This is a genomic window from Bacteroides sp. RTP21281st1_H5_RTP21281_210402, from assembly GCF_040918965.1.
Lineage (GTDB): Bacteria > Bacteroidota > Bacteroidia > Bacteroidales > Bacteroidaceae > Bacteroides > Bacteroides congonensis.
On record NZ_JBCOWR010000024.1, the window covers coordinates 1 to 57,123 of the forward strand.

Consider the following 57,123-nt stretch of genomic DNA (forward strand, 5'->3'; position numbering starts at 1 on the left):
ATAACAAAGCCCGGGCTTGAGAAAGTCTGGGCTTTGCGCATAAAAAAAGGCTGTGTCAGCGTTTTGACACAACCTCTCATTATTATATTGAGTTAATGAATTTACGTCCTTCGGCAGTTGGACGATAAACAACATCACCGAATGGTCCGGCTGATTTTGTCAATAGACCGTTTTTTACCATTTCTTCTAAATCATCGGAGGGTTTACTATAACCACCCCATCCTTTTTTGCAGATATTTCCTAAATGAATAAGCTGCATCTTACTTAACTTTATATCCATTTGATTCATATTTGATTTGTTATACATTAATAGACATTCTTTTGATATGCGCAATGCAATCATCCATAGCCTTGTCAAAAACTTCTTGACTTATGATATTTTTCTCAATTCGTTCTACGTATTCACCATCGTAAGATGCAAGTTGGATGCTTGAATCACTATTACTTACATCTTCTCTGTTGTCAAAATATACATGTATACAATCATATACCACTTCATCACCGATTTCATCAGTATTTACCCTAACTATCGCTGTGATTTTTTCGTAAGAAGTATGCGCCATGTGAATACACTTTCCAACGAGATATTGATATTTTGCCTTTTTTTTATCGGCTTCCTGTTTCTTTAGCTTCTGTATTTCAGCTTCTAATTTCTGTATTCTGTTCATATCTATCTTGTTTTAAATAAATACATAATCTCCGTTTTGGAATCCCCAAATAGTATGTAGTAAAATCCAATCATCTTGAAATTTACATCCATCCTTTTCGCATTCAACCACCAGCATATTTGCTTTATCAGCATAAATTAATGGGGTTACAATACCTGTAAATGCACCATTTCGTCCGGTGAATTTATTACCTTCCTTTAATCGCTTGATTATTTCCTCTTGATTCATATTTGATTTGTTATACGTTAATAATTGGGGTTCAATACATTCACATCGCATTCGTGGCACAAATTGCAAACCTTTGATTTATCTCTAAGGCACATACTTTTAGTCTTTTCCGGATAATACCAGTCGATAGAACTACAAATAATTACTTTAATGTGATTTAATTCTAGGCTATCCGGGCAATGCTCATTGAGAAAGTCTAAATCTTCTTTGATTAGTTTCTCATACGCCTCCTTGCTTATTTTTATGCTCATATCTGTTTCTTATTGAATTAAACATATTATTCACAAAGTCCATGATAGAGACTCATGCAGTTGTATCCACTTTCCGGTTCAAACATGTCTGTCATTGCTTCATCACGGTTCACATAATCAATCACTTCTTGTACTGTCGGACATCTATCACCATATTTTCTACAAAATCGTTCCGGTATGTATCCTTTGGGAAAGAACCCTGCATGTCCCTTTTGCCCCAAAGCATCAACCTCCTTTTCCAGTTGAATAAGTCTTTTTGTCATATCAACATCTTTCGATAAAACTTTGATTTCTCCCTTACGACTCATTATGCACGGAAAACAACCAACACGGGATGCTCCACGTCTATACAAAGGATTAGGTTGTTGGTCATTATAAAGAATATAATCTATTACTTGTTGAGCCGTCCAATCAAATATAGGACGTAACACAGAAGCATCATGCCTTTTACACCATTCTAAGACTGCTGTTTTCCGATACAATTTCATTCCTTTATTGACATTAAAATATTCCTTGAAATAGGAACATTCAGGCTCCATTTTTGCACGCGATATACTTTCTTTACCTCTAATTCCTTGAATGAGAATAAAATTTTCATCTTGCGATATTATCCAATCAATCATAGGCTGTATCTTTAAGACTGATGTGCAAACCCTGCGAGATGCTACGGGAAAACATTTCATCTGTTTACATAAGTTTTGAAAACCACCAACTTTCTCATTACGAATGATAGTTAGCTTAACATCAAGCTGTTGGCATACGGCATTGATATGTTGATATGTAAGCGGATGCTCCCAACCTGTATCACAGAAAACGGCTTCTATTTTATCGGATCCGTACTGTTTTGCAGCTTGAATTAAACAGGCTTGTGAATCCTTTCCGCCAGAAAAACTTACTATTATTTTCATTGTATATTCAATTTTATTTGTAATTTTGCAACGTTGTTATGCGAAAGGGGTTCTCAAAAACCTTGTAACAACGGTAACGCAAGTTGCCATGACTCAGCTAATTCCTGAGTATTATTTCCTTGTAGCTTAGTGGATAGAGCAGCTCCCTGCTAAGGAGAAGGTCACGGGTTCGAATCCCGTCTTGATTATTCTTAATAAACTACATATAAAGCAGACATTTGAGTCTGCTTTTTCTTTTTTATTCATTACTTCTTTTTGTTGAGTTATTCGAGAATTTCTTCAATATTGTACCACTCTACATCGGGATTATTCAGCCCATAAAAAGTTATCAATCCTTTATGGTCAATAAAACCAATGTATTCGGTTTCAACGGGTTTGTCTACTCCGATTTCTTTAATTGTAATCTTATAATGTTTACGTATCATGCTTCATGTCATTTTTAATCTTCTACCGTTTTTGCATCGGTTAATAAACGTTTCATTGCCCGGTCTCTTTCCGCTTTTGAAGGATAATTGTCCCCATACCTTTTCCAACTATCCGGATTTATATCGCTTTTAAAAGTGATATGCGGTTGGGGGTAATCATGGCGACGCAGGATTGTATATCCGGCTTTGCATAGTTTTCTTTGGTCTTTTGCATTCATCTTTTTTCTAATTAGAATTAAACTTGAGTCTGGCATAACGATAGAATCGTATATAACCCAACAGGTAGGAAGGATGATCCGTATTATCCGATATGGTGATTTGTACATTATAACCTTTTATTCGTAAAAAACGGGCGGCAATTTCCTCAATAGTGTATGTTTTTGCATATATATCCCAATCACCAACGGTCAATACCGTTTTCACATTCCCACTTTTCAGAATCCTTTTAAAATTTCTGATAGTGCGTATTATCTCCTTCTTTTTGTTCATACTTTAGTTTTATCCTCTTTTAAAATAGTTTTATAGGCTTCTTCCATCCGTTCAATCTCTTTCATGCATGCCAGCCATCCGGGAAAGCCCCCGATGTTTTTGTCATCGATATAGCAATGGGCATATATCTTTTTCCCGCCTTCCCCATATTTGGCAACATTTTCAGGATCATGGTCATTTACACGGTCAAATGGTATTTGGCGTTCCAAAAGCCAGTTGATGGCATCCAATAACTGATCACCAGTACGGCACGTCCAAATAATGATTTTATGTCCTTCATCATGTAATTTCCGGAGCGATTCGCCAGCGTATGGTTGCTCCCCGTCAATAGCCGGGAATTTTCCCCGGCTAATGGTTCCGTCAAAGTCAACTGCTATAATCATAATCTACAGAATGAAGGTTCAATACGACGCCATACTCCGTTCTCGTCACGCTTATGGAAATAGTAATTAGTTGCGGTTTTATACACGACATTGCTTTCTTTGAACAACTGCATGATAGCCGCATATTCTTCATCAAAACGTGACTCCAATTCATACAATTTGCTTATAGACTTATAGTCCAAATCTCCCTGACGGTTACGTTCGAGAAGCGTCATCGCCATTTGATACATCGGATCATCGACTCCTTTTTCCGAATGGGCTATATAATTCTTCAGGTAGTCAATCAGCCTTTCGGCAGCGAGATCGGCACGTTCATCAAAACTTTTCACCTTATTGCTTTTTACCTCCAGTTTGAAATTCCCGTCTACTACTGAAAAAGTGGCGGTCTCTTCACCCTGACGCATACGGAGCTGACCGTATTCCCGCATCACGTTACGGAAAGCCTTGCTTTCACCTACAATCCAATCATAAAAGCCCTGAACGTCATTCACCACTGGCATGAGTTTACTTTCCACATCGAACATGAATTGATGCCTCAATGCTTCGTAGGTTTCTTTCCGCTGAATGGACTCTGTTTTTTCTTCCTCTTTCAGTTTACGCAACAGTTCCGCCTTTTCTTCTTTTGACAATTTACTAATATCCATACTATTAACTTTTAAATGATTAATTACAATTTGATTTTATATACTTCTTTCAGTTCCCGTTCCTTGTTTTCCGCTTCAATATAAAGCGATGCCCTTTGGTCTACCAGCTTCGCAAATGTATTGCGATCCATATTCCCGGCATACAATTTTTCATGTATGGCATCCAGTTCACTGGGAATCTTGTCAAGCCGATCCAGTAATTCATTAATCCGGTTAATCCGGTGTTGTTCCGCACTAATATCCGCCATCTTCTTTCTTTTTTAATATTGACTCCAGTTTCGGTATCAACAGGAGAAGTTCTTCCCCGTCCAGTTCGCGAAACTTCTTTCCTGCTATCCGGACATCAAGGCAGAACGCATTCACCGCTCCCCAGTCCGTTGTGTCGATTCCGATCCGCTGCACTCTCTTCAGGACAGCCGACCTGCGTCTCCTTATTTCCCGTTCGGTGATAGTCAAATCCCGGTTTTCTTTTTTCGCACCGTTCAAATAGCCACAGAGATACATTGCTTCGCTGTATGTCAACTCTTTTGTGGTATTTGTCCGTCCGTCTGTCAGATTTAGCAGGATAGCCCGCTTTTGTTCGTCATCAATGCCTTGTGCGCTGTATATAATATGCAGGCGTTTGATAAGGCTTTTACTGATAGGTTTCTTCGTCTTCTGTTCCATCATTATCGCTTTTAATATTTTCAATCCAATGTTTTTGATACCCTTCCGCCCATACTATATAATATCCGCGTGAACCTCCTTTGCCGCGTCCGATAAATGTTGCCTTGAAATGTTCCACGTAGATTCTTTTAAAGCTGTCACGTTTCACGTCATAGGCGGTTTTTCCTTCCACCTCGCGCCCGTCCACATGCGAGATAAAGACAAATATCTTTCGCGGATACTTCTTGCGCAGGCGGATTATTTCGGGGGCTTTCGCTCCCCCTTGCTGCTCGAAGTATTGTATGGAGTCTATCATTATCACGTCCGGGCTACGTTGCTTTGACAAGTATTCGTCCAATTCTTTGATAGTGGCTTCGTCCGAGTAGATTATATTGTTTGTCTTACTGCTGATACCTACATCAAGCACGGAGTTCACGAAGTCGTCACACGCACCCATTTCCAATGTTAGATAAAGAACACGAAGCCCCATTTCATCAAATTTGCGTGCCAGCTGCAGAGCGAAAGAACTTTTTCCTTGTCCCGACTTTCCGTAAATAATCCAGCAACCGGACTTTTCCGGACGACCGAATGCCAGATACCATTCACCGTCAAAATCAATATATTCATGTCGGATGTCTTCCAGGTTCTTCTGACTCCAAACTTTCATGCCAATTCTCCACGCCCGATTTGTTGTTTGATTATACGGTCTTCGATCATGCCGGACAGTTCACGCAAATCATCGGTAAACCAGACATATTTTCCCGGTACAGGCTCTTTTTTCTCTTTATTCAACTTTCCCCAAATGGTTTCCTGTTCCTCTGTGTCATTGATCCCGTTTGCCGCGCAAATGGCTTTGACATCTTTCTTCGTAGCTCCCAGTAATGCGATGTAGTTGCGGCAAAATCTACCGTCAATTTCATCATATCCTTCTATACGACCAACATAACGTTTTATATTACGTTCCAGCGTCTCTGTTCCGGCTACGATAACCCCCAAACGGTGTAAAGTGTCATCATATAGCGGTATCAACGTACAAAGGGCACTGTGCGCCAATTTTCCGGCATCATCAAGGATTAACAAAGGAGATTTTCCAGCCATACGGTTAATGTGTGAAACAATCAAGTCCATCAGGTCGTCGTTATCCATATAGCGCGTTACTGTTTCCCCCATGCATGTGGCTAATTTGGTCAGGAACTTACGGGCTGTCCACTTCCGGCACTTCAGATATATGACTGAATTATCAGCACTCATGTTATAAAGGTCTATGAGGGATTGTGTCTTTCCACTGCCGGAACGTGAAGATATGCACATCCATTTATGATTCTTCTTTGCAGCAACGAACGCGGTGCGTACCTGCTGGTAACTGGTGACGCTTTCCACTACATTCCAGGCGTTTTCGTAGTAATTTAGACCGGAAGCAATCTTTTCAGCAATGGAGTCTTCATTCGCTCCATACTTGCCGCTTCTGAATTGGGACATGGCGGTATCCGAGATTCCACATTTACGCGCCAACTCCGTTGCAGATGATCCGCGATTGATTAACTTCTCTATGTACGTTTTTAATGCTTGATTATCCATGTTGTATATCTTTTAAATTGTTTTTAAATCATCTTGAAAAATTCATGTCCAGCGGGTTGTAATCGTAATCTTCATCATCCGTTCCGGTGGAAGCCATTGCTACACTTTGCCGGGTAATATGTTGGGTCACTTCCATGAAATCCGCGTCCGTGGCGTCATCCCTCATTTTTGACCGGACATCCTTGTGCTGTCCCAAGCTGTCAGTTATCAGGTAGCGGTCAAGAACCGTTCCTGCAGCTATTTTGGGGATACGTTGGCAAATGGTGGTGATTCTCCTATCAACGTCTTTAGCCTTCTCCTTTACCTTCTCCGCCATTTCATTGTTGAACCTGTCGACACGTGCCCGGTATTCAAAATGTTCCGGTTTCTGATCAGCCAAAGCCATCGGAACTTTGATATCACGTTGCAGTATGTATTGCAATGTCCCAATTTCCTTGTCTACACGACCGGACTTCAGGCGTTTTGCGTTCGATACAAGCACCTGGCTCATATCGTCCGGGTCAAAGCGTACTATCCAGTCTTCGTTGTAATGGTCGCGGAGGGAAAGGTCGAAGCTGTCGAAGCAGATTCGTTCGCCCATGAACTCGATAAACAGCCCCGAACCCGTGATCTTATTCGTGCGTCCGGTGGTTTCCCCCATGAGCATCAGATATTCCTCAATCCCGAAAGGCATTTTACGGGCTTCTTCGGTACGTTCCCATGCAGCGCGGTAAGCATCTATCTTCTTTGCCCGTTCCTGCGCTATAATAGCTTCCAATTGTGCAATAACGGTGGCTTCATCCGGGATGAACTTGTGATTCTGGTTTAATACTTCCAAATTAGGCTGGTTATCCTTGTCGGCAGTGATACCGAAGCCCGACCAGTTCGCCTGTTTTTGGCAGTATTCCACATTCAGGCGTTTGAAATAGGGTTCTACTATTTTGGACTTTGCATTTCCCAAAGCGGCTGGTGTATAATACTTGGTCATGGCTTCATAGAAGGGAACCATCACCTTCTTTTGATAATTGTCGCTTTGTAGCTGTAAAGGCTTATAGCGTTCCCCAAACAGCTCTTTGGTATGTTGTATTGCGTTTCGTAATGCTTCACGGATAAGCGCGGGTGACTCATGATCACCAATGGCGTATCCGACCGGATATTTTTCACAGGCATCAAGTACGACTACCATTGTTTTCCGGTTGGTATAAGTGGTGTACATATATCTCTTTTCCTCACCGTTTTTCTTTACCGTTTTGGGAGTCTTTTTCTGATAGAACAGTTCCGCATCCCATCCGTCCAGCGTCCAGTAAGTAAGTGCTTGTGTCGGGGCTTCGCGGTGTATCTGTTTCATGCGTGTGTTTTTCAGGGCTTTGTCACCCTTGTTTCCCGCCATTGTTGTGAGAGCAAATTTTTGTCTCCAGTTCTCAACAGTGGTAGGGCTGTCAATCGGTTTCCAATCCATCAGGGAAGCCACTTTGTTGTATTCCTCCATGATTTGAACATTATTCAGATTGTTATGCATACTGATTAACTTATGCATCACCGCCTTCGCATCCTCGTTCATTACGACTGCCGCGTATTTGTTGCCATACGATTTATGAATAACACTGCGATAGCCTTCTTCTTCGCTGATCCGTCGTGCCGCTTCATATTGTTCGCATTTACGTTTCAAAGCCTTCCAGTTTTTCGGCAGGTTATGAGGAAAAATATCACGTCCGTTCGGGTCTTTCAGTGTCAGCAGGTCATTGCTTAATTTGCAGAGCCTTTCCCAAACGTTAATCCGTGTACTTCCGCCACCTATCGAGTTGGCTTTACGACCATCACGAAGGGACAGGAGCGCGTTCATGATGCGCACATTAAGGGTATATTCGTCAATCTTCGCGGGTGGTAGCTTCTTGTCACCGTCATAACGGTATTTTACACTGAAAAACTCGTAGGCGGCATTGCTGTAGACAATTGCATCTTCCAATATGGATTTCTGTGTTTTAGCAGCAATTTCCGCACGAGGATCACCCTTACGTACAATGTACTCCTTTTTAACGTCCTTTCTCATGGTTTCAAAATCTACTAGGGCAGGACATCCGGGAATACCACGACGGAGTACGATAAGTTGCCCGTTCCTCGCCATTTTGTAGTAGGTGTTTTCGTTTATGAATCCGTCCTCGCTTCCCACCTTTGTTTTAGGGTTGAAAAGAATTAATTCATTTGCAAACACGCAAATCCGATTATTAAATATCTCAGCCATTATATTAACATTATTATTTGTGCAAGTCCCGGCACTGCCCCGGAATTGTAGCTGCTTCCAAATCTTTCTGCCACTACCCATTGAAAACATGGCAAATTCAAATTAATAGTTGTTATCCTGAAGGAAGTTCTATTCTTGCGTTCCGTTATTGGTTATTCGATCTTAGTTCTCGTTCTATGACAATGATTACAGAAAGGATTGTTATCACAATAGCCGCCCACATATTTGATGGTTCAACCTCTATCTGGTCAACTAATGCGATAGCAGTGACTATACCGACTCCTACCATCACATTTTGAATAAATCTAATAGTTTTCATATCGCAGATAAATTATTGATTAATAATGTTTGTGACATTTCCGTGAGAGTCTAAAACCTTCACTTTGGATGGTTCATTGCCTTCGGTATATTTAATACCGCCATTTTCTTGTGCCATTTTGCGAATTGCTTCTGCATTCTTTCCATTCCTTTTGAAACGGAGTATTTGACTAAGATTTGCGAGAGATATGCCAAATGTTTCTGCAATCATCTTTCGTTTTTCGGTGTCTCTTAATTCAATTATTTGTTTCATACCTTTTTATTTTTGAGTTATTATTCATACATTTGAGCGCTGTTAATCTGTAACACGCTGCAATATTACAAACTTATTTGAAATTACACAAATAAGAATAGCTTTAATTTTCAAACATGTATGTAATTTAACGTTTATGAATAACGATATCGTATCTCGTATTAAAGAATTTATGGATTATAAATCTATGAATAGCTTAACATTAGCTAACAAATTAGGTTATAAAAGTTCTGAAAAGCTGTCTAGGCTTTTTAGAGTGGGGAATGCTAAACCTTCTTATGATATCATATATGATATTTCAAACATGTTTGAAATTAATACAGATTGGCTTATAACTGGGCGTGGTTCTATGTTTTGTTCCGAACCTGATGTAAATGCAATGCCAACTATCAACCAAGAATATAAAGGAGCACCATATTATAATGTGGATTTTATAGGAGGGTTTGATTTAACACCTAATGATCAAACACAATGCCCAGATTATTATATTAATTATTACCCATACAATAAAAGTGGAGTGGTATGGTGCAATGTGACTGGACACTCTATGGAACCCAAAATAAATCATGGAGATGTAATAGCTTTGAAGGATTGTACATTGAATGACGTGCAATATGGTGAAATTTATGCTGTTGTATTAGACACTATTCGTACCGTTAAGATACTTCGCAAATCACAAGACCCAAACAAGTTGCGTTTTGTCCCTATTAATACCAAAGATTACGATGAGCAAGAGTTTGATAAAAGTCGCGTTATTAAATTATACGAGGTATTGGGAAGTATAAGCAAGTTCTTTTAGGGATATTTTTTCTTGCATTTGCAATGTGTAAATACCTGATAACAAGCAGTATAACAGTATCGAAAGGACAAAAATTAGATAAGTTATTTATGTATTAGAGGTGCAAACTCAATACTGTTTTATATATTATAGGTCAAAACTCAATGCAAAAAACACTCGAAAAAGTACGGGTGTTATACGGGTGTTATGCACATTTTGTTTCTTAAACAGCACGGGTGCTGTATGGGTGTTAGTACAGAATTACCCGTTTTTAACAATAAGTTAACAATTCCACAAAGTCCGTATTTGATACGAAAAATGTCAAGAAAGCATCTTATTTTCTTTGTTTATTTCGTATATTTGCAATTAGAAAAACTTCTATATAATAACTATATGGAAGTTTTTTGTATTACAAATATCTAAAAGTAAGGTTATGGCTAAAGAGACTAAGGTTATACATGTTCATCTCATTTTCAAAAAAACAAGCCGTTTTTTTGGTTCCATATCAGCAATCTATTCTGAATTTACTGCTGAAGAGATAGGTATTACGGAAGAAACCCTACGCCACAAAGGGTTGTCCGATGGTGTTTCCTTCGCTACTAAAAAAGCGATCATACAACAAGGAGTACTTATTCGAAGCGCGCGAAAATAGCATTTTAAGCCGCTATAATGTATTTCTACATCTAAATTAAAGGAAGGCTATATATCCATCTAAGTGGAGTATATAGCCTTTATTTTAAGCCTAAAACGGAAGTAACATACAGCTTTTCCTTCGCCTATTCAATCTAGCTCTCATTGTTTTCCCTATTTACAGCACAGTCCACCGGAATGAATATAGAAGCAACGGAAGCAAAATAGAAGGAACGGAACTTTTTGTTTTCTTCCTAAATATATTGCAAAACATTCTTCAATCACCGATGTACAGGCGGTTTCACGTACTTCGTCCTACATTTCGTCCATGCCACATTTTGTATTGAGCCCCGTAAATAAGTTAAAAACCCGCCAGCAAGTGATTGACAATTTTACAAACATTTGTAGTAGTGTAAAGGATTTTAACAAAGTAATCGACTGCGTGTGCTTATCCTCAACCAATCCGGAAAAATATGGGTTCCTCTCCCGGTCGGGAGGCGAAGCCAGGGATGTATACAAATGCATGAAGCAAGCTATTAACAAACTTGTATCCCAACAACAGGCACATACCGAAATTGATAGTATTCTCGATGAAATCAAGCAATTGTTCCTAAAAGAAATAGTCTTTCAAGAAACTCGCAAAAAATCATTGGAAGGCGAACGAGCCACAATCAACACTTTTGTAACATCCAAATTCTTAGGAGAATATACTATCCGTCATAAATCTCTACCAAAAGAGGTGAGCAACCTTATATATCGTTTATCAAACTCGTGTACGGTACTGCAAGAAGATCATTTCTATGATGAAATATGTTATTTGCTGAATTATTTCAATAAATCGGAGCAGGAAAAAGACGATAGATATTCTAAGCTGTTTACCCTGTATACAGAGGCTATAGAGATATGTTCCAACGTAAAAAACAAACTTGATAAGCTCTATGATGCAATCCAGGACTGGTATAAGTCGAGACGAGACACTTTAGGCATTGATAAGGTAACCTCGGTTTTACCATCTTCGTATGGCACTGTTATATCACCTTTCGATGCCGCTGACGATGTAGGTGATTACGAGCTGGAGCAGCTCATTGAAGCCCTATCGACAGACGGTGGCTTCAACGTGTTGCATACCTACAACAACACCGGTCATTCATTGATGACCTATGCGGCCTACCGAGGAAATATTCCAGCCCTTATGCTTATAATCTCAAGCCTGGGCAAAAGTAAAGACCGTCTTGTGCGTACTGCTGACCGAGAAGGTCGTAATATACTTCACGCTGCGGCTGAAGGAGGAAATGGATCACTTTTCCTTAACATCAAGGACCGCTACCCCGTTTTAATTAGTAAAAAGGACGTACTGGGTCGAACTCCGGAAGAAATACTGCATTCAAAAGTAAAATAATATAAAAGCAAAAAAATGAATATAGCTAAGTTGAACCAATTTATCACGCAGCTGGATTCTGTTTCCTCCATCTCAACAGATGCAAACAGAAAAAAAGCGATAAGCGCCGTGAAAACCCGTCTACTAAATTTGCGGGAAGCTATGGAGATTCAAGCAAGAGACAATAATCAGCTTATTATCGCCATAGTGGGCCAGATGAAAGCAGGTAAGTCTTCATTGCTCAACGCTTTACTATTTGAAGGCGTTGAGGTGCTTCCCACCGCCTCCATTCCGATGACGGCAGGTCTAACTGTAATACAGTATGTAGAGGATCTTGAGGATCAGCGGTTTGAAGTTGAATACTACACCAAAGAAGAATGGGAAAACATCAAAGGAGGATATATTCTAACTAATAACTCCTTAAATGAGCTCAAAGTGAAGTATCCCGAATTAAAAGGAGATGCCCTTAAAAACAAATTCAAGGAACTTTGCGAAAAAGAAAGACTTGATTACCAATCGTCTTTAGCGTGTTATGAACTCTATGCAAAGATGATGGAACATCCGGAATGTGGTCAAAAGATTGGACAGCCCCATGATTCCGAACGATTTACCGATCTGTCAGAGGTATCTGGAACTCTCACTAATTATGTAGGTTCTACCGGAATGTATGCACCTGTAGTAAAGGCTGTATATATCTATGTCAAATCCCCATTGCTCACTTACAAAAACGATACAACCGGCTTAACGGAGTCTTATAAGATTGTAGACACTCCGGGAATTAACGATCCTGTGGAATCACGCGACAGAGTAGCCAAAAATTTCCTTAAAGAAGCTCATGCAGCAATATTGATGACTCGCGTCGACCGTTCGCAGACTCAAACCGACATATCCTTCATCAACGGCCATATTATCAAAGGAGGAATGTCAAAAATACTCTTCACATTCAACAAGCTCGACTTACTGTTTGAAGCGGAAGCAATTGATGGTAACCTTCCAGACAACTTCTTAGCCGCAATGGCAGATTACGTGGGTTATGAGGATGGAGTTTATGAGAATAGCGGTGAACTTCACAATACCTTTAACGGGAAAATTAAGCCCCAGCTCACAAATGGCGACGACGTGCTTTGGAGTGCCACTTGTCCCTACGCTGAGAATATACGCCTCAAGCTCAATAAGGTAGGCGGCAATATGCAAGCCGCCCATCTACTTGAAGAAGAAGTCGCAACGCTAACGCAATTGCAAGAATGGTTTCCGGAAGATTTTTCTGAGGAGAATCCGGAACTCCCGGTCAACCTCAGTTTGCTCGGGGGCTTCCAACACTTGAAAGAGGATTTCCTGCTCAAGGAATTTTTATCCAACAAAGATCGCGTCGTGGCAAAACGATACGACGATCTGAACCGGGTGCTACGCGAAGAGGTTCTCAACCAGTTTGACGCTGAAATCAAAGATATTAACGAAAATCAGGGCCTCTTAGAATCTGTGAATCTTGCAGATCTCAGGAATCAGATTGGTATTGTTGAAATCCTTCATGAAGAAGGGATGACAGCTCTCTATGAATGTGTAGAAGTTGTTATTAGTAGATTGAAAGCGTTCGTAAATAAGACTCTTTTTGCCGACAAACTGGTAACCTACAAGATAACTCTCAATAATACCTATGCTACCAACTATGAATCGGTCTTTTATACAAGAAAAGGGACCAATACCAGTTGGTTTGGAGGCAACGTGAAACACGAAAATGTTTCAGTCAACAGAGTCCAACCGGAAGCAGTGGTTTCGTCACACCACGAGCAAATTGAAAAACTCAACGAGCAACTTAAACGACTTTGGAAGGAACAATTCTCTAAAGAGCGTGATGAACTCGTTAAGTCTCTGCTCCAATGTATAGAGACAATTGCAAACAAAGACAACACTATCGGAATTGAAGCCTCCGTCTATACGAAGGCTCTTGAAAAAGTGATTGACAAAGTGCTGATTGGGCGTGAGATTCTTGATACAGCATCTTGGGTTGACAAACAAAAAATCGGACTAGATGAGTATGCCCGTAAAAGTGACCACGTCAGCCTTGCAACCAACTACAGCGATACGCGACTGACCACAGACGAGGCGCAGAAAAAAATCGAGCAGCAAGCAAACGATAAGGTAGGCATCTTCAAGTCGGGCATGAACACTCGATACATAGAATTCTATGATGGACTGAAGGAGCAGGTGCTCAAAGAAATTCATGACCTTAATAATGAACTGACACCTTTTGTTGAAGGTATCACCAATAAACTCATTGGAGCTCTCGAAAGCTTCATCAACGAAAAGGAAAAGTTGATCAACGACAAGGAGAATACGGAAAGGGAGAAAAAACAACTTGTCGCCGATCTAAACAGTCTTAAGACACAATTTGGAAAGCTATGATCGAAACAATCAACGAAAGAATATCAGCCACCGAATCCTTTGCTTCCAAGCTAAAGGATTTGCTGGGAAAGACCGCAAATAATATTGAAACTTCCATTGCTTCGCAGAAAGAAAGTAGTGCTAAAGTTGTTGCCGAACCTTATACAACCTCTAATAGAGATTGCAAAGGCAGCGGAATACTTAAATACGCATCGTTGACAGTTCTCATGATTGGAGGAGTGGGATGGCTGGCATCGGTAGCCTTATGGTCGAAGATACTGACATTCGGAGGCATTGCAGGGTTGGCCTATTCGCTCTTTGGTAATATTCCCTCTAAGCGCCAACCTCAATCAGTGCGTCAACCCCGACATTCAGTAGAGACTACGATGTCGGCAATTTTTATCGCCGACCAAGCCTCAGCCTTAATTGATGCACTGAAAGAGGTCTCCAATCTTTGGACCGACTTTGCCGAGTCTAGTAAATTTATACTCAATCAGAAAATAAAAGACTCGTCGTTGAATATTTCCACCCATGAGCGTTTCAAGTTAGAGTCTTTAATACGTGTACCTAAAATCCTATCGTTTCCCTTGATTGAATATAGGAATATATTGGAAGATGCTTGCACTCCCGACAAATTGAAAAAGGCCGCTAAAGATGTTGCGGAAAAAGCAATAGTCGAAATTGATAGGGTGACAACATCCCAAATCGGTGTCTATCACGAAATGAACGTGGTGATTTCAGAAACCCCTCGCTGATGCATGGACATATTTGAAAAAGTTACGACCTTAACAGACGATCTCGACACAATTGTCGAGGTCGTCTGTCCTGAACTTCGACCGCCTGTATATTACTTGGAGCAAATTTTCAGTCCTGAGTGGCAGTATTTTCCTGATTATGCCGCAAAGTTTATAGCCTCCGTTGATGAAGATAAACTTTTTGAATTATCCCGGTTATTGCGCCAACTTTCCACAATGATAGTTATCCAGCGGACTGACAGCATTGAGGAAATTATTAAATCTGTGTTGGAATTCAGCTACTCCTTTACATTCGGAAAAACTATATCAAATATTCTAAAAAGTCAGAGCTGTTCTTTTCGTCCAAAATCAAAGCCAGAAACAGATCAAGACAAGATGTTCAACATTGGCGAGTCAATTCTTAAAGCCTGCAACAACATATCAGAGTCAAAAACCTATCCAGAACTTTCAAAACTGTTGCGTGATAAATCTATGGTTCGCCCAATAACCTTCAGCATTTTGGTTATATATAGAATTGTTGAATGTAAGCTGGTGAAAACGGATCTTACAGACTTGGAAATTACAAATTTGTGTCTTTTATATTGGGCAGCGATAATGCGGTATCATCTGAATAATATGCATGAAGATGTATGGCTACCACAGATAACGAACCTATTGGCTCGAAACGGTGGCAGATATTTTCGTCTATGCGAAATAGCACTGCACCGAGGAGATGCCTCCATACCCTTATACAAGACACTTTTCCCAAAATCTGACTTGTCGCGTGCTGTTAAGCCCGACTGGCATGATCAACTCTATAGTAGCCTCAAAGTCTCAGAATTACTGTCAACCTATAAGGCGCTCCATAAACTTTTCCTTTTTCATATAATTGACCAACTCTTATCCATGTGTGCCAATACCGTTGACAAAGGTAAGAGTCTTGAAGATTTATTTGGGAAATTACGACCATATCCTGGTTACAATACAATACAACGTTATTTCAATCTCTATTTAGGCACACCAATTTATACAGAAAAGATAGATTGTTCGTCATGGGAACCTGACAAATTGCTTTACAAACTGTTTATGTCTCACTACCCTGACTACAATGACTGTCTTGATGCCATGAGGAAAGAATATTTTCCTCAAGATATGTTCGACCTCAATTCTTTAGTCTCTACAGCGTGTGAGTTCTATGATGATAAATTTCATCTAGATGTAAGTTATAACAATATCCACGATTTAAATATATTAGACAACGTTAGTATTTGGTTAACGGCTGAATGGATAATTAACAACAGAAATTATCCGTTCCTCGATGGTATTACCTTAAATGGACTCGCTGATATGATTGGTTCCGCAATTACAGGATCTACGCAGTAGGAATGATTCATTGATGTTTTTCAAATTGTGGGAATTATGAACAAACATGTAAAAGTGACAAATGCACTATGTATGTCTCATGCCAAACACAAGTTTGTCAAGGCTTCCAACCAAGGTGGTGAACCGGCAGCTGAACGCTTTTCCACTATTTTAAAGGAATTCTTTATGAGTGAGCGTAAATGTGATGATGCCGGTACTGAGATGGCTGCAACTTATCATAGTGTAATAGGAACGGTAAAGCTTCATGGCAGTTCTATCTGGAACTTCATCGGAACTTTTTTCAAAAATATCTTTAACGGATGCAGGGATTATGTTAACATGGTTCCTGACAAAATCACTTTGGCTACAAGCCAATGTTAATTTCAAAACTAATTAATTAACAAAACTCGATTTAGGGCACTGAAAAGTGCCCTTTCAAAGGGGGGTGCCCTATAAAATTGAGTGCTTACGATTTATCCCTCATATTGGCGTAAAAGCTGATATGTGTTTGTATGTATGATATATCAACTGTCTGTGAAGACGGTTGATATATCTGTTTTAGGGGGGATGTTGATTAACGTTTTATTTTTATCGGATAGATCGTTGAAAAATGGTATAAATAAAGACGGAGTTTATGTGCAAGGAATGAATAATAATGCTATATTTGCAATATATATAAAAAAAGAAGAAAAATGGCAACAGCATCCTTGAAAATACGTTTGGGCTATAATCAGGTCTTAGACTTGATACGTCAGTTGTCTGATGAAGATAAAATGAAGTTAAGCCGTGAATTAAAAGCAGAAACACGAAAGATTAAGTTGCAACATTTGTTGGAAGTATTCAAGAACGATGAGATTTCATTGTCTGATATAGATGCTGAAGTAGAAGCAGTCAGAAAGGCAAAGTATGAAAATAGATAATGAAATTAAAGTGATTGTTGATACCAATCTATGGATTAGCTTTTTGATAGGTCGGAAACTTTCGTGTCTCTTAAGCTTGTTATCACATCCAAATTTTGAATTGGTCGTTTCCCAAGAACTCTTGGACGAAATACGGGAAGTTAGTTCACGACCAAAATTGATGAAGTATTTCTCTCAAAAACAAATAGCTTTGCTATTGGATTTTATGAGTGAAGACACTCAATTGTATCAATTAGAAAATATAATGCCTCGTTGTCGTGATCCAAAAGATGATTATCTTTTGGAGTTGGCTATTGTTTCTAAGGCGGATTATTTGGTGACTGGAGATAAAGATTTATTGGATTTAGATAAAATTGGTACTTGCCGAATTGTGTCTGCTATTGAATTTGATGCTCTGACTGCGAATTGGGGATATCCTGCTTTAATGCATGAAGGATTAGAAGAATATATTAGTATAATCATAGACAGTGAATAAAGTGTTTTAACAAAGAAGATAAATAATGTTTGGAGCTACTTTAAGGCATTGCGACCGCTTTGCGTTTTTGTTTCAATACGGCCGAAAGTCGATTATCACGGCGGGCTGTTTATATATTGTATTAAACTTATAATGTCTAATTATAACATTTAAAACAATTACCGCTATGTTCTCATGGGATTGAAAAAGTTCGGATAAAGTTGTGGAAATATTTGCAAGACAACTGGATGCCAATAAAAATGAAAAATGCTCGTAATCATCTTTAGTAAAATAGGAACAAGACTGGAGAAAAAAATAAAGGTGGAGTTGGATAGTAAGAAAAATGAAATGAGTGTCTATGAGAAAAATATCATTTTTTTCTTCAAATTGGAAGAGTTTATTCAATATTTCCATATCTCATTTTTTATGCCTAATTTTGTAATTGGAACTTAGCAACAAGATAAAAACGTTATTATGGCATTATCATTGAACGCAGAGCAAAAGAGTGTGAAAAGCATTTTTCTGAACGAAGAACAATATATCATTCCCTCGTTTCAGAGACCTTATTCTTGGGAGCATGAACAGTGCTTGCAACTTTATACTGATTTGACCAATGCTTATCGAGAGGATCGGGATTATTTTGTGGGTAATATCATACTTGCAAAAGGCGATGACTCTCCTAGTAAACTTCACCTGGTTGACGGGCAACAACGACTTATCACTTTATGGCTGATCCTGAAAGTGCTCTATAGTCTCTATCCGGAGATGCGCATTTTAGGGAAACTCGTTTCAATAGAGGCTTGGGAAGGTGAAAACAGTGAAAAAAAAATAACCTCAGAAATCTTTGAAAACGATGATGACGGAACCTTACAGGAAATACATCAATCCCAAATGTTGGATACATGGATAGCCTCATATATGAACAAGGGAGGTGAAGTCAATGAAAACAGATGTAACGACCGCATTATCGCCAACTATTTATGGTTCTACACTTGGTTTAGGAATTATCAACAACGTAATGCCGAACGGTGCAAAAACTTTATCAAGTTTCTTTTAGAACGTGTTCATCTGTTGCCCATCGAATTGACTGGTTCTACCATCAACGATGCTTGTGGCAAGGCATTGACTATATTCGAAACCATCAACAATCGGGGAATGAACCTTGCGGATGCCGATATCTTCAAGGCCCGACTTTACAACAAAGCGGCTTTGATCCGTCAAACGGATGATTTTATCCAGCGTTGGATAGAGTTCAAGGCAGAATGTGACAGGCAAGGGTATGGAATGGATGAAATATTCCGTTTCTATTCGCATATCGTTCGAGGTAAGGAAGGCATATCCGGCAGTGAGAAGAATTTGCGTGACTTTTTCTTGAACGAGGATTTCTCGCCTTTACATGGTTCGTATGTCGAATTTATGGACAGCCTCATGAAAATATTGGAATTGTCAGATTATTTAAGTGAAATGACGGTTTCTGCTTCATGCATCGCTCCTTGGCTGCAAGTATTGGAAGCCTACACCAACCAATACCCAAAGTATGCTGTTCTTAATTATCTCTATGTAAATGGATATGAGAATACAGATGAATTTATCGGTTTCCTTAAGCGACTCGTTCGATATGTCTATTCGATGGGATCCACTACAACTGTGAAATTTGATATTTACTCAGCTATCAAACGTACTTCGTGGAATGAAGAAGTTACTTTTCCTGTAAAACCTATTACAGAATGGGAGTTTTATACCTCCGGAAGGTTGAGAACCGGTTTTGCTTTGTTGGCCTATTATTTGCAGGGCAAGGCCCCGTTGTCTAGATATGCGATAGACAGGTTGGTCAAACGAACTGATTGGAAATCCCTTCACGGACAACCTCAAGAGGAACTTTATGACTCTATTGCCAACTTGCAAGGCAATCTGTTAGTCGTTCCACAGCTGAAACGAGGAACTTTGCATGCACGATTGTCAGCCTATCGGATAGGGCCAACTGTTTCTTACGAATATATTCTCGAACGCAATGAGCAACAACTTGTTCTCTTAAAAAAGTTTATGACGGGTTATGAATAAGATTGAACTTGAAAATTTTAAATGCTTTGCCCAGTCTTTTGAATTTCCTTTGAACCAAAAGAACCTGTTGCTCTACGGAGAAAACGGTTCGGGCAAAAGTTCGTTGACAGCGGCTTTTCAGTTGATATTTTATCGCGAAAAACTGTTTGCGGCATCCGTATCAGAAGAAATGACAGAGGAAGAACGGGCCAATGTCCTGTCTGACATATTGGATAAGTACCGGTTCCAAGGAAGAAAGAACCAGCCATTCTGTTTGATGATAAACGGACAGGATTATGACACTTTTCCCATAGAAGATTATCAAGTGTCCGTTCTTACCCACGATGATGTGGAAGTGGCGGATGCCATTCACTTGTCCAACATTCTTCAAAGAGCCTTTCTGCCGATAACCGATATACGCAGTTTTTTAGAGACCCATGCAGAGCAGATGGAACAAGAGGTAAATCGGTTGCTTCACGAACATTTCATGGAGGACTTACAGATTGCCATCGAGCGTGGAAACGACTATACTTGCACATTATCAGAAAATAGCTTTCAACTTGCGTTTGACCAAAATCTACCTCATTATTTCAATGAGGCGAAGTTGCACATGGCTACCATCCTGCTGTTATTGTCTGCGGTGAGACGCATACCCAATACCACAGAAAGACGGTTATTGTTGCTTGATGACTTGCTTACCAGTATGGATGCGTCGAACCGTACGTTTTTTATGCGTTTCATAGTGGAGACATTCAGCGACTGTCAAATTCTTTTCTTCACGCACAATATCAATTTCTACCATACGGCACGTTATTTGGTTCACGAGACAATCACGACAGAAAAAGCGAAATGGGTATGTACGCATCTATACAAATTCAGTTTCGGACATCGCTTGTCAAACAACGAAGAAGCACAGAAGGACCCTTCAACATTTACAGCCGAACTCAATAGCCCCGATGTCGACTTGGTAAATATGGGAAACCGACTTCGACAACGTTTTGAATATGCGATATACGAATTCTCACAGTTATTGCTATTGGGAGCAGTAGAAGAACCGGATAAAGTTCTGGCCCGTATATGCAACCAAAAAGAGTGTTACTTCAATGGAGAGAAAGATGCGGCTGACTTAGTGGATGAAATTCAAGTGACACTTAATGCGGAAAATCAGATGAACTTGGCTACCCGTATCAGAGAAAAAATAGACAAATACCGCATTGAGATGACGCTCGTCCATGAAATACTTAACGTCATGAAACTATACCAGAAAGCATCTCTTCATCCCTTGTCGCATACAAGTGTACAGGGGAGCCATGCTCCTTCGCAAAAAGAACTGAAGCAGACAATTCTACTGCTGAAAAAATTACAAGCTGCAATCAACAAACTGAAAGACAAACGGATAGAGTGATTTATAATAGGCAAATATCTCATCTTGCAAAAATGACAGTTGCACTTTTGGGGAATGTACATTGTTCACTCCCTATTATCCTTTAGAACAGTAGGAGTCATACGATGACAACTTTGTTGATGAAATTAAGAAAGCCTTTAGCGGTTTATCGTTAAATGAAAACAGTCGAAAAACAAGTTTGGTAATGATAGCTGAATTGCTGAATATTGATATTGAATATATTCAGCAATTCCCTGTATTATACGAGTCAAGAAGAATACAGCGGTATATTCCTGACTTATACCCTCATATTGGCGTAAAAGCTGATATGTGTTTGTATATATGATATATCAACTGTCTGTGAAGATGGTTGATATATCTGTTTTAGGGGGTATGTTGATTGATGTCTTTTCTATTGGTTTAAGGGAAAATAATTAAGGAATAGTATCTATTTTCGAATTTACTTGTTACCTTTGTGGTATAAAACAACTCATAAAATGAAAAAGAAAGAATCTCATGATATAGAGAAGAAAGAATATCCTTCACATGTGTCAGAACCAACTTCAGAATATGGAGCTTATTCAAGTTCTACATCTATACCAGGTTGTTGCTCAATAGATGAACTTCATACTATTTTAGACTGTGTAGAAAAGAATTTTTCTCAGGGAAAAAAGGTGTGTAATGAAGAAGCCTTAAAGAGAATAATGTCGTGGTAGAGTTTCAAGTTGAATGGGATGAAGAAGCTTTAGATGTTTTCAAGGCTATATTTCAGTGGTATAAGAAGAATTTAGGTCAGAAAGCTGCAGATAAGTTTCGAAATGGCATATTGAATGCTGTTCGTGTTTTACAGTCTAATCCTCAATTAGGTAAGGTAGAAGAACTATTGGTAGGTAGAGAGAAACAATACCGTTCTTTATTAGAGTATCCTCATCATCGTATAATTTATTTTATGGAAGATTCTGTAATTTATATCGCATATATATGGGATAATCGCATGGATAGTAAAATGATTCCTATTGTAGTGAAATAAAAGGTTTGAATGTGATGATATATCTTTTTTCTGTGAAGATGGTTAATATATTGGTTTTAGGGGTATGTTGATTAACGTTTTATTTCTAATTGGATAGATTGTTGATAAAAGGTGTAAATAAGGATACATAGAAAAATAATTATATTATTGATTAATAGCCTATTATGCATTTGATTGAATAGAAAGAGCTCCGCAAGGGGCTTTTTCCTTTTCTATACGAGATAAAAGCCGCACCTTTGCATCGTTGATCAACGAAACGTGAATAAATAACTTGAATTTGAATCTTTAAAAAACGTATTATGAGTGTAATTTACAAAGTCATTACGCGGCCGACAGATCCGCGTGTCCCTAATTCTCCCAAAAGGTTTTATCCGCATCTGATAACTTTGGGTCAGTCTGTCAATCTGAGATATCTCGCTGAGAAGATGAAGGATCGTTCCTCTCTGTCTGTCGGTGATATCAAGAGTGTGATTCAGAACTTCGTGGATAAAATGAAGGAGCAATTGTTGGAAGGTAAGTCGGTGAATATCGAAGGCTTGGGAGTGTTTATGCTGGCTGCCCGTTCGAAAGGTGCGGAGCTGGCGAAGGATATTACTGCTAAAAGTGTGGAGAGTGTTCGTATCTTTTTTCAGGCGAATAAGGAACTGCGTGTTACAAAGACTGCAACACGGGCAGATGAGAAACTGGACTTGATTAGCCTGGATGAATATCTGAAGAAAATTAGTGTTACCGTAGTGCCGGGAGAACCGGATGACGGTGGTGATGAAGGAGGCGGCAATGAAGGGGGAGATGACGGAGAAACGCCTGACCCGGCCGCTTGATTAATTGACAGTTCATATTTGGCTGTCAGATAGCTTGTTTAATGTTTAATTTAAAAAGTAGAATGTCTATGAAAAGAACTTGGAGTATGATTTTGAAAGTGATTATTGCTGTTGCCGGTGCAATTGCCGGTGTGATTGGTGTTCAGGCGGCAACGATGTAATTGATGTCTTATAAATAAGATATAATTTTAGGTATGAATGGACAGGCGGGATTTTTCCCGCCTGTTTTGTGTTTTAGAGGGATGTGGTATTTAACAAAACTGAAATAATAATCAAACTCGTTGGCTGAATACCGGATTTTATCTACCTTTGTACCTTAATTATTTGCGTCTTTTTAAGCTAGAAAAAACATGATTCGAAAAATAATAAAAGCTCTTTGGATTTTATTGGCGATTGGAGTAGTGGCTGTAGTCACTATATTTGTTTCCATTTCAAAAGGTTGGATAGGTTATATGCCGCCTGTTGAGGAATTGGAGAATCCAAGCTATAAATTTGCGACGGAGATTTTCTCGGAAGATGATAAGGTACTTGGTACTTGGTCTTACAGCAAGGAAAATCGCGTATATACGGCCTATAAGGATTTGTCACCCAATATTATTAATGCATTGATTGCTACGGAAGATGTTCGTTTTGTAGAACATTCAGGTATTGACGCCAAGGCATTGTTTCGTGCGTTTGTGAAACGCGGTTTGATGTTCCAGAAAAATGCGGGTGGGGGTAGTACCTTGTCACAACAGCTTGCCAAGCAGTTGTTTACGGAAAATGTAGCGAGAAATACCCTTCAGCGTCTTTTTCAGAAGCCTATCGAATGGGTGATTGCCGTGAAACTTGAACGCTACTATACTAAAGAAGAAATTCTGAGCATGTATCTCAATAAGTTCGATTTCCTGAATAATGCTGTCGGTATCAAGACGGCGGCTCATACCTATTTTGGCTGCGAACCGAAGGAATTGAAACTGGAAGAAGCGGCTACTTTGGTCGGTATGTGCAAGAATCCGTCGCTTTATAATCCGGTACGTTTCAATGAACGTTCCCGCGGACGTCGTAATGTGGTGCTTGAGCAGATGCGCAAAGCGGGATATATCACAGAAGCGGAATGTGATTCTTTACAGGCTCTTCCGTTGAAGTTGACTTATAATCGTGTAGATCACAAAGAAGGTCTGGCGACTTATTTCCGCGAGTATCTCCGTGGTGTAATGACCGCACCGAAGCCGGTGAAGAGTGATTATCGCGGTTGGCAAATGCAGAAGTTCTACGAGGATTCTCTTTCCTGGGAGACGAATCCGCTATATGGCTGGTGTGCGAAAAACAAGAAAAAAGACGGAACGAATTATAATATCTATACGGATGGGTTGAAGATTTATACTACCATTAACTCACGTATGCAACAATATGCCGAGGATGCTGTGAAAGAGCATTTGGGCGATTATCTGCAACCGGTATTCTTCAAGGAAAAAGAGGGTAGTAAGAATGCTCCTTATGCACGGTCTTTGCCGGAAAAACGAGTGGAAGAATTGCTGACTAAGGCGATGAAGCAGACTGACCGTTATCGTCTGATGAAAGAAGCGGGAGCTTCGGAGCGGGAGATTCGGAAAGCATTCGACAAGCCGGAAGAGATGACTGTCTTTTCTTGGAAAGGGGATAAGGATACGATTATGAGCCCGATGGACTCCATCCGTTATTACAAGTCTTTCCTGCGTACGGGATTCATGTCGATGGATCCGATGAACGGACACGTGAAGGCTTATGTAGGCGGGCCGAATTATGTGTATTTCCAGTATGACATGGCTATGGTAGGACGTCGTCAGGTAGGATCTACTATCAAACCCTATCTGTATACGCTGGCTATGGAGAATAATTTCTCTCCTTGCGACCAGGTGCGTCATGTAGAACAGACATTGATCGACGAGAACGGAACTCCGTGGTCACCACGTAATGCCAACAACAAGCGTTATGGTGAAATGGTGACTTTAAAATGGGGACTGGCCAACTCGGACAACTGGATTTCCGCTTATTTGATGGGTAAACTGAATCCGTATAATCTGGTGAGACTTATTCATAGTTTCGGTGTACGCAATAAGGCTATAGACCCAGTCGTTTCACTTTGTCTCGGCCCTTGCGAAATCTCTGTCGGTGAAATGGTGAGCGCCTATACAGCTTTCGCTAATAAGGGTATTCGTGTAGCCCCGTTGTTTGTTACCCGTATTGAAGATAGTGACGGTAATGTGATTTCTACATTTGCACCGCAGATGGAAGAGGTTATCAGCGTTTCGAGTGCTTACAAGATGCTTGTCATGCTCCGTGCCGTTATTAATGAAGGAACGGGTGGACGTGTCCGCCGTTATGGTATCACTGCCGATATGGGTGGAAAGACGGGAACTACCAATGACAACTCCGATGCCTGGTTTATGGGATTCACTCCCTCACTGGTATCCGGTTGCTGGGTAGGAGGCGATGAACGTGATATTCACTTCGGCAGAATGACTTATGGACAGGGAGTTGCTGCTGCACTGCCTATCTGGGCACTCTATATGAAGAAGGTATATGATGACCCAACTTTGGGATATGACCAGCAAGAAACGTTCAAACTTCCTCAGGGATTTGACCCTTGTGCCGGTTCGGAAACTCCGAATGGCGAAGTGGAAGAAATGGGGTTGGACGACTTGTTTAACTAAGCTTCTTCTCCCGCCATGCATAAGTGTATCATCTGCATTGGAAGTAACTACAACCGGAAGGAAAATCTGTTTTTTGCACGGCAAAAGCTGGCGGATTTGTTTCCTTCCATCCGTTTCACGTCCGAACAGGAAACGCAGCCTTTGTTTTTTCGGAGTCCGGCGTTATTTTCCAATCAGGTAGCACAGTTCTTTTCCGAAGCCGGGGAAGAGAGGGTAAGGAAGGAGTTGAAAGCCATCGAGAAATCTGCCGGCCGTCGTCCGGAAGATAAGAAAGAGGAAAAAGTTTGCCTGGATATTGATTTACTCGCTTTTGACGACAGGGTATTGAAACCCGAGGACTTGAAAAGGGAGTATATCGTGAAGGGATTGGAAGAATTAAAATAGATTCAGATATGAAATTTCTGGGAATAATACCTGCCCGTTACGCATCCACGCGTTTCCCCGCGAAACCGTTGGCTATCCTGGGCGGAAAAACAGTGATACAACGTGTATATGAACAAGTAGCGGGTGTATTGGACGATGCTTATGTAGCTACTGACGACGAACGGATCGAAGCGGCTGTAAAAGCCTTCGGTGGTAAGGTAGTAATGACTTCTGTTCATCATAAAAGCGGTACGGACCGTTGTTACGAAGCCTGTACCAAGATAGGTGGTGATTTCGATGTCGTTGTTAATATACAGGGGGATGAACCTTTTATCCAGCCTTCGCAGCTGAATGCTGTAAAGGCTTGTTTTGAAGACCCGACTACACAAATTGCCACATTGGTGAAGCCTTTCACTGCCGATGAACCGTTTGCCGTACTCGAAAACGTGAATTCACCAAAAGTGGTAATCAATACAAACTGGAATGCACTTTACTTCAGTCGTTCTATTATACCTTATCAACGTAATGTTGAAAAGCAGGACTGGCTAAAAGGACATACCTATTATAAACATATCGGCCTGTATGCCTATCGTACGGAAGTGCTGAAAGAGATTACGGCTCTCCCGCAGTCTTCTCTTGAAATAACCGAGTCGTTGGAACAGCTTCGCTGGCTGGAAAACGGGTATAAGATAAAGGTAGGTATCAGTGATGTGGAAACGATTGGTATTGACACTCCCCAGGACTTGGAACGTGCAGAGGAATTTTTGAAAAACAGAGGATAAATTTTATGGATCGCACGATACAACCTGAAATACAAACCCTGAAAAACTTCCGGATACTTGCTCCCGTCCGGTCTACTTTGCCGAATGGTATTCCGTTGACCGTTATTAATGCCGGTGAGCAGGATGTGGTACGTATGGATATACTTTTTGCCGGAGGTCGCTGGCAGCAGTCGCAGAAATTGCAAGCGTTGTTCACCAACCGGATGCTGCGTGAGGGCACTACGAAATATACGGCGGCAACAATTGCCGAAAAACTGGATTATTATGGTTCGTGGCTCGAATTGTCGAGTGCCTCGGAATATGCTTATATCACAGTCTATTCTCTGAATAAGTATTTGGCGAAAACACTGGAGATAGTAGAGTCCATGATTAAGGAACCGCTTTTCCCGGAAAAAGAACTGCGGACTATCCTGGATACGAATATCCAGCAATATTTGGTCAATACTTCCAAAGTTGACTTCCTGGCACATCGCAGTCTGCTGAAATCCCTCTACGGAGAACAGCATCCATGCGGAAAGATAGTAATGGAAGAAGATTACCATACTATCACTCCGGATGTACTTCGTAATTTCTACGAACAGCATTATCATTCGGGCAACTGTTCAATTTTCCTTTCCGGGAAGGTGACAGAAGATACTATTCGCCGGGTGACGGATACTTTTGGTGTTCCGTTCGGACAACATCAATTACAGATGCCGAAATTAAGCTTTCCTTTTGCCGCTGTTCCTGAAAAGAGAATTTTTACAGAGTGTGAGGATGCGATGCAGAGTGCAGTGAAAATGGGATGTACCACTATTACCCGTGAACATCCGGATTATCCGAAGTTGCGGGTACTGATGACTTTGTTCGGTGGTTATTTCGGTAGCCGCCTGATGTCTAATATCCGCGAAGAAAAAGGATATACCTATGGAATTTCGGCAGGGATCATGTTTTATCCTGATAGCGGGATGCTGCTTGTTTCCACGGAGACGGACAATGAATATGTGGAACCGCTGATACAGGAAGTGTATCACGAAATAGATCGTCTGCATCAGGAACCTGTGTCTATGGAAGAACTGACAATGGTGCGAAACTATATGCTGGGCGAAATGTGCCGGAGCTATGAGTCGCCTTTCTCGCTCTCGGACGCATGGATATTTATAGCTACTTCCGGTCTGACTGACGACTATTTTTCTCATTCCCTGCACGCTGTGAATGAGATTACACCTGCGGAGATACAGGATTTGGCACAGCGCTATTTATGCAAAGAGACATTAAAAGAGGTCATTGCAGGTAAAAAGTTGTCATAATTTGCTTTCCGGTAGGGGAATGTATGGGAGAGAAATTGTATCTTTGTCCAAATTGTAAATCTAAAAAAGAGTAACTACTAAAATAAATGAGGAAATATCTATATACTACACTTTTATTGGCTCTCCTTGCACAAGCGGGAGCGATGGCACAAGAAAATGAAGGAAAAAAAGGCGGATTTTTCGGGAAAATCAAAGATACATTCTCTACTGAAATAAAGATTGGCAACTATACTTTCAAGGATGGTAGCGTCTATACTGGTGAAATGAAAGGACGTAAACCGAATGGGAAAGGAAAAACAGTCTTTAAGAACGGTGATGTCTACGAAGGGGAATACGTGAAGGGAAAACGTGAAGGCTACGGTATTTATATGTTTCCCGACGGTGAAAAGTATGAAGGGCAATGGTTCCAAGACCAGCAGCACGGAAAAGGTATCTATTATTTTATGAATAATAACCGTTATGACGGTATGTGGTTTCAGGATTACCAGCATGGTGAAGGAACGATGTATTATCACAACGGTGACTTGTATGTAGGCAACTGGGTTAATGATAAACGCGAAGGCAAAGGTACTTATACCTGGGCGAACGGCGCAAAATATAGTGGTCACTGGAAGAACGACAAGAAGAACGGCAAAGGTACCATGAATTGGGATGATGGCTGTAAGTATGAGGGTGACTGGAAAGACGATGTCCGTCATGGTAAAGGGGTCTTTGAATATACCAATGGTGATAAATACGATGGTGACTGGGCGGATGATATTCAGCATGGGAAAGGTACGTACTTCTTCCACACGGGTGACCGTTATGAAGGCTCCTATCTTTTAGGCGAACGTACCGGTGCGGGTGTTTACTATCACGCGAACGGTGATAAATATGTAGGAAACTTCAAGGATGGTATGCAAGACGGCAAAGGTACTTTCACGTGGTCGAACGGTGCAGTGTACGAAGGTGACTGGAAAAATAATAAACGTGACGGAAAGGGTATCTACAAATGGAGCAATGGTGACGTTTACGATGGTGACTGGAAAGATAATCGCCCGAACGGGCAAGGTACTTTAAAGACTGTCGCAGGTATGCAATATAAAGGTGGTTTCGCTGACGGACTGGAAGAAGGACAAGGTGTACAAGTCGACAAGGATGGCAACCGCTTCGATGGATTCTTCAAACAGGGAAAAAAGGATGGCCCGTTTGTAGAAACGGATAAGGACGGAAAGGTTATCAAGAAAGGAACCTATAAATTAGGAAGACTTCAATAAAAAATAGAAATGCCAAAAAGAAAACGGTGAACAAATTGCGTAGTGCAATATTTGTTCACCGTTTTCTTTTTAGCGATATTGATTCGCTTAGATTATGTATTGTGAACTGATAGACTCGTTATTCATAACGCGTTTGATAGTTTCAGCAAACATATCGGCGATACTCAACTGTTTTACTTTTGCGCATTTCTTGGTGTAAGGGATGCTATCGGTAAATACCATTTCAGTAAGACCGGACTCCTGTACACGGAAGGACGCCGGATCAGACATCACACAGTGGCTGGCAATAGCGCGTACGGATGCTGCACCGGCTTCCATCATGATATTGGCAGCTTTAGTGATTGTACCTGCTGTGTCTACGATGTCGTCAACCAGTACGACGTTCTTATTGCTCACGTCACCGATGATTTGCATGGAAGCAACTTCATTTGCCTTTTCACGTGATTTGTTACAGAGTACCAATGGCACACCGAGATATTTGGAGAAAGTGCTGGCGCGTTTTGAACCGCCTACGTCCGGTGTAGCAATCACCAGATTTTCCAGGTTTAATGACTGGATGTAGGGGAGGAATACGGCTGATGCATACAAGTGATCTACGGGAATGTTGAAGAAACCCTGGATCTGGTCTGCATGCAAGTCCATGGTAATCAGTCGGTCGATACCTGCCACAGAAAGCAGGTCGGCTACCAGCTTAGCTCCGATAGATACACGAGGTTTGTCTTTTCTGTCCTGACGGGCCCATCCGAAATAGGGGATTACAGCTACAACGCTCTTTGCAGATGCACGTTTTGCAGCGTCGATCATCAGGAGAAGTTCCATTAAGTTGTCTGAGTTTGGGAAAGTGGATTGAACCAGGAATACATGTGCGCCACGGATTGACTCCTCATATGAAACCGCAAATTCACCATCGGCAAAATGCGTAATGTTCATATTTCCCAGAGGACAATTCAGGCTTGCGCAGATTTTTTCTGCAAGATATCTCGAGTTCGTTCCCGAGAATACCATAAAGGGTGCTTTTTCGCTCATTTTGTAATAGATGTTTTACCTATTTGTTAATTTGCCTGCAAAGGTAGGAATTTCTCTTATTATTTAGAAGGACTTATTGTATAAAAAATATTTTTCTCTCCAACTTATCGGAAATATTTGTAGATTTGCAATAAATAATGGGGAATATCCATTATCCGTCGTTAATTATCCGATAATAAAATGAGTTCACGCTTTCCTCTATATATAATAGGTGTAGTGTTATTCGCCTCTTTTTTCTCGTGTACTGATATGGTGCCGACCAAAGAGGTGCGTCTGATTGATTCACTGAACGGGAAAGCGTATGCTTTTCGTTACCGGAATCTCGATTCTTCTTATAGATATGCCGAGCAGGCTTATCGTAAGGTAAACTTATATAAATCGGGGAAAGCCGAGGCATCCAACAACCTGGGATTCTGGGCTTACATGAACATGGATTTTGACCGTGCCGAAGCCTTGCACAAAGAGGTGTACAAACTGACCAAGAACGAACTCGAACTACTGATTGCCGACATCGGACTGATGAAAATCTGTCAGCGGACGGCCATGAACAAGGAGTTTTATGATTACCGGAACAGTGCACTGAAACGCATGAAGCGTATTCGTGAAGAAAGCGACTTGTTTGCCGACCGCCACGAGAAGCTCCGGCTGGATTATGCTTTCACGGAGTTTTTCATCGTTTCTTCTATTTACTACTATTATCTCCAGCAACGTCAGGAAGCGATTGCCTCGCTCAATCAGATACCGGAAGATGAAGCATTGGCGGATACGAACCAATTGCTTTATTATCATTATCTCAAAGGTTCTGCTTCTTTGGTGGAAGCCGGTAAACCGGAAGACAGGAAGCTCCGCGAGTTCGACCACCTTTATTACACTTGGCGGACGGCAGTTCAGAGCAATCATCCCTATTTTGAAGGAAATGGCCTGCAAGGGCTTGCCAACCTGATGATTGCCCCCAATGACTTCGATTTATTTCAGGCAAGACGAGGACATGCGTTAGACCAGTTCGGCTTTTCGGTAGATTCGCTTTTACCTTTGCGTCTGGCACAGCTTGCACTCGAAAAGTTCCGTGAATATAATGATTTATATCAGATTGCCGGGGCGTATGTCTCTATCGGCAAATACCTGAATACGCACGGGCGATATTCGGAAGCGTTGGATACGCTTACGAAAGCATTGGACTGTGTGAATCGCCATCATATGCTCTATTATCACCATGAGGCGGATACACTGGATAAGCTATATACGTTTGCCGAAGGAGATACGACCTATACGGGAGTGCCGTGGATTACGCAGGAGAATGTAAAGACTGTACCCGAATGGATTTCGAGAATCCGGGAACAATTGAGCGTATCGTATGCGGGATTGGGAATGAAATATGCCTCTGATTACAACCGGAATATTTATCTGGATATTTTGAACTTTACCCGTCAGGACAAGGAACTGGAGAGCCGTTATGTTTCATTGGAAGCCGGTTCGAGGCAGATGACACTTGTGCTTTCTTTGGTGATTGTCGGATTGGTGCTGGTAGTGATTCTTTGGTGGTTCTTCAACAGGCGTTCCAAGATAAGGAATCAGATTGATGTGGAACGTCTGCAACAGATTTTGGGGCTTTGCCGGGATATTACTTCTTCCATTCCAATGAATGTTCTGTTGATTCAGGAAGGAATAGACAATCTGTTTGGTAAGGATAGGATGAGACTGGATATTCCCGAAGAGGGGAAAGCGGCGCTTGTCCCCGCACATCGGATGAACCGTGATGAAAAGGCTTTGGTGCATGTGCTTGAACCTTATATTATCTGGGCGGCGGACAATGAACAGATGGTGGAAGCATTGAGCGACGAACGGATGCAGTTGGAAAAACAACGGTATATCTATGAGCAGCATATTGCGGGAAATAAGCGTCAGAATCTGATAAAAAAGGCTTGTATGGCTATTGTGAATGGTATTAATCCTTATATCGACCGTATTTTGAATGAGGTGCACAAGCTTACGGAGAAGGGATATATTGATGATGAAAAGATAAAGAAGGAGAAGTATCAATACATTGATGAACTGGTAACTACTATTAATGAGTATAACGATATTCTGGCTCTGTGGATCAAGATGAAGCAGGGATCGTTGAGCCTGAATATCGAAACGTTCAGTCTTGACGAATTGTTTGAACTGTTGGGAAAAGGACGGCGTGCCTTTGAGATGAAAAAACAGACGTTGGAGATTGAACCGACTACTGTTATGGTGAAGGCAGACCGGGCGCTGACTCTGTTTATGATAAATACGTTGGCGGAGAATGCCCGTAAATATACTCTGGAAGGAGGAACTGTCAAGGTCTACGCACGTACTACGGATACGTATGTGGAGATTTCTGTGGAAGATGACGGACGTGGTATTTCGGAGGAAGATGTGGCGCGTATTATTGGTGAGAAAGTATATGATTCGCGGGTGATCGGAATTAAGAATGCGGAGAATCCTGATGAATTGAAAGAAAATAAAGGCAGTGGTTTCGGACTGATGAACTGTAAGGGAATCATTGAGAAATATAAGAAAACGAATGAACTCTTCCGGGTATGTACCTTCGATGTGGAGAGTGAATTGGGAAAGGGAAGCCGTTTTTATTTCCGTTTGCCTTTGGGAGTGCGTAAGGTAATTGGCGTATTGCTTTGTCTGTTGCTTCCTATGGGAATGGTGTCTTGCCTGCATGACCCGATTCCGCCTATGTCGCAGGAGAGAGATTCGATAGTGGTAGTTACTGATTCTGCTTATGAGGACTTGCTGGATGCTGCGTCGGACTATGCCAATGCTGCATATTTTGCCAATGTGGATGAAAATTACGAGCTTGCCTTGCAGTATGTGGACTCTGCCATGTCGTTGCTGAACGAGCATTATGAAAAGTATGCGCGTCCGGAAGGTCCGCATCGTTATATGAAACTTGTAGGTACGGGAATACCTGCTGAAGTCAGTTGGTGGAATGAATTATTTGATTCGGATTATCATGTGATTCTGGATATAAGAAATGAAGCGGCGGTCGCTTTCCTGGCTTTGAAGCAACTGGATGGGTACAGTTATAATAATTCGGCTTTTACGGATTTGTATAAGTTGCAGGGGGAAGACCAGACATTGGAAGCATATTGCAGGCAGTTGGAGCGTTCGAATACTAATAAGACGGTGGGGATTATCCTATGCTTTGTCTTGTTGGTTGTTTCTTTGATTGGTTATTATTTTCTGTATATGCGGAAGCTGTTACAGAATCGGCTGAACCTCGAACAGGTGCTTGAAATAAATCAGAAAGTATTTGCGGCATCTATAGTTAGACTGCAGGAGCAGGAGGATGCGGAAGCACTTCAACGCGAGGAGAGTACGCTCAAAGAAATCCCGCAGCGTATTGTGAATGAAGCATTCGGCTCGGTGAATGAATTATTGACGATTGACCGGATGGGCATCGCAGTGTATAATGAAACGACGCATCGGCTGGAGTATGCTTCGCGTCCCGGACAGGAGATGCCGGAAATGGTGCAGCAGTGTTTTGACTCCGGCGAGTATCTTGCAGAACAACATCTGCTGGCTATTCCGTTGAAAGTGGAAGCGGGGGGAGAACATCAATGTGTCGGTGTGTTATATCTTGAGTGTAGGGAAGGTTCGGAGCAGGAAACGGATCGTTTGCTCTTTGAATTAGTGGCTCGGTATGTGGCTATTGTGGTATTTAATGCGGTAGTGAAACTGGCTACGAAATACCGGGATATTGAGTCGGCGCATGAAGAAACGCGTCGGGCTTCCTGGGAGGACAGTATGTTGCATGTACAGAATATGGTGCTTGACAACTGTCTGTCTACAATTAAACATGAAACGATTTATTATCCGAATAAAATCAAGCAGATTGTAGGACGGCTGAATACGCTGAGCCTTTCGGAAAAGGAAGAGCGCGAAGCGGTGGAGACTATGACGGAATTGATTGAATATTATAAGGGTATCTTTACTATCTTGAGTTCGTGTGCTTCCCGTCAGTTGGAAGAGGTTACTTTCCGGCGGACGGTGATTCCGGTGCAGGAGCTTTTTGATGCTGCCGGAAAATATTTCAAGAAGATGATGAAGAACCGGACGGAGAGGATAGAACTGGAGATGGAACCGATGGAAGCGAAGGTGATAGGAGACGTGAACCAGTTGCGTTTTCTATTGGAAAATCTGATTGACGAAGCGTTGACGGTTCGTGAAGATGGCGTGTTGCGTTTGCAGGTTCGTAAGGATGATGGATATATTCGTTTCCTCTTTACGGATACGAGACGTGAAAAGAGTGTGGAGGAACTGAACCAGTTGTTCTACCCGAATTTGGCACGTATGACTTCCGGTGAAAAAGGGGAGTTGCGGGGTACGGAATATTTGGTGTGCAAGCAGATTATCCGTGACCATGACGAATTTGCGGGACGCAGGGGATGCCGTATTAATGCCGAACCTGCTGCGGATGGAGGATTTACGGTTTATTTCACGGTTCCGCGCAGATAAAAAAGAAAACACATAAAAGTTATTAGATAAGGAAATGGAAGAACAGAAGTTTAAAGTTATTATCGTAGAGGATGTAAAACTGGAGTTAAAAGGTACGGAGGAGATATTCCGTCACGAAATACCGAATGCGGAAGTGATCGGTACTGCCATGACCGAAAGTGAATTTTGGCCGTTGATGGAAGCGCAACTCCCTGATTTGGTATTACTGGATTTGGGATTGGGTGGGTCTACTACTATCGGAGTGGATATTTGCCGGAATATATTCAAACGCTATAAAGATGTCCACGTACTGATTTTCACAGGTGAGATTCTGAATGAAAAGCTGTGGGTGGATGTACTGAATGCCGGAGCTGACGGAATTATCCTAAAGACGGGAGAATTGCTGACTAAGACGGATGTACAGGCTGTTATGGATGGTAAGAAGCTGGTATTTAACTATCCGATTCTGGAAAAGATTGTAGAGCGCTTCAAGAGGTCTGTTGCCAATGATGCGAAACGTCAGGAAGCGGTAATCAGTTATGATATTGATGAATATGACGAGCGTTTTCTCCGCCATCTGGCTTTGGGGTATACGAAGGAGATGATTGCGAACCTGAAAGGTATGCCTTTCGGCGTGAAATCATTGGAGAAACGACAGAATGATCTTATCGGACGCCTTTTCCCGAATGGAGAGCGGGTGGGAGTGAATGCTACCCGGTTGGCTGTCCGTGCATTGGAATTACGTATTATTGATTTGGATAATTTGGAGCCTGACGAAGAATAACTAAAAAAAAGCTGACGAAGAATAAACTTTAAAAGCGATGAAGACAAAATGGCGTATGCCCCATCCTGCTACAATGTTCATGCTGCTAACAATGGCAGTGGTCTTTCTTTCATGGATATGTGATATTTATGGACTGAAAGTGACATTGCCACAGACTGGCGAGGATATTCGCGTGCAAAGCCTGTTGAGTCCGGAAGGAATCCGCTGGTGGTTGAGGAACGCTATCAAGAACTTTACAGGGTTTGCTCCGTTGGGTATGGTGATTATTGCCATGTTCGGACTGGGGGTCGCCCAACATTCAGGCTTTATTGATGCGTGCATCCGTATGGGGGTGGGGAACCGGAAGGAGAAGAGGAAAATTATTTTGTGGGTAATTATTCTCGGATTGCTGTCGAATGCTATTGGTGACGGTGGATATATTATCTTGTTGCCTATTGCCGCCATGCTGTTTCAATGGGTGGGACTTCATCCGATTGCGGGGATTGTGACGGCTTATGTCTCCGTTGCCTGCGGATATAGTGCCAATATTGTGTTGAGTACAATGGATCCGTTGCTGGCTCATACCACGCAGGAAGCTGCATTGGCTCAAACAGGCTATCAGGGGAATACGGAACCTCTTTGCAATTACTTCTTTATGAGTGTTTCTACGGTAGTTATTACTGCCATTGTTTATTGGGTGACTCAAAAATGGCTTCTTCCCAGATTGGGTAAATACGAAGGAAGTGTAAAGGTGGAAGCCTATCGTCCCCTGTCCCGCAAAGAGAGACGGGCGATTATGATTTCCATTATGGTGGCGGCTGTCTATGTAGTTCTTGTTTTATGGCTTACTTTTTCCTCTTATGGAATTTTGCGCGGTGTGAATGGTGGCTTGATGCATTCACCGTTCATTGCCGGTATTTTGTTTCTTCTTTCTTTGGGAGCAGGTATCACGGGCATGGCGTATGGTTTCAGTTCCGGTCGCTATCGCACGGATAATGATGTGATTGAAGGACTGACGCAGCCAATGAAACTTCTTGGCGTTTATTTCGTGATTGCTTTCTTTGCTGCTCAAATGTTTGCCTGTTTCGAATATTCGCATTTGGACAAATGTCTTGCCATTATGGGTGCTGAACTGGTTTCTTCTTTCGAGCCGGCTCCATTGGCGGCTTTGGTCTTATTTATCCTGTTTACGGCATTTATCAATCTGATTATGGTATCTGCCACTTCCAAATGGGCTTTCATGTCTTTCATCTTTATCCCGATGTTTGCGCAGATGGGTATTTCTCCCGACGTGGCACAATGTGCTTTCCGTATCGGAGACAGTTCGACAAATGCCATTACGCCTTTCTTATTTTATATGCCTTTGGTGCTGACTTATATGCGTCAGTATGATAAGCAGATCACTTATGGTACATTACTTAAATATACCTGGAGATATTCATTGGCTATCTTATTTGCCTGGACATTGCTGTTTATCGTTTGGTATTTGCTGAAAATACCGGTAGGCTTGTAATGATAGATGGATAGCAGGACTTCTGTTTCATCAATCGGAGTTTTGTTTTTCTGAATTAATTATTATCTCTATCCGTTGCCATTGAAGCAATTGGCTCTGAATACGAGTTTGGAACAAAATCCGGTATGGACTAAGTAATTTTGAGTTAATAATATATACAAGACCTGTAATATTTTAGTATATTGCAGGTCTTTAAAATTTAACGTGTAAAATGAAGAATAGATTCTCTGTAAAATACACTCTTCTTTGCGGAACGGCTTGTTGTTTCTCTTCTATGATGCGGGCACAACAGGATGTATCCCGAATGAATGTTCTTTTCATAATGGCGGACGATATGCGCCCCGAGTTAGGCTGTTATGGAGTAAAGGAAGTGAAGACACCTAATATGGATCGTTTGGCTGCAAGCGGTGTCCTGTTTCAGAATGCTTATTGCAATATACCGGTGAGCGGAGCGTCCCGTGCCAGTTTATTGACAGGTGTATATCCCCGGTATCCGAACCGTTTTATCAGTTTTTCTGCTTATGCCAGCAAAGATTGTCCCGGGGCAATACCTATTTCAGGATGGTTTACACAGAATGGCTATCATACAGTTTCGGATGGAAAAGTGTTTCATCATATGAGTGACCATGCTGATTCATGGAGTGAACCGCCCTATAGGAATCATCCGGATGGATATGATGTCTACTGGGCAGAATATAACAAATGGGAACTTTGGATGAATTCGGAATCGGGGAAGACGATTAATCCGAAAACAATGCGGGGACCTTTCTGTGAGTCTGCCGATGTGCCTGATACTGCTTATGATGATGGTAAACTGGCGAACCGGGCTATTAGTGATTTAAAGAGAATGAAAGAGATAGGTAAACCTTTCTTCCTGGCTTGCGGCTTTTGGAAACCCCATTTACCGTTTAATGCTCCGAAGAAGTATTGGGATTTATACAAACGTGACGAAATTCCCATGGCTACCAATCGTTTCAGACCTGAAGGATTGCCGGAACAAGTTCGTAATTCGTCAGAGATTTACGCTTATGCACGGGTTACGGATACGAGTGATATTGATTTTCAGAGGGAAGTAAAGCATGGATATTATGCTTGTTTGAGCTATGTGGATGCGCAAATAGGAAAGGTATTGGATGCGTTGGACGAATTGGGGTTATCGGAGAATACGATTGTTGTTCTGTTGGGAGATCATGGGTGGAATTTGGGCGAACATGATTTTATAGGAAAGCATAATCTGATGGATACTTCTACTCATGTACCGTTAATTATCCGTGTACCGGGAATGAAAAAGGGAGAAACCAAATCTATGGTGGAGTTTGTTGATTTATATCCTACTTTATGCGAACTTTGTAAACTTCCTGTGCCTGATGAGCAATTGAGCGGACAAAGCTTTGCCGGAGTTTTCAAGAATTTGAAGGCTAAGACTAAAGAGGAAGTTTATATTCAATGGGAGGGGGGAGATAATGCTGTTGACCGGCGTTATAGCTATGCTGAATGGATGAAAGGTGACGTGAAGAAAGCGAGCATGCTGTTTGACCACCGGATTGATAAAAAGGAAAATAAGAATCGGGTAAATGAGAAAAAATATAAAGAAAAAGTTGAATCATTATCTTCTTTTATCAAAGTAAAGAAAACATCATTAAAGAAATAGTATGAGAACATGTTTTTTACATTCCAGCCGTTTGTTGGCGGTTGTTTTATTTGTGATTTATAGTCTGTCTACATTTGCGCAGCGACAGGACATTTTATTAAATCAAAGTGGTCTCTAGCAATAAGAAACAGCCTTTGAGTGATAGTTTCCGTTGTAGGTTATAATAATTTGTAAGTACAAAAAAGAGGTTGACTATTTAAAATAATCAACCTCTTTAAGTGATTCCGAAGCGATTCGAACGCTTGACCCACGCCTTAGAAGGGCGTTGCTCTATCCAGCTGAGCTACGGAACCATCCATATTTACGGATGCAAAGGTAGTGCTTTTTATGAAAACTCAAAAACTTTCCGACACTTTTTTATTCATATTTTTCTTTATGGCTATGAATCAGTAATTTATATAAGTATAATATTTTGTCTATTTCTCTGTTGTAGTATGGATGAGTAGTGAATCATTCTTTTTACGAAGAATAACGAACGTTATATAGGTTTCAAAAAGCTCAAAAAACTTAAATAGGGTTGTGTTTTTGTATTATAAGGTTTACTTTTGGGCGATAAACAACTAAAAAACACATAAAGTTATGAAGAAATTTATTTTTTTATTTGCATTTTGTATCACAGTAACCAACATTTTTGCTCAAACCGACCCTAACCAAATTAAGAAAGAAGGAAATGATGCATTCAATGCAAAAAATTATCCTGTGGCATACGCCAAATTCAGTGAATATTTAAAGCAGACTAATAATCAAGATTCTGCGACAGCTTATTATTGTGGTATAGCTGCTGATGAAGTAAAGAAATATGCAGAAGCTGTTACTTTCTTTGATATTGCAATCCAAAAGAAATTCAACACAGGAAATGCGTATGCCCGTAAAGCTTTGGCTTTAGATGCTTTAAAGAAGACTGATGAATATGTAGCTACATTGGAAGAAGGCTTGAAAGTAGACCCGAATAATAAGACAATGGTAAAGAATTATGGTCTTCATTATTTGAAAGCAGGACTTGCAGCTCAGAAAGCCGGTAAAGCTGAGGAAGCAGAAGATTGTTTTAAGAAAGTAATTCCTTTGAATCACAAGACTTATAAGACAAATGCTCTGTATAGCTTGGGAGTTCTTTGCTATAATGACGGTGCTAATATTTTGAAGAAAGCCGCTCCTTTGGCAAATTCAGATGCTGACAAATATGCTGCAGAAAAAGAAAAAGCTGATGCAAGGTTCAAAGAAGCAGTAGATTATCTGGAAGAAGCTGCCAAAATATCACCGGAAAACGAGAACGTGAAAAAGATGCTTCCGCAGGTGAAAGCTGCCATGAAGTAATTTAGATTATTATAAAGAATATAAAGGGTTGCCTATAAATACATTTGGCAACCCTTTTTTATTGCTTTTTTTTCTAATCTATACTTTTTGTGTACTTTTGCCTTCCCTAAACACTGAAGGATTCTTATGCATTTACATACTAAGGAACAAGCTGTCAAACGGATGAATAATTGGGGCCTATTACGTTGCCCTTTTATCTTTATAATTAATTATCTACAAGATGCTTCTTATGTAGAAGAAATTTCGTCCATAGATCCCACTGAATTATTATATAATCTGAACGGATTTACTAATCAATCAACATCGGATAAAAGTAATGGGAATTCTTGTCTAAATAATAAGCAAGAACATATTCATTGGCAATCATTTCCTGAATCTTTTGATATTTATCGGCATTCGTTCAATATTGTTCAACGGAATATTTTCGCAGGAAATAGCTTTCTTACTAATCTGACTTGCCGAACTCCAATAGAAACCAATCTCACTCTGCAAGATATTTATTTCCGTTCAAAAGCTATCTACAAGTTATGGCTTAGAGATTCATTTACGGTATTTTCTCCTGAAATATTCGTTCGTATCCATCAAGGGAAAATCAGTTCATATCCGATGAAGGGGACTATTGATGCTTCAATTCCTGATGCATCCCGGTTATTGATGGATGACCCGAAAGAAGCCGCAGAACATGCCACCATTGTAGACTTGATACGTAATGATTTAAGTATGGTTGCCAATCAAGTATCGGTATCCCGTTACCGGTATATTGATACGCTGCATACTAATCAAGGTGCAATTCTTCAGACAAGTTCGGAAATTCAGGGTGTTTTGCCGGAGGATTATCAGGAACACTTGGGAGAAATCATTTTTAAACTGTTGCCGGCAGGTTCTATAACAGGTGCTCCAAAGAAAAAAACGATGCAGATCATTCAAGAAGCAGAAAACTATGACAGAGGATTTTATACAGGTATCATGGGATATTTTGACGGTGAAAATTTGGATAGTGCTGTTATGATACGTTTTGTAGAACAAGAAGGAGAGAAGATGTATTTTAAAAGTGGTGGTGGAATCACTTGTCAGAGTGATGTGGAAAGTGAGTATAATGAAATGAAACAAAAAGTATATGTGCCCATTTATTGAAACCATCCGGATAGAAGATGGAAAGATTTACAATCTTGACTATCATACAGAGCGGTTTAATCGAACTCGTGCTGCCTTTTGGAAAGACAGTACCCCACTCATTTTGCAGGAATTTATATCTCCGCAATCATTGCAGGGAATTCATAAATGCCGGATTGTATATGGCAGAGAAATAGAAGAAATTACATATTCACCATATCAGATGCGGGAAGTTTCTTCGTTACGTCTGGTTGTAGCCGATACTATTGATTATACTTATAAAAGTACGAACCGGGAAGAATTGAATATTTTGTATGCCCAAAGAAAAACAGCGGATGATGTCTTAATCGTGAGAAACGGCTATTTGACAGATACTTCCATAGCCAATGTAGCACTCTATGACGGAAAAATGTGGTATACACCCTCTCATCCGTTGCTCCGGGGAACAAAACGTGCCGAGCTTTTGGACAGGCAACTGATTGTGGAAAGAGACATTTCACAAGCATATTTAGGCGAGTACTCTAAAGTCATGTTATTCAATGCAATGATTGATTGGGGACGTATCATACTACCCATTGATGATAAACATTTTATTCTATAAACTATAATTAACTGAAATATACAGAGAACTGCTGAACAAAAGCCTCTTTTGTACTGTTATATTTATGTGTTTTTCATAGTATTAGATATAAGATTAATTAAAGAGATTGTACTCCACTTGTGAAAGCTAAAGTACGTCAGAGACAGAAGAGTCTGTTTTTTTGATAAATGTGTTAGAGCATCGGTTTACCAGGCCGATGCTTTTTTTATGTCCTTTTGCCTCCTTTTGTAGTTTATATGAAATAAAATTTGTACGTTTGTGGGATAATAATAGAAAATGATAAAGATGAACATACCCGTTATCTTTCAGTTTTTAAAAGATCTTTCCGCGAACAATAATCGTGAGTGGTTTAATGAGCATAAGGCGGAATATGAGATAGCCCGTGCCGAGTTTGACAATTTTTTGGCAACAGTGATTGCCCGTATTTCCCTGTTTGATGAAACAATTCGGGGAATTCAACCTAAAGACTGTACCTATCGCATTTACCGGGATACCCGTTTCTCTACGGATAAAACACCTTATAAGATACATTTCGGTGGTTATATCAATGCAAAGGGCAAGAAATCTGATCATTGTGGATACTATGTGCATCTGCAACCCGATGGCTCTATGCTTGCCGGTGGAAGCCTGTGCCTGCCTTCCAATATCCTGAAAGCCGTTCGGCAGTCTATTTATGATAATATCGAAGAGTTTGTCACTATCGTGGAAGACCCGGAATTTAAGCAATACTTTCCGGTGATAGGAGAGGACTTCCTGAAAACAGCTCCTAAAGGCTTCCCGAAAGATTTCAAGTACATTGATTATTTGAAATGCAAGGAATACGTTTGTTCCTATAATGTTCCCGATAACTTCTTTACCCAACCGGATGTGTTGGAACAGATAGATAAGGTATTCCGTCAATTCAAGCGGTTTGCCGATTTTATAAATTACACGATTGATGATTTTGAATAATACCTAAAATATAAACTTTAAAATTGAACTTATATGGTAGTAGATACTTTAGAAAATCTGGAGAAATATGCGTCTTTAAATCCTTTATTTGCACAGGCTATTGAGTTTCTGAAATCTCATGACCTTCAAGCCATGGAAATCGGTAAGACAGAATTGAAAGGAAAAGATCTGCTGGTGAATATCGCACAAACTAAGCCAAAGACCAGGGAAGAGGCCAAACTGGAAACACATAACGAATTTATAGATATTCAGATTCCATTGTCAGGAACAGAAATTATGGGTTATACTGCTGCTAAGGACTGTGTTCCTGCAAATGCTCCTTATAATGCAGAAAAGGACATTACTTTCTTTGAAGGATTAGCTGAAACATACGTTGCCGTGAAACCGGGAATGTTTGCTATCTTCTTTCCACAGGACGGACACGCTCCCGGCATTACTCCGGACGGTGTGAAGAAAGTAATCGTAAAAGTAAAAGCATAATCTAAATTCAATTCTGATATGGAAAAGACACTTAATCTTATCAAAAATGATCCTTGGCTGGAACCTTTTGCCGATGCTATCGCAGGTCGTCATCAGTTTGTGTTGGACAAGGAAGCCGAACTGACCAATAAGGGAAAACAAACTCTTTCAGACTTTGCGTCGGGGTATCTTTATTTCGGACTGCACCGCACTGATAAAGGATGGACCTTTCGTGAATGGGCACCGAACGCTACACACATATATATGGTAGGTACGTTTAACAACTGGGAAGAAAAAGCTGCCTACAAGTTGAAAAAACTAAAGAACGGGATTTGGGAGATCAACCTGCCGGCAGATGCCATTCATCATGGAGACTTGTATAAGCTGAATATATATTGGGATGGTGGTCAAGGTGAGCGTATCCCTGCCTGGGCTACACGCGTCGTTCAGGATGAACAGACCAAGATATTCAGTGCACAAGTATGGGCACCGGAAAAACCCTATAAATTCAAGAAGAAAACATTTAAGCCTACCACCAATCCTTTGCTGATCTACGAGTGTCATATCGGAATGGCACAGCAAGAGGAAAAGGTCGGAACTTATAACGAATTCCGCGAAAAAACACTTCCACGCATCGCTAAGGAAGGATACAACTGTATTCAGATTATGGCAATCCAGGAACATCCCTATTATGGAAGTTTCGGGTATCATGTATCCAGTTTCTTCGCCGCTTCTTCCCGTTTCGGAACTCCCGACGAATTGAAAGCATTGATTGATGCTGCCCATGAGATGGGAATTGCTGTGATTATGGACATCGTTCATTCACATGCCGTAAAGAACGAAGTGGAAGGATTAGGAAATTTTGCCGGTGATCCGAACCAGTACTTTTATCCGGGCGGTCGCCGCGAACATCCGGCTTGGGATTCTCTTTGCTTTGACTATGGCAAGAATGAAGTGATTCATTTCCTGCTGTCCAACTGCAAATATTGGTTGGAAGAATATAAGTTCGACGGATTCCGTTTTGATGGAGTAACGTCTATGCTATATTATAGTCATGGATTGGGTGAAGCTTTCTGTAATTATGGAGATTATTTCAACGGTCATCAGGATGATAATGCAATTGCTTACCTGACATTGGCTAATGAAGTGATTCATCAGGTCAATCCGAAAGCAATCACAATTGCAGAAGAAGTTTCCGGTATGCCGGGACTGGCTGCGAAGGTAGAAGACGGTGGTTATGGATTCGATTATCGTATGGCCATGAATATTCCTGATTACTGGATCAAGACAATCAAAGAAAAGATTGATGAAGACTGGAAACCTTCCAGTATGTTCTGGGAAGTAACCAATCGCCGTCAGGATGAAAAGACCATATCTTATGCTGAAAGTCACGACCAGGCATTGGTGGGAGATAAGACAATCATCTTCCGTCTGATTGACGCTGATATGTATTGGCATATGCAAAAAGGAGATGAAAATTATGTAGTCAATCGGGGTATTGCCCTGCATAAGATGATTCGTTTATTGACCTCTTCTACCATTAACGGTGGTTATCTGAATTTTATGGGAAATGAATTCGGTCATCCTGAATGGATTGACTTCCCACGTGAGGGTAACGGATGGTCTTGCAAATATGCCCGTCGCCAGTGGGACTTGGTAGACAATAAGAACCTGACTTATCACTATATGGGTGACTTTGACGCAGAAATGCTGAAAGTAATCAAGAGTGTAAAAGACTTCCAGGCAACGCCGGTTCAGGAAATCTGGCATAATGACGGCGACCAGGTATTGGCTTATGGACGTAAGGATTTGATATTTGTCTTTAATTTCAACCCGAAACAGTCATTCGCTGATTATGGATTCCTGGTAGCTCCGGGCGCTTATGAAGTAATATTGAATACGGATAATGTAGCATTCGGCGGAAACGGTTTGGCAGATGATTCTGTCGTTCATTTTACAATAGCCGATCCACTGTATAAGAAAGAAAAGAAAGAGTGGTTGAAGCTTTATATTCCTGCACGCACTGCGGTAGTGCTTAGAAAGAAAAAGTGATTTTTTGTTTTAACATAAAGAGCCCTCGCAAATATCCAATGATTTGCGAGGGCTTCTTTTTTATATATATATTACAGTTTCTTCTAATTGGATAAAAATGTACCCGGACCAAGAATATCATACATATAACTGACGTTCCGCGTTTTCAATAGCATCCCTTGTGGAGTATAGAATAACTGATATTTGATATCTACGTTGTCTTGTCCCACTTTGATTACTATAATAGCCTGCCATTTCGGAAATTCTACCATAGTCACATCATCCACTACCCAGCTTGCGTAAGCACCGGATACAAATGCATTGTAAACAGTGGGTGACAAACGGTCGAGACTGACAAGGTCAGTCTGTGTCATAACCCATTGCCCCTGTGTATTGAACCATACATTTTTAGTAAATCCATTCTTTACAAAATTCGCGCAATAATAGCCGCCATCCTGTGACCAGGCTATACCAGCAGCCTTCGGATACATCTTCTTAAAAGTAGTCTGCACATTACCGGGAGGGGTGTCCGCAAAAGCAGATATAGACATTAGCAAAAGCAATACGAACGCCCCGATATTAATCTTCTTCATAAGCCTTGAGTTTAGAGTATTATTTATCTACCTAAAACAGACTTTGAGAATATTTGTTTGAGTGATATACATAAAATAACCCGGCCATTCATAATGACCGGGTTACAATGAATATATAAATCTTAGCCTTTTACTTAAAAAGTAATCTTCAGTATCTTTCCATTATAGGCTCCGACTGAAACGTCTGTCGGTTTATAAGGCAATAAACTGATTTCTTCTTTAGCGCCAGTCATCAGGTCTACTGCCTGGTAAGACTCCATTTGAGGAATCTGCAAGAAGTCGAAAGCGTGTGAAGGTATATTGATTGCCACATCTACCAGCTGACTGTCGAAATTAATAACGAAGAACAACAATTCATTTTTATATTTCCTCATAAAAGTATATTGCTTGCGTTCATTGAAACGCCAGCCATTTATATTGGCATACATTAAATCAAAGAATACACCTTTTGTGATTGCTTCTTCCTCGTTGCAAAGCGTCAGTACTTTCTGATAAATGTCATAAAGTCGTTTATGATCTTCGGTAAGCATCTTACCGTCGAATTTTCCTCCGTTGCGCCAGCGGCGAATCGTGTCTACACTCCAATAATCAAATATAGTAGTCCTTCCGTCCCTACCACTGAATCCTTCACTGTCCATTCCCATTTCTCCAAATTCCTGACCGAAGTAAATCATCATAGGATTTGTGTTCATACAGGCTGAAACAATGAGCGCGGGAATCCCTTTGCGTGGATTGCCGGCAAAGAAACTAGAAGCGATGCGTTGCTCATCGTGATTTTCGAGGAAGTTGAGCATCCTTTTCTCAATGCCGTTCAGGCTTTGCCAGCAATGTGTGATGGCAGCAGCAGATTCATATCCGCATGCTACATTGCGCAATGTATCATACAAGCCTACCTTATCATATAAATAATCAAATTTGCCACGCATCAGATAGTGGCGGTATTCATTCGGATTATAGACTTCTGCGATGAAAAGAATTTCAGGATAAGCTTCTTTGACCTGTGGAATAGCCCATTCCCAAAACTCAACGGGAACCATTTCAGCCATATCACAACGGAAGCCGTCAATATTCTTGGACGCCCAAAAGAGAAGGATATCCAGCATCTTGATCCACGTATCCGGAGTCGGGGAGAAGTGACATGTACCACCATTCTGATAGTCCACTCCATAGTTCAGTTTGACTGTTTCGTACCAGTCGGTAATATTGGGAGTGGCGTCAAAACGATTATTACCAGTTGCCTTCGCCGGAAACTCCCGGTAAGGTTCGGCAGCACCGTCTTTCATGTCAAACTGGGCATGGAGCTCCGCCTGTGGAATGTAATAGAAATTATTGTAAGGGCTGAAAGACAGGCTTGAATCATCATTCGCTCCCAGTTCCGTAGTGCCGTCCGGTTGTGCATCCGAATGATATTGGCGGGCCACATGATTGGGAACAAAATCAATGATAACTTTCAATCCGGCACGATGGGTACGGTGTACCAGATTCTCGAATTCCTTCATACGTCCTGGCACATCGTTTGCCAGATCCGGGTCAACATCGTAATAATCCTTGATGGCATAAGGCGAGCCGGCTTTTCCTTTCACGATAGCGGGATGGTCGGGACTGATGTTGTATCGGCGATAATCTGTCTGCGTAGCATGTTCGATGATACCTGTATACCAAATATGCGTACTACCCAGTTTCTTGATTTCTCCAAGTGCCTTCAGGGTGAAATCGGCCATTTTTCCACAGCCGTTGGCGCTTATGTCACCATTGTAGACACAATGGTTGTTATTATTTCCAAACAGGCGGGTGAACACCTGATAGATGATTATTTTCTTTTCGTCATTCATATCGAGTAGATTTTTATGATTCATATTCATTGTTCTTTTGGGAGAATATGGGTTATTTCCATATTTTCCCCTTTTCTGCCAACAATTGGTTCAACACTTCGTTGGCTGTATTATATCCATGTTCAAAGATTTCTTCTGCTTTTTCCAGTTCCGTGTTGCTATACCCATATAAGTTATAAGGCTCAATCAGCAAATCACATTTTTCTCTTTCGGGAAAAGTATTGGCACGGAACATAAAGTGGAATGAACGCATGGCGATGCTTACAATATTCATCTTATAATCTTGCGCCATGATGGGGCTTACATTGACAGCCACCACCTTGTTACAAACCCGTCGAAGAGTGGAAACCGGAAGATTCATCATCAATCCGCCATCCACATAATTAGTTCCTTCTATATTGACAGGGGCAAACATGACAGGCATACAGCAGGAAGCAGCCACCCGCTCCGCTATGGTGCCACGATGAAAATGAACCATACGTCCGTGGTCGAGGTCGGTCGCCGTGATAATCAAGGGAATCTGCAAATCTTCCAGATTCTTGGCTTTTACGTTCGTCCGGAGAAAATCAATAAATTCACAGAGGTCGAATAACCCTTTCTTGGGGATAACCAATTTGGTCAAGTCCTGGAATTTATGTCCGGAGAAATAATCAAGCACTTTGTGGGGTTCGTTGCCGTCTGCATAGAAAACTCCTGCGAGTGCTCCCGCGCTTACTCCGGAGATAATGTCCGGTTTGATGTCATGCTCCAAGAGAGCTTGCATTACTCCCAAATGGGCAAATCCTTTAATAAACCCTCCGCTCAGAGCATAGCCAATCTGATATTTCCGGCTATTCCAGTTATTTGTATATACCTCCATGAAATCCTATTTTCTTTAGTTCGCCACGAATTTAGTGAAATTATTGAAAGTAGGCGGAATATAATGAATAGTTTTTTTGGAAGTTAGAATCCGAAGCCATCAATTTCAACTTTATGTTCTTCGCTTTCTTTAAATGGTTTTGCTTCTTTTTGTACAGGATTTCCTTCAATATATACGGCCCGGAACGGACGTGCAGGACAGACATATTCACAACCTCCGCAACCTACACATATTTCTGTATCCACATGAGGGATAGTCAGCCCGTCCCTGTAAGGTACCATGGCGATGGCTTGAGTGGGACAGTGCTCCGAACAAGCTCCGCAACTGGTTCCGTCTGTATAGACAATACAGTTTTCTTCGATGAATACCACAGTTCCCATTTGGGTGAGGTGTTTCTGCCCAACAGTCAGAGGAAGAATGGCACCGTTGGGGCATACGTCTCCACAAACCGTACAATCGAAATTACAGAATCCTTTATCGAAATTGACGGTAGGCTGCATCATGCCGGCAAGCCCATATTCCATGAAAGCCGGCTTCAGAACATGCGACGGACATTTGCTTACACAAAGATGACACGATGTACATTGCTGCTGGAAATGCTCCCGACTGACAGAACCCGGTGGGGTAATCGGATTTTCCTTTTTATAAGCCTTTTTCCCTTGCATGGTTGCCACAGATTCCTGGACTTGTGAGAGTATCTTAGGTGCTGCTCCGGCAGTAATAAGGCCGGCAACAAGGAAACGTCTTTTGGAAGAATCAGTAGTTGCCGGTGTAGCAGCTTCTTCCGAAAGCAATTGTTGCTTTTTGGTTGCAGGACTATAAACTAAAGCCTTCTGTTTGCAAGCCCCTAGACAATCGAAACAATCTACACAACGACTATGGTCAATGATATGTTCCTTGCTGTTGATACAGGCAGCCTTACATTTGGTAGCACAAAGCCCGCAACCATTGCATTTCGTAGCGTCAATGCGAACTTTGAATAAAGAAAAGCGGCTTAAAAATCCGAGTACAGTCCCGACAGGGCAAATTGTGTTGCACCAGGTTCTTCCATGTTTCCATGCCAATATAATAATGATTCCGAATGTAAGTATTGCGATAAGCAGGGAAGAAAGACTAAGCATGGACGTATCTACCTGATAAAATGTATAATTCTCAAATTTGGAAAAGACAGATTCCAGCAAGTTATTCCCTGACATATAGACAGGCTTGAATATATGCACCGCAATACGTCCGTAAGCACTATACGGATCCAATATTCCTATTGCGGCAGTGAATTTGCCAATAAAAGCAATAACCAGCACTCCGACGATGCTCCATCGCAATATATTTTTGGCAGGGCTGTATTTGTACCTTTTCTTTTTCTTTCCTGTCGATTTGGAAATGCGTACAACGACATCTTGCAGAATACCCATCGGGCAAATCGTTGAGCAATAAACGCGTCCGAACAGCAAAGTCAGTACAATAAGAAAAAGTAATATACCTACGCTGAATGATATCAGCGCAGGTATAAATTGAATATGTGCTAACCTATGAAAACTATTGGGTAATATCCCTGCGAAATCTATAAAATAAAAAGTAATCAGTGCAAAAAGCAGGACTGATAGTACGATACGTATCTTTCTTAACATTATAATTTACATCTTAATTCGCTTGACATTCAGTTTGTCAAGATTCATAGTTCCTACTTTCAAAGCTTCTCCTTTGGAGAGATGTCCTACGATATCCAATGGCATCTCACGTACCTGGTTGAAGAACCTGGCGGCAGCCGTATCTACGGCTACAATATCCGGTGAAATAAACAATCCTTTTGCCAGGACAACATCTGATGCCGAACGTCCCCGAGGCCCATTGGTTTTCATAATCCGATAAGCGTCTACTACATTGAGCACGGCCTTTTTTTGCAATGTACATATATCCGCTATGCACTGTTGCAAATCATTCTGATGGAAGAAACCGCGATCCCATACAATCCCCATATGATTTTTCATTGAGATTGTCAGATTGGCTCCGCCATGATTCTTCAGGATAGGGACATTGATCCACACGTCACAATTCAGAATCGCTTCATGTACTTTTGCCTTCTTCATCTTTTTGCCGTTTGGCAGGTCTACCGGTTTGTAGTAGGATTCCAGATGAGCAGGCATTACCTTAGCTCCCGCACTTTTGGCGGCTGCTTCGATACCGCTATTCTTGTAGCATTTCTGCCAATCATCACAAGTATGGTCGAATACCGTCACTTCTTTAGCTCCGGCAGCAAAACATTGCTTCACGATTTCCTCAACCAGTTTCGGATTTGTATTTCCCGCCAGTTCCGGTACTTTATCCCAACCGATATTCGGTTTTACAACTACTTTCTGTCCCGGCTTCACAAACTGCTTCATTCCACCCAGTTCGCTGATGGCACGGCGGAACATCGCTTCCGGCTCTCCGCCCATAACAGCCACCAGGTCGGGATTATCCCCGTTTGCTTTATTGATAGTCTGAGTTAGTATCTCCATAGCTTCCGAACGCTGTATAGTCAGAGCTGCTCCGGTGATCGCTACTGTTTTTAAAAAGTCCCTTCTATCCATTGTTTTTAAATTTTGAGTTTAGAGTTTTGCAATCGCTTTTAACAGGGCATAGCCACCAAACCACTGGATCAACATTCCTGGAATACCGATACGGAAATCTTGTGCCGCTGCATGGAAATCACCGAGAATCGCCCATTCAAAAGCAGTTCCTATGATCTGATAGGAGAGTACGACTCCAAGAACACCCAATAAAGAGACAGATTTCAGTGTTCGTGCGGCGAGAGCAGAAGCTCCGGCGAGTAGAGTGGATTTTATCAGTATAACCGGAAGCGCGGTTTCCGAAGGCATGGCAAACAACAGATGGTTAATGACAGGAGAAAGAATTGCAGTCAATAATCCTACGCGAAATCCATACTTATAGCTTGCAACCAATGTGAAAAAATAGATAGGCAGCAGGGTAGGACCACCATAAGGTATAAGATGACATAGTTGTGGAAGTGCAATGTTGCCTGCTACAAACAGCAGAGCGAACAGGTAAGTTTTTACATTGCTGTAATTCAGCGAGTAGAGCTTGACAGATGTTTCCATTTTCGTTGATAACTTTTGTATTTAATAGAACGATGATATCTTAAAAATTAGACTTCTCTCTATCGGAAAGGTTTAATCCGGGAAAAGAACTATTTGCTTATTTTCTTAAAAATGGGACAGAAAAGTTTCAGACCTATTTGAAACTATTTGTTTCATACCGGGAAACTTATTTTGGAACTATTTGATTCTCTCTTTTGCCTTATTCAGCATCCATTCTTTCCCGAATCTTGCCCCATGCATGTGTATCAAACAAACAGCTTTGGCGCATCGTCAGATACATCTCTTTAAACCTTGACATAGGTATAGTGTAGCTTAGTTTATCCGCTTCGAAATAGGGGCGGACGGAGGGATCGAAGAAACCGATGAAAGTACGTTTACCGCCTTTCCGGTTCTCTATGGTAGCTTGAGTCACTACACTGCTGCAACCGGAACCAAAAGTAGAAACTACACAGTCTTCTGCGTTGTTATCATAGAAAGCCCATGTCGTCAGCCCGGAAAGCATATCAGGATTGGCTAGAAAAACAATCCCCTCCACCTCTTCAAAACTCTTCACTTTATCTATTCGTGCAAAGTGGAGATACTTCTTTTCCGTTCTCGAAACTCCGATTTGCTCCACAAAGTCAATAACCATTTGCGGAGTCTTCTTGTACTTTTCTTTGAGTGAAACAAAAGTCGGCACGCGTTCCGGCATTTCAGTAAAACCTGTATAGAACTTGCCGCCACCGCAGCCGATATTCTCTTCATTCAGGCTGATAATGCCACCTTCTCTAACCGTCTTCATACCTTTGAAGAAGCAACCGTTTATCTTTCCGGTTTCTCCTTCCAGTTTATCCGAATACCAAAATACAAGAGGCAGTTCGGCAGATTCTCCGAATGCCTCTCTAAAGTTCTGAATAAATACTTGAATGTCCATAGCTTATCAATTTTTGTTTTATATGTAGGTCTTTCCACAAAGTTAGAATAAAAAAGGATAAGCGCAAGCGAATCAAAAGTTAATGTCTGATACACTTTTCTTACATTCTTCCAATTTTTCCAGCCCTTCTTTTGACAGTTTGGGATAATGCAAGTCCAATTGTTGCATCTGGTCGCAAATGATTCGTCCCACTGCATACCGCATGAACCATTTATTATCTGCGGGAATCACATACCAGGGAGCCACTTCAGTCGATGTCTCCGTCAATACGTCCGCATAAGCCTTCATATACTCATCCCAGAACCGGCGTTCCTTGATGTCTGCGGAAGAAAACTTCCAGTTTTTTGCCGGATCGTCCAATCGCTCCATAAATCGCTTTTTCTGTTCAGCTTTCGATACGTTAAGGAAGAATTTCAGAACGACTGTACCATTTTCCGTCAGGTAACGTTCGAAATCATTAATCTGCCGATAACGGCGTTTCCAGAAGTCAGGATCAATATCTTTCATCGTTTCAATGCCCGGCAGCTTATTGGATAAAATGATTTCAGGATGCACCCTGGCAATCAACACATCTTCGTATTGTGAACGGTTGAAGATGCCGATGCGTCCTCTTTCCGGCAGCGAACGATTGATGCGCCAAAGATAATCATGGTCTAATTCTTCGGCAGAGGGCTGTTTGAATGAATACACCTGGCATCCCTGCGGATTAATGCCGGACATCACATGCTTGATAGTCCCATCCTTTCCGGCTGCGTCCATCGCCTGAAAAATAATCAGAATCGAATACCGGTCTTGTGCGTAAAGCATACTTTGCAGCTCTGAGAGTTTCTCAGCATCTTTAGCCAACTGTTCTTTAGCGTCCTGTTTGGACAAATCACCCGTGAATGACGAATCGAAATCCGATACCAAATGTTTTTTTCCGGGCTTTGCCAGTAATTCTTTAAGCATATCCTTCTTCATGTGATTGTAATTTAGAGGTTTCTACTGAAAATAAAACAGTTGAAGCGTCCGATTAGTTTTTCAGGTCAGCACGTTTGGAGCATTAAGACAAGAACAAAGCTTTTTAACGGAAATAGATGCTGAAACATTGCATCGTACACACGCTGTTCATCCCCTCAATCGGAAGAAAAATAGATATTCGTCTTCGTATTAAACAATAATTACTTATATTTGTCTCACACAACTTAAAATATACATTATGGAAAATAAACTTCATCAATTAATTATCGCCTGCGAAGAACTGTTGAGAAAAGACTGGGAAGAATTTCAGAAGAATCCGCTTTGCAAACTTGATGAATGGAAGAAATAAAAGGTGTCGTTTACTGATATATAATCAATAAAAAGGATATAGAATGAAGTATTTGCTAATCTGTGCAGGACTGTTTTTGGCAGCCCTGCAATCATGGGGACAAGAGAAATTAGCGGACAGAATTACTCCACCGACAGGATATGTCAGAGAGGACTGTCATGATAATTCTTTTACTGCTTATTTGCGCACTCTGCCCTTATTGCCAAAAGGTAGTAAAGTCTTGCTTCATAATGGAAGAGAAAAATCGAATCAGGCCGCTGCATTTGCCGTGGTGGATATGGAAATAGGTAATCGTGATTTGCAGCAATGTGCCGATGCCGTGATACGTTTGCGGGCGGAATACTTGTGGAAGCACAAACGGTATGACGAAATAAAATTCAATTTTACAAGTGGATTCGCGGCTGAATATAAGAAATGGGCGGAAGGAAATCGTATAAAGGTTAGTGGGAATCAGGTGCAATGGTATGATTCGGGCAAGGGTAAGGATTATTCATATAAAACTTTCCGCGGTTACCTGGATATCGTCTTTATGTATGCCGGAACGGCTTCTTTATCCCAAGAACTTCAAACTGTACCTTATATTTCTCTGCAACCCGGTGATGTTTTTATAAAAGGTGGTTCACCCGGGCATGCTGTCATTGTGATAGATGTCGCCATTCACCTGGATACAAAAAAGAAAGTATTTCTGTTGGCACAGAGCTATATGCCTGCACAGCAGATTCATATCCTTGTAAATCCTACTAGTCGAAGGTTGTCTCCCTGGTATGAACTGGCGGAAACTGATGAAGGAAAACTATACACTCCGGAATGGATTTTTGAGAAGAAAGATTTAAAACGCTTTAAATAGTCAGGAAATAATCTCACCTATTTTTATTTGTTTTTCTATCTTTTCCTTATCTTTGGCGTTCAACAAACCGTTTTTAATCATACAACAACGAAAAACAACCGATTATGAATCAAAATTTATCAATGAATGCCAACCAATTGGTAGCATTCCTTCAGAAGCCGACTTCTGAATTTACCAAAGCTGACATTATCTCATTTATCCAACAAAAAGATATCCGCATGGTTAATTTTATGTACCCTGCGGGAGACGGTCGTCTGAAAACTTTGAACTTTGTTATCAATAACGAGGCTTATCTGGAAGCTATTCTTACTTGTGGAGAACGGGTAGACGGTTCCAGTCTTTTCTCTTTTATAGAAGCGGGAAGCAGTGACCTTTATGTAATTCCCCGTTTCTGTACTGCATTTGTTGACCCGTTTGCGGAGATTCCGACCCTGTCCATGCTTTGCTCTTTCTTCAATAAAGACGGAGAGCCGCTCGAAAGTGCACCGGAACATACTCTTTACAAAGCAAACAAGACCTTTACGGAAGTCACCGGAATGGAATTTCAAGCTATGGGCGAACTGGAATATTATGTAATAGCACCGGATACCGGCATGTTCCAGGCAACCGACCAACGTGGTTATCATGAATCAGGCCCTTATGCCAAATTCAATGAATTCCGTACCCAATGTATGTCATGTATCGCACAGACGGGTGGACAAATAAAGTACGGCCACTCCGAAGTTGGTAATTTTACTTTGGACGGTTATATCTACGAACAGAATGAAATAGAATTCTTGCCTGTTCCTGTGTTGCAGGCAGCAGACCAACTGATGATAGCCAAATGGGTAATTCGTAATTTGGGATATAAATATGGATATAATGTGACGTTCGCCCCTAAGATTACAGCAGGTAAAGCAGGTTCGGGCTTGCATGTTCATATGCGTATTATGAAAGACGGAAAGAATCAAATGCTACAAGACGGCGTTTTGTCCGAAACAGCCCGTAAGGCAATTGCCGGAATGATGGTACTTGCTCCTTCGATTACTGCCTTTGGAAATACGAATCCTACTTCATACTTCCGCCTTGTCCCTCATCAGGAGGCACCTACCAATGTTTGCTGGGGAGATCGCAACCGTTCCGTATTAGTGCGTGTTCCCCTGGGCTGGGCTGCCAAGACAGATATGTGTACATTGGCAAATCCATTAGAAACTGAAAGCCATTTTGACACCAGTCAGAAGCAGACAGTGGAAATGCGTTCGCCGGATGGTTCGGCAGATTTATATCAACTGTTGGCTGGTTTGGCCGTTGCCTGCCGTCATGGTTTTGAATTAGGAAATGCATTGGATATTGCCCGCGAAACATATGTGAACGTGAATATCCATCAAAAAGAGAATGAAGATAAACTGAAAGTATTGGCACAATTGCCGGATAGCTGCGAAGCTTCTGCCGACTGCCTGCAACAGCAAAGAGCAATCTTTGAACAATACAACGTATTTAGTCCGGCAATGATTGACGGCATTATCCGAAAACTTCGGAGCTATGAGGACAAGACATTGCGTGCGGATTTGGATGGTAAACCACAGGAAATGTTGGAGTTGGTACATAAGTATTTCCACTGCGGGTAATAAATAACAGATATATTGAGGAAAAGGCTATCTTACTTTGGGGGAGGATAGCCTTTTTGTATGGTTGTTCTGTACTTTGGCATCTATTTAGCAATCAATCTCAGCTACTCGTACTTTTTGCGTATATGGCTAATTGTTTCCGGAGTCACGTCGATACGAATGATATTTTTATCAAGTTTTATGAGATAGCTATAGGCGGAAGTTATAAGAAACAGTTTTTTGAGGAGTTTGTAATGAAGAGGCTGCCGAAAGAAAAATTCAGATGATAAACTTGGAAAATCACCAGCAATAAGGCTTAAATGCGTTAAGTATTGGCCTAATTTCATAAAAAAGATGTTTTGTTGAAAGAAAAAGGAGGGAGTATAGTGCATTATCCCCAAAGAATGCTTTACTTTGCATCAACAACAATAAAGAGGTTTATTGCGATTTGATTATTTTACATGAATCTTCTCATTTACTTGAGCATTTCCATCTCTAATTTAGCTCTTCCCAAAACTTTCTTATTGAATTATTAATTTTTTATATTTGTATTTTATGAATTTGTACATTGGAAATCTTAGCTATAATGTTAAGGAATCAGACTTGAGAAATGTAATGGAAGAGTATGGAACAGTTGCTTCAGTAAAGTTAATCACAGACCGTGAAACTAGAAGATCAAAAGGTTTTGCGTTTATCGAAATGCCGGATGATACAGAAGCTAACAATGCTATTAAACAATTGAATGGTGCTGAATATGTAGGTCGTTCAATGGTAGTAAAAGAAGCTTTGCCAAGAAACTAAGACTGGATATACAGCCGATAATAAAGAAGAGGTTGTGTCAAAACGCTGACACAGCCTTTTTTTATGCGCAAAGCCCAGACTTTCTCAAGCCCGGGCTTTGT

At 41.0% G+C, this 57,123-nt stretch carries 57 protein-coding genes, 1 tRNA gene and 2 pseudogenes; 35 read left to right on the forward strand and 25 right to left on the reverse strand.

What is annotated here, in order from left to right; genetic code table 11:
* Positions 1–82: 82 nt before the first annotated feature.
* From AB5443_RS22515 to AB5443_RS22585, 15 genes are all read right to left on the reverse strand, one after another.
* Complete coding sequence (locus AB5443_RS22515; protein ID WP_149932120.1) at positions 83–289, reverse strand: hypothetical protein; 207 nt, start codon at positions 287–289, stop codon at positions 83–85.
* A gap of 10 nt (positions 290–299) precedes the next feature.
* A complete protein-coding gene (locus AB5443_RS22520) occupies positions 300–668 on the reverse strand; it encodes a hypothetical protein (protein ID WP_149932119.1) in 369 nt (122 codons plus the stop codon).
* A 12-nt stretch (positions 669–680) separates the two neighbouring features.
* Positions 681–896, reverse strand: a complete 216-nt coding sequence (locus AB5443_RS22525) for a hypothetical protein (protein WP_227198204.1) — start codon at positions 894–896, stop codon at positions 681–683.
* Between the two features lie 277 nt (positions 897–1,173).
* Positions 1,174–2,055 carry a phosphoadenosine phosphosulfate reductase family protein gene (locus AB5443_RS22530; protein WP_227198202.1) on the reverse strand — a complete coding sequence of 294 codons (882 nt, stop codon included), beginning with the start codon at positions 2,053–2,055 and terminating at the stop codon, positions 1,174–1,176.
* 263 nt (positions 2,056–2,318) lie between these two features.
* Positions 2,319–2,480 carry a hypothetical protein gene (locus AB5443_RS22535; RefSeq protein WP_192915618.1) on the reverse strand — a complete coding sequence of 54 codons (162 nt, stop codon included), beginning with the start codon at positions 2,478–2,480 and terminating at the stop codon, positions 2,319–2,321.
* A gap of 14 nt (positions 2,481–2,494) precedes the next feature.
* Positions 2,495–2,698 carry a hypothetical protein gene (locus AB5443_RS22540; RefSeq protein WP_007765922.1) on the reverse strand — a complete coding sequence of 68 codons (204 nt, stop codon included), beginning with the start codon at positions 2,696–2,698 and terminating at the stop codon, positions 2,495–2,497.
* Positions 2,699–2,705: 7 nt separating this feature from the next.
* On the reverse strand, positions 2,706–2,969 hold the full coding sequence (locus tag AB5443_RS22545) for a hypothetical protein (RefSeq protein ID WP_288148524.1): 264 nt from the start codon (positions 2,967–2,969) through the stop codon (positions 2,706–2,708).
* Entirely contained in the window at positions 2,966–3,352 is a 387-nt protein-coding gene (locus AB5443_RS22550) for a hypothetical protein (RefSeq protein ID WP_227198201.1), read from the reverse strand. Before AB5443_RS22550 ends, AB5443_RS22545 begins: the two co-directional genes overlap by 4 nt.
* Complete coding sequence (locus AB5443_RS22555) at positions 3,349–3,996, reverse strand: DUF3164 family protein (protein WP_004303282.1); 648 nt, start codon at positions 3,994–3,996, stop codon at positions 3,349–3,351. Before AB5443_RS22555 ends, AB5443_RS22550 begins: the two co-directional genes overlap by 4 nt.
* Positions 3,997–4,019: 23 nt before the next feature.
* The gene (locus AB5443_RS22560) at positions 4,020–4,244 is read right to left on the reverse strand and encodes a hypothetical protein (protein ID WP_227198200.1); all 225 of its coding nucleotides are present in this window, start codon (positions 4,242–4,244) and stop codon (positions 4,020–4,022) included.
* Positions 4,231–4,662 (reverse strand): hypothetical protein, encoded by a 432-nt coding sequence (locus AB5443_RS22565; protein WP_227198199.1) that lies wholly within the window; start codon positions 4,660–4,662, stop codon positions 4,231–4,233. The genes AB5443_RS22560 and AB5443_RS22565 overlap by 14 nt, the downstream gene beginning before the upstream one ends.
* Positions 4,631–5,308: an ATP-binding protein gene (locus tag AB5443_RS22570; RefSeq protein ID WP_004310120.1), complete on the reverse strand. Its 678-nt coding sequence runs from the start codon at positions 5,306–5,308 to the stop codon at positions 4,631–4,633. The genes AB5443_RS22565 and AB5443_RS22570 overlap by 32 nt, the downstream gene beginning before the upstream one ends.
* On the reverse strand, positions 5,305–6,219 hold the full coding sequence (locus tag AB5443_RS22575) for an AAA family ATPase (RefSeq protein WP_227198198.1): 915 nt from the start codon (positions 6,217–6,219) through the stop codon (positions 5,305–5,307). The genes AB5443_RS22570 and AB5443_RS22575 overlap by 4 nt, the downstream gene beginning before the upstream one ends.
* Before the next feature lie 28 nt (positions 6,220–6,247).
* A complete protein-coding gene (locus tag AB5443_RS22580; protein WP_227198197.1) occupies positions 6,248–8,440 on the reverse strand; it encodes a hypothetical protein in 2,193 nt (730 codons plus the stop codon).
* 331 nt (positions 8,441–8,771) lie between these two features.
* Complete coding sequence (locus tag AB5443_RS22585; RefSeq protein ID WP_007765911.1) at positions 8,772–9,011, reverse strand: hypothetical protein; 240 nt, start codon at positions 9,009–9,011, stop codon at positions 8,772–8,774.
* A gap of 136 nt (positions 9,012–9,147) precedes the next feature.
* Between AB5443_RS22585 and AB5443_RS22590 the strand changes: the two genes are divergently transcribed.
* The 21 genes and pseudogenes from AB5443_RS22590 (at position 9,148) to AB5443_RS22690 (ending at position 29,289) form a co-directional block, all read left to right on the forward strand.
* Positions 9,148–9,810 (forward strand): S24 family peptidase, encoded by a 663-nt coding sequence (locus tag AB5443_RS22590; RefSeq protein WP_227198196.1) that lies wholly within the window; start codon positions 9,148–9,150, stop codon positions 9,808–9,810.
* 412 nt (positions 9,811–10,222) lie between these two features.
* Positions 10,223–10,441 (forward strand): hypothetical protein, encoded by a 219-nt coding sequence (locus AB5443_RS22595; RefSeq protein ID WP_007765896.1) that lies wholly within the window; start codon positions 10,223–10,225, stop codon positions 10,439–10,441.
* A 501-nt stretch (positions 10,442–10,942) separates the two neighbouring features.
* Complete coding sequence (locus AB5443_RS22600; protein WP_368114507.1) at positions 10,943–11,818, forward strand: hypothetical protein; 876 nt, start codon at positions 10,943–10,945, stop codon at positions 11,816–11,818.
* Between the two features lie 15 nt (positions 11,819–11,833).
* On the forward strand, positions 11,834–14,200 hold the full coding sequence (locus AB5443_RS22605; RefSeq protein WP_277135102.1) for a dynamin family protein: 2,367 nt from the start codon (positions 11,834–11,836) through the stop codon (positions 14,198–14,200).
* On the forward strand, positions 14,197–14,934 hold the full coding sequence (locus AB5443_RS22610) for a hypothetical protein (protein WP_283140036.1): 738 nt from the start codon (positions 14,197–14,199) through the stop codon (positions 14,932–14,934). The genes AB5443_RS22605 and AB5443_RS22610 overlap by 4 nt, the downstream gene beginning before the upstream one ends.
* 3 nt (positions 14,935–14,937) lie before the next feature.
* Entirely contained in the window at positions 14,938–16,296 is a 1,359-nt protein-coding gene (locus AB5443_RS22615) for a hypothetical protein (RefSeq protein WP_277135100.1), read from the forward strand.
* A 60-nt stretch (positions 16,297–16,356) separates the two neighbouring features.
* A pseudogene (locus tag AB5443_RS22620) lies at positions 16,357–16,656 on the forward strand (hypothetical protein); the annotation flags it as partial.
* A gap of 135 nt (positions 16,657–16,791) precedes the next feature.
* Positions 16,792–16,986, forward strand: coding sequence for a hypothetical protein (locus AB5443_RS22625; RefSeq protein ID WP_277135098.1), 195 nt, complete (start codon positions 16,792–16,794; stop codon positions 16,984–16,986).
* Complete coding sequence (locus AB5443_RS22630) at positions 16,968–17,195, forward strand: hypothetical protein (protein ID WP_277135097.1); 228 nt, start codon at positions 16,968–16,970, stop codon at positions 17,193–17,195. Before AB5443_RS22625 ends, AB5443_RS22630 begins: the two co-directional genes overlap by 19 nt.
* A complete protein-coding gene (locus AB5443_RS22635) occupies positions 17,182–17,670 on the forward strand; it encodes a putative toxin-antitoxin system toxin component, PIN family (protein ID WP_277135095.1) in 489 nt (162 codons plus the stop codon). Before AB5443_RS22630 ends, AB5443_RS22635 begins: the two co-directional genes overlap by 14 nt.
* Before the next feature lie 453 nt (positions 17,671–18,123).
* Positions 18,124–19,710, forward strand: coding sequence for a DUF262 domain-containing protein (locus tag AB5443_RS22640; RefSeq protein ID WP_277135094.1), 1,587 nt, complete (start codon positions 18,124–18,126; stop codon positions 19,708–19,710).
* Positions 19,703–21,094, forward strand: a complete 1,392-nt coding sequence (locus tag AB5443_RS22645; RefSeq protein WP_277135093.1) for an ATP-binding protein — start codon at positions 19,703–19,705, stop codon at positions 21,092–21,094. Before AB5443_RS22640 ends, AB5443_RS22645 begins: the two co-directional genes overlap by 8 nt.
* A 476-nt stretch (positions 21,095–21,570) precedes the next feature.
* On the forward strand, positions 21,571–21,789 hold the full coding sequence (locus AB5443_RS22650) for a hypothetical protein (protein WP_277135092.1): 219 nt from the start codon (positions 21,571–21,573) through the stop codon (positions 21,787–21,789).
* Complete coding sequence (locus AB5443_RS22655; RefSeq protein WP_277135091.1) at positions 21,783–22,103, forward strand: type II toxin-antitoxin system RelE/ParE family toxin; 321 nt, start codon at positions 21,783–21,785, stop codon at positions 22,101–22,103. The genes AB5443_RS22650 and AB5443_RS22655 overlap by 7 nt, the downstream gene beginning before the upstream one ends.
* Before the next feature lie 299 nt (positions 22,104–22,402).
* Entirely contained in the window at positions 22,403–22,924 is a 522-nt protein-coding gene (locus AB5443_RS22660) for an HU family DNA-binding protein (protein WP_022138961.1), read from the forward strand.
* Between the two features lie 68 nt (positions 22,925–22,992).
* The gene (locus tag AB5443_RS22665; RefSeq protein WP_156150203.1) at positions 22,993–23,085 is read left to right on the forward strand and encodes a smalltalk protein; all 93 of its coding nucleotides are present in this window, start codon (positions 22,993–22,995) and stop codon (positions 23,083–23,085) included.
* Positions 23,086–23,274: 189 nt separating this feature from the next.
* The gene (locus tag AB5443_RS22670; protein ID WP_368114506.1) at positions 23,275–25,599 is read left to right on the forward strand and encodes a transglycosylase domain-containing protein; all 2,325 of its coding nucleotides are present in this window, start codon (positions 23,275–23,277) and stop codon (positions 25,597–25,599) included.
* A gap of 15 nt (positions 25,600–25,614) precedes the next feature.
* Complete coding sequence (locus AB5443_RS22675) at positions 25,615–25,983, forward strand: 2-amino-4-hydroxy-6-hydroxymethyldihydropteridine diphosphokinase (protein ID WP_022138958.1); 369 nt, start codon at positions 25,615–25,617, stop codon at positions 25,981–25,983.
* Between the two features lie 8 nt (positions 25,984–25,991).
* Entirely contained in the window at positions 25,992–26,744 is a 753-nt protein-coding gene (gene kdsB / locus AB5443_RS22680; RefSeq protein WP_277135089.1) for a 3-deoxy-manno-octulosonate cytidylyltransferase, read from the forward strand.
* Between the two features lie 5 nt (positions 26,745–26,749).
* Positions 26,750–28,033 (forward strand): pitrilysin family protein, encoded by a 1,284-nt coding sequence (locus AB5443_RS22685; RefSeq protein ID WP_277135087.1) that lies wholly within the window; start codon positions 26,750–26,752, stop codon positions 28,031–28,033.
* An 86-nt stretch (positions 28,034–28,119) separates the two neighbouring features.
* Positions 28,120–29,289 carry a hypothetical protein gene (locus tag AB5443_RS22690; protein WP_022138955.1) on the forward strand — a complete coding sequence of 390 codons (1,170 nt, stop codon included), beginning with the start codon at positions 28,120–28,122 and terminating at the stop codon, positions 29,287–29,289.
* Positions 29,290–29,376: 87 nt separating this feature from the next.
* Here AB5443_RS22690 and AB5443_RS22695 read toward each other — a convergent pair whose 3' ends face one another.
* Complete coding sequence (locus AB5443_RS22695; RefSeq protein WP_073345532.1) at positions 29,377–30,315, reverse strand: ribose-phosphate pyrophosphokinase; 939 nt, start codon at positions 30,313–30,315, stop codon at positions 29,377–29,379.
* Between the two features lie 180 nt (positions 30,316–30,495).
* Between AB5443_RS22695 and AB5443_RS22700 the strand changes: the two genes are divergently transcribed.
* From AB5443_RS22700 to AB5443_RS22715, 4 genes are all read left to right on the forward strand, one after another.
* On the forward strand, positions 30,496–34,809 hold the full coding sequence (locus AB5443_RS22700) for a DUF5113 domain-containing protein (protein WP_277135086.1): 4,314 nt from the start codon (positions 30,496–30,498) through the stop codon (positions 34,807–34,809).
* A 34-nt stretch (positions 34,810–34,843) separates the two neighbouring features.
* Positions 34,844–35,572 carry a DUF5932 domain-containing protein gene (locus tag AB5443_RS22705; RefSeq protein WP_022139325.1) on the forward strand — a complete coding sequence of 243 codons (729 nt, stop codon included), beginning with the start codon at positions 34,844–34,846 and terminating at the stop codon, positions 35,570–35,572.
* 37 nt (positions 35,573–35,609) lie between these two features.
* A complete protein-coding gene (locus AB5443_RS22710; protein ID WP_277135085.1) occupies positions 35,610–37,064 on the forward strand; it encodes an AbgT family transporter in 1,455 nt (484 codons plus the stop codon).
* Between the two features lie 211 nt (positions 37,065–37,275).
* Complete coding sequence (locus tag AB5443_RS22715; RefSeq protein WP_277135084.1) at positions 37,276–38,715, forward strand: sulfatase; 1,440 nt, start codon at positions 37,276–37,278, stop codon at positions 38,713–38,715.
* Between the two features lie 219 nt (positions 38,716–38,934).
* Here AB5443_RS22715 and AB5443_RS22720 read toward each other — a convergent pair.
* Positions 38,935–39,008: transfer RNA gene (locus AB5443_RS22720), tRNA-Arg, on the reverse strand.
* 286 nt (positions 39,009–39,294) lie between these two features.
* On the opposite strand from AB5443_RS22720, the gene AB5443_RS22725 reads away from it, so the two are divergent.
* The 6 genes from AB5443_RS22725 (at position 39,295) to AB5443_RS22750 (ending at position 45,205) form a co-directional block, all read left to right on the forward strand.
* Positions 39,295–40,029, forward strand: a complete 735-nt coding sequence (locus tag AB5443_RS22725) for a tetratricopeptide repeat protein (RefSeq protein ID WP_022139322.1) — start codon at positions 39,295–39,297, stop codon at positions 40,027–40,029.
* A 126-nt stretch (positions 40,030–40,155) separates the two neighbouring features.
* Positions 40,156–41,163, forward strand: a complete 1,008-nt coding sequence (locus AB5443_RS22730) for an aminodeoxychorismate synthase component I (protein WP_277135059.1) — start codon at positions 40,156–40,158, stop codon at positions 41,161–41,163.
* On the forward strand, positions 41,147–41,743 hold the full coding sequence (locus AB5443_RS22735) for an aminotransferase class IV family protein (RefSeq protein WP_277135058.1): 597 nt from the start codon (positions 41,147–41,149) through the stop codon (positions 41,741–41,743). Before AB5443_RS22730 ends, AB5443_RS22735 begins: the two co-directional genes overlap by 17 nt.
* A gap of 276 nt (positions 41,744–42,019) precedes the next feature.
* Positions 42,020–42,694 carry a DUF2461 domain-containing protein gene (locus AB5443_RS22740; RefSeq protein ID WP_083589200.1) on the forward strand — a complete coding sequence of 225 codons (675 nt, stop codon included), beginning with the start codon at positions 42,020–42,022 and terminating at the stop codon, positions 42,692–42,694.
* Between the two features lie 33 nt (positions 42,695–42,727).
* Positions 42,728–43,174 (forward strand): YhcH/YjgK/YiaL family protein, encoded by a 447-nt coding sequence (locus AB5443_RS22745; RefSeq protein WP_022138841.1) that lies wholly within the window; start codon positions 42,728–42,730, stop codon positions 43,172–43,174.
* Between the two features lie 18 nt (positions 43,175–43,192).
* Positions 43,193–45,205 carry an alpha amylase C-terminal domain-containing protein gene (locus AB5443_RS22750; RefSeq protein WP_073345520.1) on the forward strand — a complete coding sequence of 671 codons (2,013 nt, stop codon included), beginning with the start codon at positions 43,193–43,195 and terminating at the stop codon, positions 45,203–45,205.
* A gap of 83 nt (positions 45,206–45,288) precedes the next feature.
* On the opposite strand, the gene AB5443_RS22755 is transcribed toward AB5443_RS22750, so the two are convergent.
* The 8 genes from AB5443_RS22755 to AB5443_RS22790 all read right to left on the reverse strand — a co-directional run bounded on the left by AB5443_RS22755 (position 45,289) and on the right by AB5443_RS22790 (position 53,439).
* Positions 45,289–45,777, reverse strand: a complete 489-nt coding sequence (locus AB5443_RS22755; protein WP_277135057.1) for a PepSY-like domain-containing protein — start codon at positions 45,775–45,777, stop codon at positions 45,289–45,291.
* A gap of 134 nt (positions 45,778–45,911) precedes the next feature.
* Entirely contained in the window at positions 45,912–47,609 is a 1,698-nt protein-coding gene (locus tag AB5443_RS22760) for an alpha-amylase family glycosyl hydrolase (protein ID WP_277135148.1), read from the reverse strand.
* Positions 47,610–47,661: 52 nt separating this feature from the next.
* A complete protein-coding gene (locus AB5443_RS22765) occupies positions 47,662–48,468 on the reverse strand; it encodes a patatin-like phospholipase family protein (RefSeq protein ID WP_195408406.1) in 807 nt (268 codons plus the stop codon).
* Between the two features lie 83 nt (positions 48,469–48,551).
* Positions 48,552–50,096 (reverse strand): 4Fe-4S binding protein, encoded by a 1,545-nt coding sequence (locus tag AB5443_RS22770; protein ID WP_277135056.1) that lies wholly within the window; start codon positions 50,094–50,096, stop codon positions 48,552–48,554.
* A 6-nt stretch (positions 50,097–50,102) separates the two neighbouring features.
* Positions 50,103–51,038: a DUF362 domain-containing protein gene (locus AB5443_RS22775; RefSeq protein WP_368119640.1), complete on the reverse strand. Its 936-nt coding sequence runs from the start codon at positions 51,036–51,038 to the stop codon at positions 50,103–50,105.
* 18 nt (positions 51,039–51,056) lie between these two features.
* The gene (locus AB5443_RS22780; protein WP_195408404.1) at positions 51,057–51,566 is read right to left on the reverse strand and encodes an ECF transporter S component; all 510 of its coding nucleotides are present in this window, start codon (positions 51,564–51,566) and stop codon (positions 51,057–51,059) included.
* A 199-nt stretch (positions 51,567–51,765) separates the two neighbouring features.
* Positions 51,766–52,479 (reverse strand): DUF169 domain-containing protein, encoded by a 714-nt coding sequence (locus AB5443_RS22785; RefSeq protein WP_195408403.1) that lies wholly within the window; start codon positions 52,477–52,479, stop codon positions 51,766–51,768.
* Between the two features lie 72 nt (positions 52,480–52,551).
* Complete coding sequence (locus AB5443_RS22790; protein ID WP_368114503.1) at positions 52,552–53,439, reverse strand: polyphosphate kinase 2 family protein; 888 nt, start codon at positions 53,437–53,439, stop codon at positions 52,552–52,554.
* A 392-nt stretch (positions 53,440–53,831) separates the two neighbouring features.
* On the opposite strand from AB5443_RS22790, the gene AB5443_RS22795 reads away from it, so the two are divergent.
* From AB5443_RS22795 to AB5443_RS22810, 4 genes and pseudogenes are all read left to right on the forward strand, one after another.
* Positions 53,832–54,635, forward strand: coding sequence for a DUF4846 domain-containing protein (locus AB5443_RS22795; protein WP_277135053.1), 804 nt, complete (start codon positions 53,832–53,834; stop codon positions 54,633–54,635).
* 104 nt (positions 54,636–54,739) lie between these two features.
* Positions 54,740–56,242: a glutamine synthetase family protein gene (locus AB5443_RS22800; RefSeq protein ID WP_283140035.1), complete on the forward strand. Its 1,503-nt coding sequence runs from the start codon at positions 54,740–54,742 to the stop codon at positions 56,240–56,242.
* Positions 56,243–56,394: 152 nt separating this feature from the next.
* Positions 56,395–56,508: pseudogene (locus AB5443_RS22805) on the forward strand (DNA-binding response regulator); the annotation flags it as partial.
* Positions 56,509–56,776: 268 nt separating this feature from the next.
* Positions 56,777–57,022 (forward strand): RNA-binding protein, encoded by a 246-nt coding sequence (locus tag AB5443_RS22810; RefSeq protein WP_007755457.1) that lies wholly within the window; start codon positions 56,777–56,779, stop codon positions 57,020–57,022.
* Positions 57,023–57,123 lie beyond the last annotated feature (101 nt).

What these genes read in the sequence shown, in the direction of transcription:
- AB5443_RS22715 (WP_277135084.1), top strand. Translation starts at nt 37,276, where the DNA reads ATGAAGAATAGATTCTCTGTAAAATACACTCTTCTTTGCGGAACGGCT.
- AB5443_RS22575 (WP_227198198.1), bottom strand. Translation starts at nt 6,219, where the DNA reads ATGGATAATCAAGCATTAAAAACGTACATAGAGAAGTTAATCAATCGC.
- AB5443_RS22690 (WP_022138955.1), top strand. Translation starts at nt 28,120, where the DNA reads ATGAGGAAATATCTATATACTACACTTTTATTGGCTCTCCTTGCACAA.
- AB5443_RS22525 (WP_227198204.1), bottom strand. Translation starts at nt 896, where the DNA reads ATGAATCAAGAGGAAATAATCAAGCGATTAAAGGAAGGTAATAAATTC.
- AB5443_RS22725 (WP_022139322.1), top strand. Translation starts at nt 39,295, where the DNA reads ATGAAGAAATTTATTTTTTTATTTGCATTTTGTATCACAGTAACCAAC.
- AB5443_RS22775 (WP_368119640.1), bottom strand. Translation starts at nt 51,038, where the DNA reads ATGGATAGAAGGGACTTTTTAAAAACAGTAGCGATCACCGGAGCAGCT.
- AB5443_RS22780 (WP_195408404.1), bottom strand. Translation starts at nt 51,566, where the DNA reads ATGGAAACATCTGTCAAGCTCTACTCGCTGAATTACAGCAATGTAAAA.
- AB5443_RS22710 (WP_277135085.1), top strand. Translation starts at nt 35,610, where the DNA reads ATGAAGACAAAATGGCGTATGCCCCATCCTGCTACAATGTTCATGCTG.
- kdsB (WP_277135089.1), top strand. Translation starts at nt 25,992, where the DNA reads ATGAAATTTCTGGGAATAATACCTGCCCGTTACGCATCCACGCGTTTC.
- AB5443_RS22610 (WP_283140036.1), top strand. Translation starts at nt 14,197, where the DNA reads ATGATCGAAACAATCAACGAAAGAATATCAGCCACCGAATCCTTTGCT.
- AB5443_RS22730 (WP_277135059.1), top strand. Translation starts at nt 40,156, where the DNA reads ATGCATTTACATACTAAGGAACAAGCTGTCAAACGGATGAATAATTGG.
- AB5443_RS22810 (WP_007755457.1), top strand. Translation starts at nt 56,777, where the DNA reads ATGAATTTGTACATTGGAAATCTTAGCTATAATGTTAAGGAATCAGAC.
- AB5443_RS22530 (WP_227198202.1), bottom strand. Translation starts at nt 2,055, where the DNA reads ATGAAAATAATAGTAAGTTTTTCTGGCGGAAAGGATTCACAAGCCTGT.
- AB5443_RS22625 (WP_277135098.1), top strand. Translation starts at nt 16,792, where the DNA reads ATGATATATCAACTGTCTGTGAAGACGGTTGATATATCTGTTTTAGGG.
- AB5443_RS22790 (WP_368114503.1), bottom strand. Translation starts at nt 53,439, where the DNA reads ATGAAGAAGGATATGCTTAAAGAATTACTGGCAAAGCCCGGAAAAAAA.
- AB5443_RS22555 (WP_004303282.1), bottom strand. Translation starts at nt 3,996, where the DNA reads ATGGATATTAGTAAATTGTCAAAAGAAGAAAAGGCGGAACTGTTGCGT.
- AB5443_RS22635 (WP_277135095.1), top strand. Translation starts at nt 17,182, where the DNA reads ATGAAAATAGATAATGAAATTAAAGTGATTGTTGATACCAATCTATGG.
- AB5443_RS22600 (WP_368114507.1), top strand. Translation starts at nt 10,943, where the DNA reads ATGAAGCAAGCTATTAACAAACTTGTATCCCAACAACAGGCACATACC.
- AB5443_RS22615 (WP_277135100.1), top strand. Translation starts at nt 14,938, where the DNA reads ATGGACATATTTGAAAAAGTTACGACCTTAACAGACGATCTCGACACA.
- AB5443_RS22750 (WP_073345520.1), top strand. Translation starts at nt 43,193, where the DNA reads ATGGAAAAGACACTTAATCTTATCAAAAATGATCCTTGGCTGGAACCT.
- AB5443_RS22675 (WP_022138958.1), top strand. Translation starts at nt 25,615, where the DNA reads ATGCATAAGTGTATCATCTGCATTGGAAGTAACTACAACCGGAAGGAA.
- AB5443_RS22735 (WP_277135058.1), top strand. Translation starts at nt 41,147, where the DNA reads ATGTGCCCATTTATTGAAACCATCCGGATAGAAGATGGAAAGATTTAC.
- AB5443_RS22670 (WP_368114506.1), top strand. Translation starts at nt 23,275, where the DNA reads ATGATTCGAAAAATAATAAAAGCTCTTTGGATTTTATTGGCGATTGGA.
- AB5443_RS22645 (WP_277135093.1), top strand. Translation starts at nt 19,703, where the DNA reads ATGAATAAGATTGAACTTGAAAATTTTAAATGCTTTGCCCAGTCTTTT.
- AB5443_RS22545 (WP_288148524.1), bottom strand. Translation starts at nt 2,969, where the DNA reads ATGAACAAAAAGAAGGAGATAATACGCACTATCAGAAATTTTAAAAGG.
- AB5443_RS22590 (WP_227198196.1), top strand. Translation starts at nt 9,148, where the DNA reads ATGAATAACGATATCGTATCTCGTATTAAAGAATTTATGGATTATAAA.
- AB5443_RS22685 (WP_277135087.1), top strand. Translation starts at nt 26,750, where the DNA reads ATGGATCGCACGATACAACCTGAAATACAAACCCTGAAAAACTTCCGG.
- AB5443_RS22765 (WP_195408406.1), bottom strand. Translation starts at nt 48,468, where the DNA reads ATGGAGGTATATACAAATAACTGGAATAGCCGGAAATATCAGATTGGC.
- AB5443_RS22595 (WP_007765896.1), top strand. Translation starts at nt 10,223, where the DNA reads ATGGCTAAAGAGACTAAGGTTATACATGTTCATCTCATTTTCAAAAAA.
- AB5443_RS22640 (WP_277135094.1), top strand. Translation starts at nt 18,124, where the DNA reads ATGGCATTATCATTGAACGCAGAGCAAAAGAGTGTGAAAAGCATTTTT.
- AB5443_RS22760 (WP_277135148.1), bottom strand. Translation starts at nt 47,609, where the DNA reads ATGAATGACGAAAAGAAAATAATCATCTATCAGGTGTTCACCCGCCTG.
- AB5443_RS22605 (WP_277135102.1), top strand. Translation starts at nt 11,834, where the DNA reads ATGAATATAGCTAAGTTGAACCAATTTATCACGCAGCTGGATTCTGTT.
- AB5443_RS22520 (WP_149932119.1), bottom strand. Translation starts at nt 668, where the DNA reads ATGAACAGAATACAGAAATTAGAAGCTGAAATACAGAAGCTAAAGAAA.
- AB5443_RS22770 (WP_277135056.1), bottom strand. Translation starts at nt 50,096, where the DNA reads ATGTTAAGAAAGATACGTATCGTACTATCAGTCCTGCTTTTTGCACTG.
- AB5443_RS22785 (WP_195408403.1), bottom strand. Translation starts at nt 52,479, where the DNA reads ATGGACATTCAAGTATTTATTCAGAACTTTAGAGAGGCATTCGGAGAA.
- AB5443_RS22540 (WP_007765922.1), bottom strand. Translation starts at nt 2,698, where the DNA reads ATGAATGCAAAAGACCAAAGAAAACTATGCAAAGCCGGATATACAATC.
- AB5443_RS22705 (WP_022139325.1), top strand. Translation starts at nt 34,844, where the DNA reads ATGGAAGAACAGAAGTTTAAAGTTATTATCGTAGAGGATGTAAAACTG.
- AB5443_RS22515 (WP_149932120.1), bottom strand. Translation starts at nt 289, where the DNA reads ATGAATCAAATGGATATAAAGTTAAGTAAGATGCAGCTTATTCATTTA.
- AB5443_RS22570 (WP_004310120.1), bottom strand. Translation starts at nt 5,308, where the DNA reads ATGAAAGTTTGGAGTCAGAAGAACCTGGAAGACATCCGACATGAATAT.
- AB5443_RS22560 (WP_227198200.1), bottom strand. Translation starts at nt 4,244, where the DNA reads ATGGCGGATATTAGTGCGGAACAACACCGGATTAACCGGATTAATGAA.
- AB5443_RS22565 (WP_227198199.1), bottom strand. Translation starts at nt 4,662, where the DNA reads ATGGAACAGAAGACGAAGAAACCTATCAGTAAAAGCCTTATCAAACGC.
- AB5443_RS22665 (WP_156150203.1), top strand. Translation starts at nt 22,993, where the DNA reads ATGAAAAGAACTTGGAGTATGATTTTGAAAGTGATTATTGCTGTTGCC.
- AB5443_RS22755 (WP_277135057.1), bottom strand. Translation starts at nt 45,777, where the DNA reads ATGAAGAAGATTAATATCGGGGCGTTCGTATTGCTTTTGCTAATGTCT.
- AB5443_RS22660 (WP_022138961.1), top strand. Translation starts at nt 22,403, where the DNA reads ATGAGTGTAATTTACAAAGTCATTACGCGGCCGACAGATCCGCGTGTC.
- AB5443_RS22630 (WP_277135097.1), top strand. Translation starts at nt 16,968, where the DNA reads ATGGCAACAGCATCCTTGAAAATACGTTTGGGCTATAATCAGGTCTTA.
- AB5443_RS22550 (WP_227198201.1), bottom strand. Translation starts at nt 3,352, where the DNA reads ATGATTATAGCAGTTGACTTTGACGGAACCATTAGCCGGGGAAAATTC.
- AB5443_RS22800 (WP_283140035.1), top strand. Translation starts at nt 54,740, where the DNA reads ATGAATCAAAATTTATCAATGAATGCCAACCAATTGGTAGCATTCCTT.
- AB5443_RS22580 (WP_227198197.1), bottom strand. Translation starts at nt 8,440, where the DNA reads ATGGCTGAGATATTTAATAATCGGATTTGCGTGTTTGCAAATGAATTA.
- AB5443_RS22740 (WP_083589200.1), top strand. Translation starts at nt 42,020, where the DNA reads ATGATAAAGATGAACATACCCGTTATCTTTCAGTTTTTAAAAGATCTT.
- AB5443_RS22650 (WP_277135092.1), top strand. Translation starts at nt 21,571, where the DNA reads ATGAAAAAGAAAGAATCTCATGATATAGAGAAGAAAGAATATCCTTCA.
- AB5443_RS22695 (WP_073345532.1), bottom strand. Translation starts at nt 30,315, where the DNA reads ATGAGCGAAAAAGCACCCTTTATGGTATTCTCGGGAACGAACTCGAGA.
- AB5443_RS22745 (WP_022138841.1), top strand. Translation starts at nt 42,728, where the DNA reads ATGGTAGTAGATACTTTAGAAAATCTGGAGAAATATGCGTCTTTAAAT.
- AB5443_RS22535 (WP_192915618.1), bottom strand. Translation starts at nt 2,480, where the DNA reads ATGATACGTAAACATTATAAGATTACAATTAAAGAAATCGGAGTAGAC.
- AB5443_RS22795 (WP_277135053.1), top strand. Translation starts at nt 53,832, where the DNA reads ATGAAGTATTTGCTAATCTGTGCAGGACTGTTTTTGGCAGCCCTGCAA.
- AB5443_RS22700 (WP_277135086.1), top strand. Translation starts at nt 30,496, where the DNA reads ATGAGTTCACGCTTTCCTCTATATATAATAGGTGTAGTGTTATTCGCC.
- AB5443_RS22585 (WP_007765911.1), bottom strand. Translation starts at nt 9,011, where the DNA reads ATGAAACAAATAATTGAATTAAGAGACACCGAAAAACGAAAGATGATT.